General features: G+C 65.1%; 59 protein-coding genes (2 of these 59 running past the window's edge). 17 read left to right on the top strand and 42 right to left on the bottom strand.

Translation table 11 applies throughout. The annotated features are described in order from the left end of the window. The 7 genes from AC066Y_RS11410 to AC066Y_RS11380 all read right to left on the bottom strand — a co-directional run. Positions 1-223 carry the start of a dihydrodipicolinate synthase family protein gene (locus tag AC066Y_RS11410; RefSeq protein WP_478273940.1) on the bottom strand. Its footprint begins 734 nt before the window's first position, so the window shows 223 of its 957 coding nt (coding positions 1-223); it begins with the start codon at positions 221-223; its stop codon lies off the left edge, out of view. 110 nt (positions 224-333) lie between these two features. Continuing rightward, positions 334-1,212: an SDR family oxidoreductase gene (locus tag AC066Y_RS11405; RefSeq protein ID WP_176530689.1), complete on the bottom strand. Its 879-nt coding sequence runs from the start codon at positions 1,210-1,212 to the stop codon at positions 334-336. A 189-nt stretch (positions 1,213-1,401) separates the two neighbouring features. Further along, the gene (locus AC066Y_RS11400; RefSeq protein WP_478273939.1) at positions 1,402-2,262 is read right to left on the bottom strand and encodes a MaoC family dehydratase; all 861 of its coding nucleotides are present in this window, start codon (positions 2,260-2,262) and stop codon (positions 1,402-1,404) included. 210 nt (positions 2,263-2,472) lie between these two features. Beyond that, positions 2,473-2,862 carry a Zn-ribbon domain-containing OB-fold protein gene (locus AC066Y_RS11395; RefSeq protein WP_092114941.1) on the bottom strand — a complete coding sequence of 130 codons (390 nt, stop codon included), beginning with the start codon at positions 2,860-2,862 and terminating at the stop codon, positions 2,473-2,475. Further along, positions 2,862-4,019: a thiolase domain-containing protein gene (locus AC066Y_RS11390; RefSeq protein ID WP_092114942.1), complete on the bottom strand. Its 1,158-nt coding sequence runs from the start codon at positions 4,017-4,019 to the stop codon at positions 2,862-2,864. The genes AC066Y_RS11395 and AC066Y_RS11390 overlap by 1 nt, the downstream gene beginning before the upstream one ends. A gap of 290 nt (positions 4,020-4,309) precedes the next feature. Then, positions 4,310-4,672: a hypothetical protein gene (locus AC066Y_RS11385; protein WP_478273938.1), complete on the bottom strand. Its 363-nt coding sequence runs from the start codon at positions 4,670-4,672 to the stop codon at positions 4,310-4,312. 72 nt (positions 4,673-4,744) lie between these two features. Then, the gene (locus tag AC066Y_RS11380) at positions 4,745-8,239 is read right to left on the bottom strand and encodes an indolepyruvate ferredoxin oxidoreductase family protein (RefSeq protein WP_478273937.1); all 3,495 of its coding nucleotides are present in this window, start codon (positions 8,237-8,239) and stop codon (positions 4,745-4,747) included. A 252-nt stretch (positions 8,240-8,491) separates the two neighbouring features. Here AC066Y_RS11380 and AC066Y_RS11375 point away from each other — a divergent pair, with 252 nt between their 5' ends. Continuing rightward, complete coding sequence (locus AC066Y_RS11375; RefSeq protein ID WP_478273936.1) at positions 8,492-9,724, top strand: c-type cytochrome; 1,233 nt, start codon at positions 8,492-8,494, stop codon at positions 9,722-9,724. Here the strand turns inward: AC066Y_RS11375 and AC066Y_RS11370 are convergent. Then, a complete protein-coding gene (locus AC066Y_RS11370) occupies positions 9,705-10,346 on the bottom strand; it encodes a trimeric intracellular cation channel family protein (RefSeq protein WP_478273935.1) in 642 nt (213 codons plus the stop codon). The two genes, AC066Y_RS11375 and AC066Y_RS11370, sit on opposite strands and share 20 nt — an antisense overlap. A 156-nt stretch (positions 10,347-10,502) precedes the next feature. On the opposite strand from AC066Y_RS11370, the gene AC066Y_RS11365 reads away from it, so the two are divergent. After that, positions 10,503-10,931, top strand: a complete 429-nt coding sequence (locus AC066Y_RS11365) for a hypothetical protein (RefSeq protein ID WP_478273934.1) — start codon at positions 10,503-10,505, stop codon at positions 10,929-10,931. 68 nt (positions 10,932-10,999) lie between these two features. On the opposite strand, the gene AC066Y_RS11360 is transcribed toward AC066Y_RS11365, so the two are convergent. From AC066Y_RS11360 to AC066Y_RS11350, 3 genes are read right to left on the bottom strand one after another with little or no spacing between them, the layout of a single operon-like run. Next, a complete protein-coding gene (locus tag AC066Y_RS11360) occupies positions 11,000-11,818 on the bottom strand; it encodes an isocitrate lyase/PEP mutase family protein (RefSeq protein WP_478273933.1) in 819 nt (272 codons plus the stop codon). A gap of 57 nt (positions 11,819-11,875) precedes the next feature. Beyond that, complete coding sequence (locus AC066Y_RS11355; RefSeq protein WP_478273932.1) at positions 11,876-12,229, bottom strand: antibiotic biosynthesis monooxygenase family protein; 354 nt, start codon at positions 12,227-12,229, stop codon at positions 11,876-11,878. Between the two features lie 32 nt (positions 12,230-12,261). Beyond that, positions 12,262-12,570, bottom strand: a complete 309-nt coding sequence (locus AC066Y_RS11350) for an NIPSNAP family protein (RefSeq protein WP_478273931.1) — start codon at positions 12,568-12,570, stop codon at positions 12,262-12,264. 93 nt (positions 12,571-12,663) lie between these two features. Here AC066Y_RS11350 and AC066Y_RS11345 point away from each other — a divergent pair, with 93 nt between their 5' ends. Both AC066Y_RS11345 and AC066Y_RS11340 read left to right on the top strand, forming a co-directional pair. After that, a complete protein-coding gene (locus tag AC066Y_RS11345) occupies positions 12,664-13,359 on the top strand; it encodes an ArsR/SmtB family transcription factor (protein WP_478273930.1) in 696 nt (231 codons plus the stop codon). A gap of 311 nt (positions 13,360-13,670) precedes the next feature. Further along, positions 13,671-13,940, top strand: coding sequence for a GCG_CRPN prefix-to-repeats domain-containing protein (locus AC066Y_RS11340; RefSeq protein WP_478273929.1), 270 nt, complete (start codon positions 13,671-13,673; stop codon positions 13,938-13,940). Positions 13,941-14,010: 70 nt separating this feature from the next. On the opposite strand, the gene AC066Y_RS11335 is transcribed toward AC066Y_RS11340, so the two are convergent. After that, positions 14,011-14,310: a twin-arginine translocation signal domain-containing protein gene (locus AC066Y_RS11335; protein WP_478273928.1), complete on the bottom strand. Its 300-nt coding sequence runs from the start codon at positions 14,308-14,310 to the stop codon at positions 14,011-14,013. Between the two features lie 257 nt (positions 14,311-14,567). On the opposite strand from AC066Y_RS11335, the gene AC066Y_RS11330 reads away from it, so the two are divergent. Continuing rightward, the gene (locus tag AC066Y_RS11330; protein WP_478273927.1) at positions 14,568-14,921 is read left to right on the top strand and encodes a cupin domain-containing protein; all 354 of its coding nucleotides are present in this window, start codon (positions 14,568-14,570) and stop codon (positions 14,919-14,921) included. A gap of 146 nt (positions 14,922-15,067) precedes the next feature. Here AC066Y_RS11330 and AC066Y_RS11325 read toward each other — a convergent pair whose 3' ends face one another. After that, complete coding sequence (locus AC066Y_RS11325) at positions 15,068-15,415, bottom strand: hypothetical protein (protein ID WP_478273926.1); 348 nt, start codon at positions 15,413-15,415, stop codon at positions 15,068-15,070. 137 nt (positions 15,416-15,552) lie between these two features. Further along, positions 15,553-17,085, bottom strand: a complete 1,533-nt coding sequence (locus tag AC066Y_RS11320; RefSeq protein WP_478273925.1) for an acyl-CoA carboxylase subunit beta — start codon at positions 17,083-17,085, stop codon at positions 15,553-15,555. Positions 17,086-17,339: 254 nt separating this feature from the next. Between AC066Y_RS11320 and AC066Y_RS11315 the strand changes: the two genes are divergently transcribed. Beyond that, positions 17,340-17,741: a DUF4260 domain-containing protein gene (locus AC066Y_RS11315; protein ID WP_478273924.1), complete on the top strand. Its 402-nt coding sequence runs from the start codon at positions 17,340-17,342 to the stop codon at positions 17,739-17,741. Here the strand turns inward: AC066Y_RS11315 and AC066Y_RS11310 are convergent. After that, positions 17,734-18,261, bottom strand: coding sequence for a PilZ domain-containing protein (locus tag AC066Y_RS11310; RefSeq protein WP_478273923.1), 528 nt, complete (start codon positions 18,259-18,261; stop codon positions 17,734-17,736). The two genes, AC066Y_RS11315 and AC066Y_RS11310, sit on opposite strands and share 8 nt — an antisense overlap. Before the next feature lie 536 nt (positions 18,262-18,797). Continuing rightward, positions 18,798-19,724 (bottom strand): DMT family transporter, encoded by a 927-nt coding sequence (locus tag AC066Y_RS11305; RefSeq protein WP_478273922.1) that lies wholly within the window; start codon positions 19,722-19,724, stop codon positions 18,798-18,800. A 154-nt stretch (positions 19,725-19,878) separates the two neighbouring features. Between AC066Y_RS11305 and AC066Y_RS11300 the strand changes: the two genes are divergently transcribed. Continuing rightward, on the top strand, positions 19,879-21,234 hold the full coding sequence (locus AC066Y_RS11300; RefSeq protein WP_478273994.1) for an aminotransferase-like domain-containing protein: 1,356 nt from the start codon (positions 19,879-19,881) through the stop codon (positions 21,232-21,234). Positions 21,235-21,296: 62 nt separating this feature from the next. On the opposite strand, the gene blaOXA is transcribed toward AC066Y_RS11300, so the two are convergent. From blaOXA to AC066Y_RS11280, 4 genes are all read right to left on the bottom strand, one after another. Beyond that, the gene (gene blaOXA, locus AC066Y_RS11295; RefSeq protein WP_478273921.1) at positions 21,297-22,109 is read right to left on the bottom strand and encodes a class D beta-lactamase; all 813 of its coding nucleotides are present in this window, start codon (positions 22,107-22,109) and stop codon (positions 21,297-21,299) included. Between the two features lie 131 nt (positions 22,110-22,240). Beyond that, a complete protein-coding gene (locus AC066Y_RS11290; protein WP_478273920.1) occupies positions 22,241-22,504 on the bottom strand; it encodes an EscU/YscU/HrcU family type III secretion system export apparatus switch protein in 264 nt (87 codons plus the stop codon). Continuing rightward, positions 22,501-24,081, bottom strand: a complete 1,581-nt coding sequence (gene fliK / locus AC066Y_RS11285; protein WP_478273919.1) for a flagellar hook-length control protein FliK — start codon at positions 24,079-24,081, stop codon at positions 22,501-22,503. Before fliK ends, AC066Y_RS11290 begins: the two co-directional genes overlap by 4 nt. 64 nt (positions 24,082-24,145) lie before the next feature. After that, complete coding sequence (locus tag AC066Y_RS11280) at positions 24,146-24,931, bottom strand: ATP12 family chaperone protein (protein WP_478273918.1); 786 nt, start codon at positions 24,929-24,931, stop codon at positions 24,146-24,148. A 70-nt stretch (positions 24,932-25,001) separates the two neighbouring features. Between AC066Y_RS11280 and AC066Y_RS11275 the strand changes: the two genes are divergently transcribed. The 5 genes from AC066Y_RS11275 to AC066Y_RS11255 all read left to right on the top strand — a co-directional run bounded on the left by AC066Y_RS11275 (position 25,002) and on the right by AC066Y_RS11255 (position 31,574). After that, entirely contained in the window at positions 25,002-25,457 is a 456-nt protein-coding gene (locus AC066Y_RS11275; RefSeq protein ID WP_478273917.1) for a hypothetical protein, read from the top strand. 413 nt (positions 25,458-25,870) lie between these two features. After that, on the top strand, positions 25,871-27,610 hold the full coding sequence (locus AC066Y_RS11270) for a multicopper oxidase family protein (protein WP_478273993.1): 1,740 nt from the start codon (positions 25,871-25,873) through the stop codon (positions 27,608-27,610). Then, entirely contained in the window at positions 27,610-29,784 is a 2,175-nt protein-coding gene (locus AC066Y_RS11265) for an alkaline phosphatase family protein (protein WP_478273916.1), read from the top strand. Before AC066Y_RS11270 ends, AC066Y_RS11265 begins: the two co-directional genes overlap by 1 nt. Before the next feature lie 139 nt (positions 29,785-29,923). Further along, the gene (locus AC066Y_RS11260) at positions 29,924-30,382 is read left to right on the top strand and encodes an N-acetyltransferase family protein (RefSeq protein ID WP_478273992.1); all 459 of its coding nucleotides are present in this window, start codon (positions 29,924-29,926) and stop codon (positions 30,380-30,382) included. Positions 30,383-30,542: 160 nt separating this feature from the next. Continuing rightward, the gene (locus tag AC066Y_RS11255) at positions 30,543-31,574 is read left to right on the top strand and encodes an MBL fold metallo-hydrolase (RefSeq protein WP_478273915.1); all 1,032 of its coding nucleotides are present in this window, start codon (positions 30,543-30,545) and stop codon (positions 31,572-31,574) included. A gap of 14 nt (positions 31,575-31,588) precedes the next feature. Here the strand turns inward: AC066Y_RS11255 and AC066Y_RS11250 are convergent, their stop codons facing one another. Further along, on the bottom strand, positions 31,589-32,803 hold the full coding sequence (locus tag AC066Y_RS11250; protein WP_478273914.1) for an amidohydrolase family protein: 1,215 nt from the start codon (positions 32,801-32,803) through the stop codon (positions 31,589-31,591). Between the two features lie 122 nt (positions 32,804-32,925). Continuing rightward, positions 32,926-34,122 (bottom strand): RluA family pseudouridine synthase, encoded by a 1,197-nt coding sequence (locus AC066Y_RS11245; RefSeq protein ID WP_478273913.1) that lies wholly within the window; start codon positions 34,120-34,122, stop codon positions 32,926-32,928. Between the two features lie 141 nt (positions 34,123-34,263). Between AC066Y_RS11245 and AC066Y_RS11240 the strand changes: the two genes are divergently transcribed. Then, positions 34,264-35,202, top strand: coding sequence for an alpha/beta hydrolase (locus AC066Y_RS11240; RefSeq protein WP_478273912.1), 939 nt, complete (start codon positions 34,264-34,266; stop codon positions 35,200-35,202). A gap of 264 nt (positions 35,203-35,466) precedes the next feature. On the opposite strand, the gene AC066Y_RS11235 is transcribed toward AC066Y_RS11240, so the two are convergent. Both AC066Y_RS11235 and AC066Y_RS11230 read right to left on the bottom strand, forming a co-directional pair. Then, positions 35,467-36,801: a replication-associated recombination protein A gene (locus AC066Y_RS11235; RefSeq protein WP_478273911.1), complete on the bottom strand. Its 1,335-nt coding sequence runs from the start codon at positions 36,799-36,801 to the stop codon at positions 35,467-35,469. Between the two features lie 8 nt (positions 36,802-36,809). Continuing rightward, positions 36,810-38,168, bottom strand: a complete 1,359-nt coding sequence (locus tag AC066Y_RS11230; RefSeq protein ID WP_478273910.1) for a DegQ family serine endoprotease — start codon at positions 38,166-38,168, stop codon at positions 36,810-36,812. 344 nt (positions 38,169-38,512) lie between these two features. Between AC066Y_RS11230 and AC066Y_RS11225 the strand changes: the two genes are divergently transcribed. Beyond that, positions 38,513-40,111 carry an OprO/OprP family phosphate-selective porin gene (locus tag AC066Y_RS11225; protein ID WP_478273909.1) on the top strand — a complete coding sequence of 533 codons (1,599 nt, stop codon included), beginning with the start codon at positions 38,513-38,515 and terminating at the stop codon, positions 40,109-40,111. 73 nt (positions 40,112-40,184) lie between these two features. Here AC066Y_RS11225 and AC066Y_RS11220 read toward each other — a convergent pair whose 3' ends face one another. Continuing rightward, entirely contained in the window at positions 40,185-40,565 is a 381-nt protein-coding gene (locus AC066Y_RS11220; protein WP_478273908.1) for a winged helix-turn-helix transcriptional regulator, read from the bottom strand. 118 nt (positions 40,566-40,683) lie between these two features. Between AC066Y_RS11220 and AC066Y_RS11215 the strand changes: the two genes are divergently transcribed. The 3 genes from AC066Y_RS11215 to AC066Y_RS11205 all read left to right on the top strand — a co-directional run bounded on the left by AC066Y_RS11215 (position 40,684) and on the right by AC066Y_RS11205 (position 44,264). After that, positions 40,684-41,697, top strand: coding sequence for a zinc-binding alcohol dehydrogenase family protein (locus tag AC066Y_RS11215; protein WP_478273907.1), 1,014 nt, complete (start codon positions 40,684-40,686; stop codon positions 41,695-41,697). Positions 41,698-41,994: 297 nt separating this feature from the next. Then, positions 41,995-43,074, top strand: coding sequence for a phosphotransferase (locus tag AC066Y_RS11210; RefSeq protein WP_478273906.1), 1,080 nt, complete (start codon positions 41,995-41,997; stop codon positions 43,072-43,074). A gap of 62 nt (positions 43,075-43,136) precedes the next feature. After that, a complete protein-coding gene (locus AC066Y_RS11205) occupies positions 43,137-44,264 on the top strand; it encodes an Rv3169 family protein (protein WP_478273905.1) in 1,128 nt (375 codons plus the stop codon). A gap of 17 nt (positions 44,265-44,281) precedes the next feature. On the opposite strand, the gene AC066Y_RS11200 is transcribed toward AC066Y_RS11205, so the two are convergent. From AC066Y_RS11200 to rplX, 17 genes are all read right to left on the bottom strand, one after another. Continuing rightward, entirely contained in the window at positions 44,282-44,578 is a 297-nt protein-coding gene (locus tag AC066Y_RS11200) for a DUF1330 domain-containing protein (RefSeq protein WP_478273904.1), read from the bottom strand. A 9-nt stretch (positions 44,579-44,587) separates the two neighbouring features. Then, the gene (locus tag AC066Y_RS11195; protein ID WP_478273903.1) at positions 44,588-45,382 is read right to left on the bottom strand and encodes an SDR family NAD(P)-dependent oxidoreductase; all 795 of its coding nucleotides are present in this window, start codon (positions 45,380-45,382) and stop codon (positions 44,588-44,590) included. Between the two features lie 220 nt (positions 45,383-45,602). After that, on the bottom strand, positions 45,603-46,019 hold the full coding sequence (gene rplQ, locus AC066Y_RS11190; protein ID WP_456655277.1) for a 50S ribosomal protein L17: 417 nt from the start codon (positions 46,017-46,019) through the stop codon (positions 45,603-45,605). A gap of 209 nt (positions 46,020-46,228) precedes the next feature. Continuing rightward, positions 46,229-47,260, bottom strand: a complete 1,032-nt coding sequence (locus AC066Y_RS11185) for a DNA-directed RNA polymerase subunit alpha (protein WP_092114981.1) — start codon at positions 47,258-47,260, stop codon at positions 46,229-46,231. Between the two features lie 118 nt (positions 47,261-47,378). Beyond that, positions 47,379-47,768 (bottom strand): 30S ribosomal protein S11, encoded by a 390-nt coding sequence (gene rpsK, locus AC066Y_RS11180; RefSeq protein WP_006021048.1) that lies wholly within the window; start codon positions 47,766-47,768, stop codon positions 47,379-47,381. A gap of 115 nt (positions 47,769-47,883) precedes the next feature. Continuing rightward, positions 47,884-48,252, bottom strand: a complete 369-nt coding sequence (gene rpsM / locus AC066Y_RS11175; protein ID WP_173637151.1) for a 30S ribosomal protein S13 — start codon at positions 48,250-48,252, stop codon at positions 47,884-47,886. Positions 48,253-48,450: 198 nt separating this feature from the next. Then, a complete protein-coding gene (locus AC066Y_RS11170; protein WP_478273902.1) occupies positions 48,451-49,359 on the bottom strand; it encodes an adenylate kinase in 909 nt (302 codons plus the stop codon). Between the two features lie 71 nt (positions 49,360-49,430). Further along, entirely contained in the window at positions 49,431-50,765 is a 1,335-nt protein-coding gene (gene secY, locus AC066Y_RS11165) for a preprotein translocase subunit SecY (protein WP_021081647.1), read from the bottom strand. A 158-nt stretch (positions 50,766-50,923) separates the two neighbouring features. After that, the gene (gene rplO / locus AC066Y_RS11160) at positions 50,924-51,409 is read right to left on the bottom strand and encodes a 50S ribosomal protein L15 (RefSeq protein ID WP_176530648.1); all 486 of its coding nucleotides are present in this window, start codon (positions 51,407-51,409) and stop codon (positions 50,924-50,926) included. A 21-nt stretch (positions 51,410-51,430) separates the two neighbouring features. Beyond that, positions 51,431-51,634, bottom strand: coding sequence for a 50S ribosomal protein L30 (gene rpmD, locus AC066Y_RS11155; RefSeq protein WP_173637154.1), 204 nt, complete (start codon positions 51,632-51,634; stop codon positions 51,431-51,433). A 39-nt stretch (positions 51,635-51,673) separates the two neighbouring features. Continuing rightward, entirely contained in the window at positions 51,674-52,249 is a 576-nt protein-coding gene (gene rpsE, locus AC066Y_RS11150; protein WP_028349043.1) for a 30S ribosomal protein S5, read from the bottom strand. 58 nt (positions 52,250-52,307) lie between these two features. Further along, positions 52,308-52,667 carry a 50S ribosomal protein L18 gene (gene rplR, locus AC066Y_RS11145; RefSeq protein ID WP_029081760.1) on the bottom strand — a complete coding sequence of 120 codons (360 nt, stop codon included), beginning with the start codon at positions 52,665-52,667 and terminating at the stop codon, positions 52,308-52,310. Positions 52,668-52,678: 11 nt separating this feature from the next. Then, entirely contained in the window at positions 52,679-53,212 is a 534-nt protein-coding gene (rplF, locus tag AC066Y_RS11140; RefSeq protein WP_092114986.1) for a 50S ribosomal protein L6, read from the bottom strand. 14 nt (positions 53,213-53,226) lie between these two features. Further along, the gene (rpsH, locus tag AC066Y_RS11135; RefSeq protein WP_021081651.1) at positions 53,227-53,625 is read right to left on the bottom strand and encodes a 30S ribosomal protein S8; all 399 of its coding nucleotides are present in this window, start codon (positions 53,623-53,625) and stop codon (positions 53,227-53,229) included. Positions 53,626-53,641: 16 nt separating this feature from the next. After that, positions 53,642-53,947: a 30S ribosomal protein S14 gene (gene rpsN, locus AC066Y_RS11130; RefSeq protein ID WP_092114988.1), complete on the bottom strand. Its 306-nt coding sequence runs from the start codon at positions 53,945-53,947 to the stop codon at positions 53,642-53,644. A gap of 46 nt (positions 53,948-53,993) precedes the next feature. Then, on the bottom strand, positions 53,994-54,551 hold the full coding sequence (gene rplE / locus AC066Y_RS11125; RefSeq protein WP_478273901.1) for a 50S ribosomal protein L5: 558 nt from the start codon (positions 54,549-54,551) through the stop codon (positions 53,994-53,996). After that, on the bottom strand, positions 54,544-54,827 hold the 3' portion of the coding sequence (rplX, locus tag AC066Y_RS11120) for a 50S ribosomal protein L24 (RefSeq protein WP_173637157.1). 31 nt of this gene lie beyond the right edge of the window; only the last 284 of its 315 coding nucleotides appear in the window; the start codon falls outside the window, past its right edge — the gene reads right to left on this strand; the stop codon is at positions 54,544-54,546. The genes rplE and rplX overlap by 8 nt, the downstream gene beginning before the upstream one ends.

The following is a 54,827-nucleotide window of genomic DNA, read 5'->3' as shown; positions in this document are numbered from 1 at the left end:
TCTTGGCGCGCTTGACGAAGTGTAGCGCGACCTGCTCCGCCTCCACGGCATCGAGCTTCGGCGCCTCGCCCAAAATGCCCAGCACCGTGACGCCGTCGCAACCGACCTCGGTGTAGAAATCGGTCAACCGGTCGATCGATGCCTCGTCGATGCGGCCGTCGTCATGGAACGGGGTCGGCGCGATCGCAAAGGTTCCTGCGGCCTGGGCGGTGAGTTTGGTCATTTGGGCATCTGTCCTTTAGGTCCGTCGTTCCGGGATGGTGCGGCAGCACCAGACCCGGAACCTCGAGATTCCGGGTTCACGCTTCGCGTGCCCCGGAATGACGGTATACATCAGAACCGCCGCGCGCCCATCTTGATCTGCTCCTCGGAGAAGAATATCTCCTTGGCGTGGGTGGCGATGTCCTCGGCCTTCCAGCCGGTAAACGGCGGCTTCCAGCCCTCCATTTCCATCATCCGCATTTCGCGGACGCCGCGCGGGCCCGAGACTCCGAGAACCTTGCCGGTCTGGTCGCCCGACAAATCGCTGACCATGTAGAGCACGGCCGGCGCGATGCCGTCCGGGCCGAGCGCTGCACCCGGGTTCTCCTTGTAGCGCGGCAGGTCCGCCGTCATGCGGGTCAGCGCGCCCGGCGCCAGAGTCCAGATCCGGATGTTGTACTTGCGGCCCTCGATCGCCAGCACGTTGGAAAGGCCCCAGATGCCGCCCTTGGCGGCGCCGTAATTGGTCTGGCCGAAATTGCCGATCAGGCCCGAGGTCGAGGACGTGTTGACGATGACGCCGCCGCCATTGTCGCGCATCCATTTGAAGACCGGCTGGGTGCAGCAGAAGGTGCCCTTCAGATGCACCTTCATCACCCTGTCCCAGTTGGCTTCCTTGGCCTTGTGGAAGGTCTCGTCGAGCAGGATGCCGGCATTGTTGACCAGGATGTCAGCGCGGCCGAAATGCTTGATGGCGTCGTCGAACACCGACTGGCCGCCGGCCATGGTCGAGATGTCGGCGCCGTTGGCGACTGCGCGGCCGCCCTCGGCCTTGATCGCATCGACCACTCTGTCGGCCATCGACTTGTCGGAGCCCGAGCCGTCGCGCGGGCCGCCGAGGTCGTTGACCACCACCGCCGCGCCCTCGCGCGCAAACAGCTTCGCGTAGGCTTCACCAAGTCCGCCGCCGGCGCCCGTGATCAGCGCCACCTTGCCGTCGAGTAATCCCATGATCGTTTCTCCCTTTCTTGTTGCTCTTCCTTACCTCGCCCCGCTTGCGGGGAGAGGTCGGATCGCATCGCGAGATGCGATCCGGGTGAGGGGGTAGAGGTCTGCCCGCAGACCACCGTTGCGGAGAAGCCCCTCACCCACATCTCCCCGCAAGAGCGGGGCGAGGGAGCCGACGGCCCCGCCGTGTTGCTACGCCAGCACCGTCTTGCCGCTCTTGATCACGGTGACGCCGCGCGACTTCACTTTGGCTTCGAACGACACCACGTTGCCGTCCTTCCACAGCTCCATCGTCACGGTCTCGCCGGGAAACACCGGCGAGGAGAACCGCGCCGCGTGCTGCTTGAAGGCTGTGGGATCGTAATCGGCGTAGGTCTGCAGCACGCCGCGGCAGGTGATGCCGTAGGTGCACATGCCGTGCAGGATCGGCCGCGGGAAGCCAGCCTTCCTGGCAAACGCCGGATCGGAGTGCAGCGGGTTGCGGTCGCCGCACAAGCGGTAGATCAGCGCCTGGTCGGGCCGCGTCGTGATGTCGACCACCTTGTCGGGCGCTCGCTCCGGCACCTTGTGCGGCTCGGGCTGGCCGTCCGACGGGCCGCCGAAGCCGCCATCGCCGCGGGCGAAGCGCGAGGCGACCAGCGTGGCAAGCTTGTCGCCCTTCTCGTCCTTCAGCACGGTCTGGTGGCGGATCACCGCGCCCTTGTCCCTGCCCTTGTCGAACACGTCGAGCACGGTCGAGTCGGCCGTGATGTGGGCCGCGGTCGCGAACGGCTTGTGGAAGGTGATGTCGCGCTCGCCGTCGACCACCATCACGCGGTTGAGGTTCATCTCGCCGGGACCGGCACCCCAGGCCGCGACCGACGCGAAGGTCGGCACCACCTTGAGCGGACGCGGCGTCAGCACGCCCTCATTGACGAAGGCGAGCTCGTTCTCGTCCATCGGATCGGCGCCGAGACCAATGCCATAGGCATAGAGCATCACGTCGCGATCGCTGTAGCTGTATTTCTGGCCGAGGTTCTTCAGGGCCATCAGCTGTTCGTACACGATTGGCATTGTTGTTTTCTCCCCGAACTCTTTTGTCGCCTTGCGCTGCCAATTGATGTGCCCTCTCCCCTTGTGGGAGAGGGCTGGACCGGCAGTCGTCACAAACTCGCTTCGGTGAGGGGTTCGCGCCGCAGAGAGACTCTTTGCGCAGAGAGAGACCCCTCACCCGCCTTCGCTTTCAGCGAAGGTACCCTCTCCCACAACGGGAGAGGGTAAAAATCAGGCCGGCGTGAAGAACGGCAGCGGCGCGCCGTCGGTCGGCTTCCACACCACCTTGACCTTCTGGCCGATCTTCACCTTCTCCAGATCGCAATCGACGATGTTGGTCTGCAGCGACGGGCCTTCCTTCAGCGTCACATACGCGATCGCATACGGACCGGTCGGCGACTTCCGCATCAGGCTGTAGGTGTAGACCGTGGCCTCGCCGCTCGACTCTTCCCACACCGTCTTGTCGGAGAAGCAGAACGGGCAGATCGCGCGCGGGAAGTAGTGCGCTTCGCCGCAGGTGGTGCAGCGCTTGATCATGAACTTGCCTGCCTTCGCCGCTTCCCAGAACGGCGCGGTCTCCGGATTGGTCACCGGGGCGTTGTACTTCTTGGCTTCAGACATCACGCACGCTCCAGAATGCAGGTTGAGGCGGCGTGGCGAACGCCGAGCAGACCGCCGGTGCCGTGGGCGATCGCGAGGTCGCAGTTCTGCACCTGCACCTTCGGATGCGCCTCGCCGCGCAACTGGCGCACCGCCTCGAGGATCTTCGTCATGCCGCCGCGATTGACGGGATGGTTGCTGCACAGGCCGCCGCCATCGGTGTTGAACGGCAGCTTGCCGACGCCCGAGATCAGATTGCCGTCGGCGACGAACTTGCCGCCCTCGCCCTTCTTGCAGAAGCCGAGGTCTTCGAGCTGCATCAGCACCGTGATGGTGAAGCTGTCATAGATCGAGGCGTATTTGATGTCCTTCGGCGTCACGCCCGCTTCCTCGAAAGCACGCGGGCCGGACCACACGCCGGCGGAGTACGTCAGGTCGAGATCCTTGCCGCCGCGCGGGCCCTTCATCGCCTCGCCATGGCCGATCAGGCGCACCAGCGGCTTCTTCAGGCTCCTGGCGATCTCCGGCGTGGTGACGATCATCGCGCCGCCGCCGTCGGTGACGACGCAGCAGTCCATCCGGTGCAGCGGGTCGGAGATCATCGGCGAGTTCAAGACGTCCTCGACGGTGACGACCTCCTTCAGCATCGCGTGCGGATTGTATTGCGCGTGATGCGAGGCCGCGACCTTGATCCAGGCGAGCTGCTCGGAGGTGGTGCCGTAGTCGTGCATATGGCGCATGGCACACATGCCATAGGCATTGTGCGTGGTAGCCCCGTAGGCCAATTCGAAATCGGCCTCGGCGCCGGAGGCGCGCGGCGGCATCGGGCCGGTGCGCGGCTTGCCTGCGAGCGTGACCAGCGCCACCGAGCACTTGCCCGCGGCGATCGCCTCGGCGGCGTGACCGAGATGGATCAGATAGGAACAGCCACCGGTCTCGGTGGAATCCACGTGACGCAGCTTCTTGGTGTTGAGACCGAGATAATCGACCATCGGCCACAGTCCCCCCGGCGCATCGCCGGCGCAGAAATAGCCGTCGATGTCGTCCTTGGTGAGCCCGGCATCCTCGATCGCACCCTTGGCGACCTCGGCGTGCAGCTGTGCTGTTGATTTATCGGGTGCATGCCGGGTGGGATGCTCGTAGATCCCGGCAATGTAGGCCTTGCCCTTGATGGTCAAATCGCTCTCCGCTGGCGTTTCTCGCTCCAGCGTTTTTCTGAACCGACGGCGCGACCTTGGCAAGCGCGGAAATATTCCGTCAGGCGAGACTGCGACGAGCGTACACTATGCGCGCCCCAACACGGATGTCGTCCCGGCGTAGGCCGGGACCTACCCATAACCACAAGGCTGCGCTGCGAGATAAGGCAGTGGCCCCAGCATCGCGCTACAATGAAAAGCGGTGGTTATGGGTCCCGGGTCGCGCTTCGCTTGCCCGGGACGACACTGAATATGTAGCGTTTGCCGGCAGGCTAGTGATGCTTTTCCAGAACGATCACCGCCCCAAGCGACGCGCATGACCACATCGATGCGGCATAGCAGTAGTTGGCCGGATAATCGCTGAGATCTAGGCGATCCACATTTGGATCCGCCAGACGACACTTCACTTCATCCTTCCAGAACGCAAAGCAATCGTCTGCCGCTATCCACCGCAGCGGAAGACCTACGTCGGCGACCACAAAGGCCGAACCATCGCGCAGAATCCGAACAATTTCTGCCTCGCCTATCGGCTCAATCCGACGCGCGTTCACCACTCCGTTGTTGTCCCAAAGTTCCGTGAGCGGAGTCTGCGTGACGATTCTCTGACTCGCATCCATTTCCAAGTCGTTACCCATCGAAGCATCAGCGCGTGGACGCGATGGTGGGTTACGCTTCGCTAACCGCCATCGCAGCTGAATACGTGGCATCTACTCCGCCGCCATCTGCCGCGGCGCGGGCGGCGGGTTGGCGAGGTCGGCGGCGAGTTGCGCGTAGCGAACCTTGGCCTCCTTGATCGCCTTGTCCTTCACCGGGCCGTAGCCGCGAATGCGGTCGGGCAGCGACAGCAATTCGACCGCGATGTCGTGATTGAGCGGCGACAGCAGGGTCAGCACCGTCGCGACATCCTTCTCGTAGCCCGCGATCAGATCGCGCTCAAGCTTGCGGTCGGCGTTGTAGCCGAAGATGTCGAGCGGCGTGCCGCGCAGGAAGCGGAATCGCGCCATCACCTTGAACACCGACATCATCCACGGCCCGAAGGCGCGCTTCTTCGGACGGCCCTGCGCATCGAGCCCGCCGCCGAGGATCGGCGGTGCCAGATTGAAGTTGAACTTGAAGTCGCCCTCGAACTGGTCGCGCAGCTGCTTCTCGAAGCGGCCGTCGGTGAACAGCCGCGCCACCTCATACTCGTCCTTGTAGGCGAGCAGCTTGGCGTAGTTGATCGCGACCGCGCGCTGCAGCGCCTCGCCATAGCCGCCCTTGGTGGCGGTGTCGCGGACCTGATCGACCAGCTTGCGGTAGCGTTTTGCCAAACGCGCGTTCTGGTAGCCGGTCAGAAGCGCCATGCGGTGGGTGATGATCTCGTCGACCGACATCGCATCCAGCGACTTGATCGGCGCCACATCGTCATCCTGCCCCTTCATCATCGCGGCGAGGCGCGCTGGATCGGCCGCGGCCAGACGTCCGAGCTGGAACGCTTGCGTATTCATCTTGATCGAGACCCCGTTGACCTCGATCGCCTGCAGGATCGATTCCGCCGACAGCGGCAGCAATCCGCGCTGATAGGCATAGCCCATCATCATGATGTTGGTGGCGATGGAGTCGCCGAGCAGCGTCTCGGCCGGCTTGGTGAAGTCGAAGAATGCGGAGTCCTTGCGCAGTTCGGTCTCCAGCACGCTGTTGACCTTGCGGCTCTGAAAATTGAAGTCGCGGTTGAGGATGAAATCCGCGGTCGGGATGATGTGGCTGTTGATGATGCCGACGGTGCGGCTCGCATCGCACAGGGTGATGGTCTCCTTCGACACCGCGACGACCTCGTCCGCCGCGAGCACGAGATCGGCCGTGCCGGTCACGATGCGCGAGCAGGTCACGTCGGCGGTGTGCTCGGACAGCCGGACATGGCTCAGCACCGCGCCGCCCTTCTGCGCGAGGCCGGACATATCGAGGATCATCGAGGCCTTGCCCTCGATATGCGCGGCCATGCCGAGCAGTGCACCGATCGTCAGCACGCCGGTGCCGCCGACGCCGCCGACCGCGATGTTGTAGGGCCGGTCGAGCGCGGGCTTCGAGGCCGGCTCCGGCAAGACGCCGATATCGCCAAGCTCGGTTGGGGCGCGCCGCTTGAGGGTGCCGCCATCGACCGTGACGAAGGACGGGCAAAAGCCCTTCACACAGGAATAATCCTTGTTGCAGGTCGACTGGTTGATGGTGCGCTTGCGCCCGAGCTCCGTCTCGAGCGGCTCGACCGAGATGCAGTTCGACTGCACCGAGCAGTCGCCGCAGCCTTCGCAGACGGCAGGATTAATCAGCACGCGGCGCGCCGGATCCTCCATCAGGCCGCGCTTGCGGCGACGGCGCTTTTCCGCGGCGCAGGTCTGCACGAACACGATCGCCGAGGTGCCTTTGGTGTCGCGGCACATCTTCTGGACGTTCTCGAGCTCGTCGCGATGGAACAGCTTGACGCCGGGCGCGATCGTGTCGGCCGGATAAGAACCCGGGTTTTCCGAGACCAGGTAGATCTCGCGAATGCCTTCGGCGTGGAGCTGGAAGGTGATCTGCTGCGGCGACAGGTCGCCGTCGTGGCGCTGGCCGCCGGTCATGGCGACGGCGTCGTTGTAGAGGATCTTGTAGGTGATGTTGGCCTTGGAGGCGATCGACTGGCGGATCGCGAGAATGCCGGAGTGGAAATAAGTCCCGTCGCCGAGATTGGCGAAGATGTGGTTCTCGTTGGTGAACGGCGCGATGCCGACCCACGGTACGCCCTCGCCGCCCATATGGGTGAAGGTCTCGGTCGAGCGGTTCATCCACAGCGCCATGAAGTGGCAGCCGATGCCGCCGAGCGCGCGGCTGCCTTCCGGCACCTTGGTCGAGGTGTTGTGCGGGCAGCCCGAGCAGAAATACGGCGTGCGGCTGACGGGCGCGGCTGCCTGCATCTGCGACGACTGGCGGCCGTTGAACCAATCGGCCTTGGCGCGCAGCATCTCGGCGATTTCAGGATTGAGATTAAGTCGAAGCAGCCGCTCGGTGAGCGAGCTTGCAAGCGAAGCCACGCTGAGCTCGGCGGCGAAGGTCAGGAAGCGCTTGTCGTGATCGTCCATCTTGCCGACGATGCGCGGGCGCACGTCGTCGCGCCAGTTGAACAGCTCCTGCTTGACCTGGTTCTCGACGATCTCGCGGCGCTCCTCGACGATGAAGATCTCTTCGAGGCCGACGGCGAAGTTGCGCACGCCTTCCGGCTCCAGCGGCCAGGGCATGCCGATCTTGTAGAGGCGGATGCCGATCTTGGCGGCGATCTCGGGCGTGATGCCGAGTTCGCGCAGCGCCTGTCGGATGTCCTCGTAGCTCTTGCCCGAGGCCATGATGCCGTAGCGCGCGTTCGGCGAATCCATCGTGACGCGGTTGACCTTGTTGGCGCGGGCAAAGGCGATCGCGGCAAAGCCCTTGTAGTCCTGCAGCCGGCGATCCTGCTCGAACCGGTCGTCGGGCCAGCGGATGTTGAGGCCGCCCGGCGGCAGCTCGAAATCGGCCGGAATGATGAACGGCGTCATCTCGTCGGTGAGGTCGATCTCGGCCGTGGTCTCGACCGTCTCGGTGATCACCTTCATGCCGACCCAGCAGCCCGAGTAGCGCGACATCGCGATACCCAGGAGGCCCATCTCGATCATTTCGTGGATGCTGGAGGGGTAGAGGTAGGGCATCAGCGCGGAGATGAAAGCGTGGTCGGACTGATGCGGGACGGTGGAGGACTTTGCGCCATGGTCGTCGCCGGCCAGGCAAAGCACGCCGCCGTGCTTGGCGGAGCCCGCCGCATTGCCGTGGCGGAAAACGTCGCCGCAGCGGTCGACGCCGGGGCCCTTGCCGTACCAGATGCCGACCGCGCCATCATATTTGGCGCCGGGCGACAAAGCGAGCTGCTGCGAGCCCCAGATCGCGGTGGCCGCAAGGTCCTCGTTCACGCCGGGCTGGAATTTGATGTTGTACTGCTCGAGATGCTTGCGGGCGGCGAACAACTGCTGGTCGTACCCGCCGAGGGGGGAACCGCGATAGCCGGAGATGAAGCCTGCCGTGTTGAGGCCTGCGGCGCGGTCGCGTCTGATCTGCGCCATGGGCAGGCGGACCAGCGCCTGGATGCCGGTCATGAAGACGTGACCGGTGCCTTGGGTGTATTTCTGGTCGAGGCTGATAGGCCCTTGGTTGATTCCCATTTAGCCCTCTTTGCGCTGGTCGCGACGCCTGCTTTTTAGCTAGTCATCCGAACTTGTTAGAACCAGTCTATGTCGGATTTTCCGGCCGGCGCAGCACAATTCTGGGCGACGACGCCGGTCGCCCAAAAATCGCAACTTAGTGCCGGGAATATCGGAGCGCCGTTTCGGTTTCTGTCGCAGGACGGGCCCGCGGCGAAATGGCGTAACGCGTCTTGTGGACCGGAAGGTGAATGGATGCGGCGACGACATCGAATGACCGGTGCGATTCTGGTCCCCCTGCTGTTGTGCGGTGCATTCGCGGCCCGCGAATGCACCGCCGCACCAACCGACGACGTCGTCGCCCGCGGTCAGGCGCTCACGATCGCCGGCGACTGCGCGAGCTGCCACACAGCCGACCCGGCAAAGCCGTTCGCCGGCGGCAAGCGGATCGACACGCCATTCGGCGCGGTGTTCTCGCCGAACCTGACGCCCGACCGCGATACCGGCATCGGCGGCTGGAGCGACGACGATTTCCTCCGCGCGCTGCGGATGGGCGTCTCGCCAAGCGGGGCGCACTATTATCCCGCCTTCCCCTACCCTTATTTCACCAAGCTGATCCGCGACGACATCCTGGCGATCCGCGCCTATCTCGCGACGCTGGCGCCGGTCAGCAACAAGGCGCCGCCGCCGGAGCTGCGCTGGCCGTTGAACTATCGCGGGCTGATGCGGGCGTGGAACGCTTTGTTCTTCACGCCGGGCATCATCCAGCCGGACCAGGGCAAGGGTGCGGAATGGAATCGCGGCCGCTACCTCGTCGAGGCCCTCGCCCATTGCGGTGTCTGCCATACGCCGAAGAACGCGTTCGGCGCCGACAAGCGCGACCAGGCGTTCGGCGGCAGCATGGTGCAGGGCATGTTCGCGCCGAGGCTCGATGGCGCCGAGCGCAGCGGGCTGAAATCATGGAGCACCGCTGACATTGCCGAGTATCTGCAGAGCGGCCGCAACAGGCACAGCCATGCCGGCCCGTTGATGTCCGAGGTGGTGGTCAATTCAACCTCGAAGATGAGCGACGCCGATGTGCGCGCGATCGCGGTCTGTCTGAAGAGCCTGCCGCCCGGCGCGCCGGAGCCTGCGGTCACCCCGCCCTCGCCCACGCAGATGAGCAACGGCGAGCGGATCTATCGCGGCGCCTGCATCGCCTGCCATGAGCTCGATGGCTCCGGCGCACCGCGGATCTATCCACCGCTGCCCGGCAACGCCAATCTGCAATCGGCCAATCCCGCAAGCACGCTGCGTATCATCCTCGACGGTGCGCAGACCCTGACCACGCCGCGCGCGCCGAACGCAGGCTCAATGCCGGCCTATCCAAAACTCACCGACCAGGAGGTCGCCGATGTCGCGACCTATATCCGCAATGCCTGGGGCAATGCGGCGCCGGCCGTGAGCGCGGACGAGGTCGCGAAGGCGCGGACGGCGAAATGGCCGATCAGCGCTCCTCGTCGCTGAACACGAATTTCGGCATCTCCCATTTGTAGCGGATCGCCAGCATACGGAACGTCAGTCCGAGGGCGAAGGTCAGCAGGGTCCAGAGCCAGTCGTTGAGCTGCAGCCCGAACGCGGTCGCATAGAACAGCCCGGTCACCACCGAGACGCTGGCGTAGAGCTCGCTGCGAAACAGCAGCGGCACCTCGTTGCAGAGGATGTCGCGAAGCACGCCGCCGGCGCAGCCGGCGATCATGCCGGAGACGATCACGATCGGCAGCGAGGCGTCGACCTGCCAGGCCACGTCGCAGCCGGCCATGGTGAACACCACGAGCCCGATGGCATCGAGCACGAGGAAGGCAAGATTGAGCCTGACCACCAGCCGCGCCAGCAGGATGGTGGCGAAGGCGCCGGCCGCCGCGATCGCAAGGTAGATCGGCTGCGCGACCCAGAGCAGCGGATAATGCCCGAGCAGCACGTCGCGGATGGTGCCGCCGCCGAGCGCGGTGATCGCCCCTAACATGCAGACGCCGGCCCAATCCATACTGCGTCGGCCCGCCGCCAGCGCCGCCGTCATCGATTGCGCCGCAACGGCAATGAACGAGAGCACGTGCAGCACCGAATCGGTGGGCGGCATGGTCCACATGAAAAAGCCTCATGGAACAGGTCGGAACCCTGGGAATCGACGGTTCCAGCATGAACAGGTTGCAACATTGGCGCGGAACATCCTCACGCGCCAGCCATTGTCTCCAGCGTTTAGCCTACGCGCTTAGCCTTGGGGGGCTAACGGAGGAACTTTGAAATGGCTTACAACCCTGACGATCCGTATCGCGCCAACCTGACCGAAGACGAAATCCGCCGTCAGGCGCGCTTCAACAGCCTGGACAACGAGCTGCAGCCGGATCCGGAACTCCAGGAGGGACCGGCCAGCAGCACCAAGATCGCGATGTTTGCAGTTGCGGTGGCCGTGGTGCTCGGCGCGCTGTTCTACGGGTTGAACAACACGTCGGTGCACGAGGCCGGCACGACGCCGTCGACGCAGACCGCGCAAACGCAACCGGTTAACCCAGCGGCGCCGCCTCCCGGCATGCGCGACGTGACGCCGAAGCCGAACAGCCAACCCGGCGTGACCACGGGCGCGGCGCCGGCCAGCCCGGCGAACCCGCCGTCTGACATGAACAAGTCGGACATGAACAAGCCGGCCGCCCCGCCGGCCGAGAATGCGAAGTAACGCGTAACGACACTGACCAGGCGCGAGCGGCGAGCCCAGGCGGCCCGCCGCTTTCTTGCGCGCGAGGTCTACTTGAACATCTTGTTGAGCTCGCCGCCGGGATAGCCGTTGGCGAATTCGGTGAAGGTGCCCTTCTCGGCCATCTCCTTGGCCGCCTTCATGACGCCGGCCCAGGCCATCCGCGCCAGTGCGCCGCCGACGCTGATCCGGCGCACGCCGAGGTCGGCGACCGCTTGCAGTGTCAGGTCGGACGCGCCGCCGATCAAAAGATTGACCGGCTTCGGCGCCACCGCCTTCACGACCGCGGAGATTTCCTCTTTGGTCGAGATACCCGGCGAATACAACACATCCGCCCCGGCTTCCGAATAGGCCTGCAGCCGCTCGATCACCAGATTAAGGTCCTTCTTGCCCCACAGGAACGCCTCGCAGCGGCCGGTGAGCAGCACGCCGCTGTTGTCGGCGTCGATGGCCTTGCGCGCCGCCCTGATGCGCTCGACCGCGAGCTTGTGCTCGAACAGCGGGTTGGCGGCATCACCGGTGGAGTCCTCGATCGAGAGCCCGGCGACACCGGTCTTGACGCCGCGCGCGACGTTGACCGCAACCTTGTCCGGCTCAACCGCGAATCCGCCCTCGAAATCCGCGTTGACGGGAATATCGACCGCCGCGCAGACCGCGGTCAGATGATCGCAGACGTCGTCGACGGTGACGCGGTTGTCGGCCTTTGCGATGGTCCAGGCAAAGCCCGCGCTGGTCGAGGCCAGCGCCTTGAAGCCGAGATGTTGCAAGGCACGGGCGCTGCCGACGTCGAACGGGTTCGGAATGATGAAGCACCCGCTCTCGTGCAGCTTCTTGAAGGCGGCTCGTTTGTCAGCAGTTGGCAGTGGCATTGGTCGCTCCCTAGAGTCAATTGGCCGCGCACAGATAGGCACGCATATATGCGAGCGCTAGAGTTTCGCTTCATGCACCGCGCGGCTGTCCTTCGGCGCCTGATCGCGTTCGTTCAGGCCGTAGTCACGCATCACGCTCGCGACCCGCAGCCGGTAATTCTCGAATATCCGCGCGCGGCCCTTGGCCTGGGTGCGGCGGTGCTCGATCGTGTTGCGCCAGGCTTCTACCGCGGCCTCGTCGCGGAAGAATGACAGCGACACGAACTTGCCCTTCTCGGTGAGGCTCTCGTACCGCTCGACCGAGATGAAGCCGTCGATCTCCTGCAGGATCGGCTTCAGCTCGGCGGCAAGGTCAAAATAGAGCTCTCGGTGCTCAGCCTTCGGCCAGACTTCGAAGATCACGGCAATCATGGGCGCCTCCGCGCATCGTTGTTGTGGAGTGACTATAGCTCGACCTTGCGCAGAAATGTCCGTTCCTCGGCGAGGATGAAGCGGTTTTGTTCCGCAAAGTTGAAGTTCGCCACGCCCTCACCGTCCTGGCGCAGCCGCGCGCGATAGGCCTCGTAGGCGGCGAGGCTTTCGAACGAGATCAGCGCGAAGGCGATGTTGTTGGTACCCTCGTGCGGCATCCAGTAGCCGAGCAGATCGCCGCCGCAGCGCGGAATGATTGAGAGCCAGTTCCGCGAATACTCCTCGAACATCGTGCGCTTGAACGGATCGAGCTGGTAGCGGATGAAGACGGTGACGGTCATTGATGGCCTCCTGGTGTTTTCGTCTTTTCGGGCGACGGGCACGATGGACACTACCGCCTTGCCCGACCTCGATGCTTCGGCTATCATCGAACTATGAAAGCAGGACCCGACATTTCCCGGATCGCCGCTCTGGTCGGCGATCCCGCACGCTGCAACATGCTGACCGCGCTGATGACCGGCCGCGCGCTGACCGCGAGCGAGCTGGCGCAGGAGGCCGGCATCACGCCGCAGACGGCGAGCTCGCATCTCGCCAAGCTCGAGGCCGGCGGCCTGATCGAGCCCGAGAAGCAGGGCCGCCACCGCTACTACCGGCTCTCTGACCCCGACGTCGCCGACGTGCTCGAAGGGCTGCAGGGCATCGCCGCCCGCGCCGGCCATATGCGCGTGCGCACCGGGCCGAAGGATCCGGCCTTGCGCCGCGCCCGCATCTGCTACGACCATCTCGCCGGCGATCTCGGCGTGCAGATGCTCGACAGCATGAGGCGGCAGAAGCTGGTGCGCCAGAGCAAGCAGGCGATCGAGCTCACCGGCGAAGGCAAGCGCTTCATGGCCGAAGAGCTGCAGATCGACGCCGATGCGCTGACGCATCCGCGTCGTCCGGTGTGCAAGGCTTGCCTCGACTGGAGCGAGCGGCGCCACCACCTCGCCGGTACGCTGGGCGCTGCGATGATGGACCGCTTCACCGAATTGAAATGGGCCGCGCGCGATGCTGCAACGGGCAGCCGCGTGGTCAATTTCTCGCGCAACGGCGAGAAGCGGTTCGCGGCGCTGTTCGGCGCGGGCGAGTAATATCGCGCGTTGAATTCGGCATCGGCGCGGCCATTCGCGAACTCCTTGTTTCGCTTGTCTCGCTCTCCGATACATTTCGCGCCTCGCCCCTGTGCTTCGTCGTGGTCGCGCTTGCGAAATGTTTCAAATTGATGCTGGGCGTGCTTGCGGCGCACTGACGCAGGCCTGGCCTATAACATTCATGTCGCATTCAGCCCGCAACACTATCGTCGACGACATCGGGCACGGCTTCTGCAATGATCCCGCCGGGCGAATCGGTAATCTAAAGTTTGTTGCGATGCCGCAGCGCGGCCGAATTAAAAGGAGAAGACATGAAGTATCTTTTTGCAGCAGCAGTTTTGGTGTCGACCGCATTCGCCGGCATCAGCGCGGCTGACGCGGCCGGCGGTTGCGGCCCCGGCTGGCACCGTGGTCCCTATGGCGGCTGCGTCAGGAACCGCGGCCCCGTCGTCGTCGCTCCCGGTGCGGTCGTGGTTGGGCGTCCCGTTGTCGTCGCGCCCGGCCCCGTCGTGGTTGCACCGCGTGTCCGCGCCTGCCCCTATGGCTTCGCCTGGCGCTACGGCCGTTGCCGCCCGATCTGATCGCGGCACAACTGCGCAAACAAAAACCCCGCTTCGCGCGGGGTTTTTCATTTCTATCGTAGCGTCGATGTCACCAGCGGCGCCAGTGATGATGCCTGCGCCAGTGGCGGTGGCGCCAGCCCCAATGCCTATGGTGCCAGTGCCGATGATGCCAGCGTCCGTGACCGTGATGCCAGCGCACCTCCTCAGGCTTCAGGCGATCGACCTCATCGCCGGTGGTGACGGCCGGATGCGCATCGTTGCCGGCCGGCGCGCGGGCATCCTGGTTGAGCGGAAGCGGCGCGAGCGGCGCCGCCTGAGCTGTCGCTGCAAAAGTCGCCACACCGGCGGCGACACTGAAGGCCATCTTCAGAAAATCCCGGCGTTCCATCAGAGTTTCCCTTTGTTGCTGAGTTGGACCAACTGCGTCAGCGAGTTTTTTCGCCGCGACCTGAACGCTCGCTGAACCGCGCATTCACGTTTCGGGGAATTCGACGCCGCGCGGCCGCGTTTGCAACGGCGTGACGTCACACCACCTGCACGACAATGCCTCCTCGCGTTCTACCCGTCATGCCGATTTCGGCCGTTTCACGCACGGCCGAACCGAACTAGCATCACGCATCACAAGAACATCTCCGGGAGGCCGCCATGAAGTCAGGACAACCGATCAAGGATGCCAGCCACCTCTACGAAGTCGAGCGCCGCGCCCAGCACGCCGCCCGCCCTGGCTTCCGCATCATGGAGTTGCAGCTTTCGCCGACCCAGAAGGTGCCGTGGCATACTCACAGCAACATCTCGGACACATTCTATGTGCTGGAAGGCCAGATGCGGCTGTTCCTGCAGGAGCCGAAGGAGGAAGTGAACCTGAAGGTAGGCGAGGTCTATGCCGTGAGGCCCACCCGCCCTCATTTCGTCACCAACGCCGGCACGACGTCGCTGACCTTCCTGGTTTTGCAAGGCGTCGGCGAATACGACTACGTGCCGCTGGCGGCGTCGCGATAAGGCTGCGCGTACAGCTCTCGATCCGTCATCCTGAGGAGCCGCGAAGCGGCGTCTCGAAGGATCGACGGCCCGGCTGGTGGCCGTGCATCCTTCGAGGCTCGCTTCGCTCCAGCCATCCTACAATTGTTGCGCGCCTCGCCGTACCGTCACATCAGCTTCAACGGCGCGTCGTGAACCAGCCGCAGATCGATGTTGCCGATCAACCGCGCACGGCGCGCCTCGGCGGTGCTGATCGCGGCCTCGGTCTGCCGCAGCGTGCTGACATTCGATCCGAGCGACACGATGCCGCCAAGCACCAGCGCGATCGATCCGAGTGCTGCGGTCTCACCAGAACTGAACAGGCCGAGCAGCGCAGCGAACAACAAGACGAACCCGCCGGCGATTGCCACTTTCGAACCGAGAATAATCCTGCGAGATCGCTCGGCGCTTTCGGCAAGCTCCTCGATCTGCGCCTCGATCTCGGAGATGTCGTCGGTCGGCTCGTTTTCAGTCATCAGGTTCGAACCTGTAGGGCGGGTCAGGCGGAGCCGCAACCCGCGACGGATCGCGCGGAACCAAGATGGCGGCTTACGCTTCCACCTTCGCTCTTCGAGCTACGGCGGACAAGTCGCTAATCCGCCCGACGCATTCCTCACAACGGCAGATTGTCGTGCTTCTTCGCCGGGATCTCGACCTTCTTATCCCTGAGCATCGCCAGCGCCCGCGCGATCCGGCGCCGCGTCGAATGCGGCATGATGACGTCGTCGATGTAGCCGCGTTCGGCGGCGATGAAGGGCGACAGGAAGCGGTCTTCGTATTCCTTGGTGCGCGCGGCGATCTTGTCGGCGTCGCCGATGTCGGAGCGGAAGATGATCTCCACCGCGCCCTTGGCGCCCATCACGGCGATCTGCGCGGTCGGCCAGGCGTAGTTCATGTCGGCGCCAATCTCCTTCGAGGCCATCACGTCGAAGGCGCCGCCATAGGCCTTGCGGGTGATGATGGTGACGAGCGGCACCGTGCACTGCGAATAGGCGAACAGGAGCTTGGCGCCGTGCTTGATCAGCCCGCCATATTCCTGCGCGGTGCCCGGCAGGAAGCCCGGCACGTCGACGAAGGTGACGATCGGGATGTTGAAGGCATCGCAAAAGCGAACGAAGCGCGCGGCCTTGCGTGACGCGTCGCTGTCGAGCACGCCCGCCAGCACCATCGGCTGGTTGGCGACGAAGCCGACGGTGCGGCCGGCGATGCGGCCGAATCCGGTGACGATGTTCTTGGCAAAGGTCTCCGAGATCTCGAAGAAGTCGCCCTCGTCGACGACCTTGAGGATCAGCTCTTTCATGTCGTAGGGCTTGTTCGGATTGTCGGGGATCAGCGTATCCAACGACATGTCGACCCGGCCGATATCGTCGAAGCTCGGCCATTCCGGCACGCCGTCGGTGTTGTTCGACGGCAGGAAATCGATCAGCCGGCGCATCTGCAACAGTGCATCGACATCGTTCTCGAACGCACCGTCGGCGATCGAGGAGCGCGTCGCGTGCACCGAGGCGCCGCCGAGTTCCTCCGCGGTCACCACCTCGTTGGTGACGGTCTTCACGACGTCAGGGCCGGTCACGAACATGTAGCTGGTGTTCTTCACCATGAAGATGAAGTCGGTCATCGCGGGCGAATAGACGTCGCCGCCGGCGCAGGGGCCCATGATGACGGAGATCTGCGGGATCACGCCCGAGGCCTGCACGTTGCGGCGGAACACATAGGAATAGCCCGCCAAGGCAGCGACGCCCTCCTGGATGCGCGCGCCGCCGGCGTCATAGAGACCGATGATCGGCGCCCTCGCCTTCATCGCCATGTCCTGAAGTTTTGTAATCTTCAGTGCGTGCGTTTCGGAAAGCGAGCCGCCGAACACCGTAAAGTCCTTGGCGAAGACAAAAGTCTTGCGGCCGTTGACCGTGCCCCAGCCGGTGACGACGCCGTCGCCGGGGATCTTGGTCTTCTCCATGCCGAACTCGATCGAGCGGTGCTCGACGAACATGTCGAATTCCTCGAACGAGCCCTTGTCCAGCAGGAGCTCGATCCGCTCGCGGGCGGTCAGCTTGCCGCGGGCGTGCTGCGCCTCGATGCGCTTTTCGCCGCCGCCCAGCTTGGCGCCGGCGCGCCGCTCTTCGAGGGTGTCGAGGATGTCTTTCATTTGTTTCCGCCCGTGTTAGCTACAGTCCGCGTCCCGGCGCGGACCGAGGTCCGCTTCGTTCGGAATGGCTTTAGCACGGCCATTTCGGAACCTGAAAGGCGCTTGTGAACCGCTAAAGCGCGATAGAATCGGGTTGAATCACGCTCTAGCTTCTTGTTTGGGCATGATCTGATCGGAAAACCGCTTCGCACTTTTCCGGATCATGCCGTCGGGCGCAAAAACGGTAGGATTTTCCGACATCTGGGGAGACAGCGATGACTGATACGACCACGGCCGAGACCGGCGCCGCGACCGGCGGGGTGCGCACCCTGCTCCGGCTGGAGGGGCTGGTGCTGTTCCTCGGGATGACCGTGCTCTACTATAAGTGGGAGGGCTCCTGGCTGGTCTATGTCCTGCTGTTCCTGGTGCCGGACATCAGCTTTGCGGCTTACCTGATCAGCCCGCGGGCCGGCGCCATCGCCTACAACGCCGCCCACACCTATCTGGCGCCGGTGGCGCTGATGACGCTGGGTTTTGCCGGCGAAGGACCGCTGGTGCTCTCGGTTGCGATGATCTGGCTCGCCCATATCGGGATCGACCGCGCGCTCGGCTACGGGCTGAAATATTCCTCTGGCTTTGGCTTCACCCATCTCGGGCGGATCGGCAAGCTCAGCTGAACTGGACGCCGATCCGGCCTTTCCTGCGCCAGACCACGCGGCAATGCCGCTCCGTCGTTTCCATCTCCAGCACGAGGCGAAAGCTCTCGGGAACGGCGGAGGGGTCGGTCGTCTCGACCGCAGCGCCGGTCGCGGAGAGGTTGCGGACGATGCAGGTCATGCTGCGTCGTGCGAAGCTGATCCGCGCCGCCCGCGCGACGCTGCGCCGCGATGCCCTGCGCTGGTCGCCAGCTGCAACGCTCGTCACGCCGGTGGAGAAGCCGGAGCGGATCCTGCCTTGCAGCCGCACGTCCGCCTGCATGTCGAAATGCTTGAGAATGCGTGGCCGGCTTCCGACCACGGTCAATTGCAGGGACGCGAGCAGATGCTCGACCTCCACGCCGCGACCGAACGGCAGCAGCAGCCGCTCGCAGTCGACCTGCTGGTCGTTCGCATCGATGGTGGAGAACACCATGTAGACCGCGCAACCGCTCTCGGCGCATTCCTTCGCCGGCGCCAGCGTGATGCGCCGGAGCGACATCGAGACCACCATGCTCCATGGTCTTGCCTGCCCAGGCGGAATTGAACGCCTCGGCGACATGCTCGCCCTGATACATCGCGCGGAATTTGCGCAGCCGCCCCTCGCCCTCGACCGCCCATGCGACGAGCTGCCGGGGATCATGCAGCGCAGGATCCGGCTTCAATTCGGCGAATGCGGGAAATGGCCGGCCGGCGGCCAGTTGATCCCACTGCTCCAACAGTGCGCGCTGGCTTGGCGACCTGATCGCGTCAGGCGCAATGAACCTGAAGGTCATCTGCCCCTCTGATGTCGCGTCAGCGCGCAAGGTGGGCAGCTCCGCTTAAGGATCACTGAAACCTGATCCGTAACAGTGCGGGGCCGTGCCGCCGACGGGGTGAATTAGCGCTTGGCATGGTTAGCGCGCGCTTTACAATTCGGCCGAGCCAGAGGGGGAAATCATGCTCAGCTACGGCGGCAATCCGACCACCGCGCTCGAGGCCCGCAAGGCGGTCAGCGATTTCCTGCAAACGCTGTTCAAGCTGGGCTAGCCGCGCTCGTCACGCGAAGCGGCGCGCGAACACGACGCAGGCGACGACCAGCAAGGTCGCTGCGATCATCGACCAGCGTACCTGCTCATGCAACAGCAGCCCGGCCAGCGCGAGGCCGAAGAACGGCTGCAACAGCTGCAACTGGCCGACGCTCGCGATGCCGCCGAGCGCAAGGCCGCGATACCAGAACACGAAGCCGACCAGCATGCTGAAAACAGAGACATAAGCGAGCCCGAGCCAGGCCGCCGCGCCGATGCCCTGCCAGCTCGGCGGCAGCGTCATGATGGTCATCACGAGCACCACCGGCACTGAGAGCACCAGCGCCCAGGAGATCACCTGCCAGCCGCCGAGCCGACGCGACAGCGCAGCACCCTCGGCATAGCCGAGGCCGCAGACGATGATGGCAGCAACCATCAGCAGGTCGCCGGTCAGCGACGCCGGTCCGTCGCCCGACAATGCGAAGGCGCCGACCGTCGCGCTGCCGATGCAGGAGAACAGCCAGAACAGCGGCTTCGGCCGCTCGCCGCCGCGCAGCACGCCGAACACGGCGGTCGACAGCGGCAATAGCCCGATGAACACGATCGAATGCGCCGAGGTGATGTGCTGCAGCGCCAGCGCGGTCAGCAGCGGAAAGCCGATCACGACGCCGAGGGCTACGATGGTCAGCGACACCAGGTCCTTGCGCTGCGGCCAGGGCTGCCGCAGCACCGCAAGCAATGCCGCGCCGAGCAGCGCCGCAATCACAGCGCGCGCCGAGGTCAGGAACAACGGCGAGAACCCGGCGACCGCGACGCGGGTGGCCGGCAGCGAGCCGCTGAAGATGATCACGCCGAGCAGGCCGCTGCCCCAACCCTCCAGCGAAGCGCTGCTGCGCCCCTCGCCGGCCCAAGACTTCCCCGACCAAGACTTCCCCGACAACGTCTTCGAATCGCTCATCGCACACCTCAATGTTCGCGGGCGAGGATAGCGGCGACGGGCTGGCCAAGGCAGCTACGGATCAGTACAATATCGCCAAACTGTATGGGTAAAGGTAGGCACACACTTGCGGCAACCACCCAATGCGCCAAAGGCGACCCGGACCACCGGCGTGATGAACGCGATCCGCGCCAGGATCGCGAGCCGCGCGCTCGCCGCCGACGACCGCCTGCCCTCGATCCGCAGCTTTGCCGCGACCATGGGCGTCTCGCCCTCGACCGTGGTCGAGGCCTATGACCGGCTCGCCGCCGAGGGCCTGATCCGGGCGCGGCCGGGCTCGGGCTTCTATGTCTCCTCCGCGGCGCTGCCGCCGCTGGCGCTGGCCAACGACCAGCCGCAGCACGACCGCGCCGTCGATCCGTTCTGGGTGTCGCGGCAATCGCTCGACGCGGCGAGTGGCGCGCTGAAGCCGGGCTGCGGCTGGCTGCCCGCCGACTGGATGCCGACCGAGGCGCTGCGGCGCGCGTTCCGCGGCCTGGCGCGGGCCGAGGACGCCGTGCTCGCCGATTACGGTGCGACGCGCGGCTCGCTGGCGCTGCGCCGCATGCTGATGGCGCGGTTCGCTGACGAGGGCCTCGAAGTGTCGCCCGAGCAGGTGCTGCTCACGATGTCCGGCACCCAGGCGATCGACCTGATCTGCCGCTTCCTGCTGCGGCCCGGCGACACGGTGCTGGTCGACGATCCCTGCTATTTCAATTTCCGGGCGCTGCTGCGCGCCCATCAGGTCAAGCTCGTCAGCGTGCCCTACACCCCATCGGGACCCGATGTCGCAAGCTTCGAGGCGGTGCTCGACGCCGAGCGGCCGCGGCTCTACATCACCGTGTCCGGGCTGCACAATCCGACCGGGGCGACGATGTCGCCGCAGACCGCGCACCGCGTGCTGAATGCCGCGGCGGCATATGACTTGACGATCGTCGAGGACGACATCTTCGCCGATTTCGAGCCGGAGCCGTCGGCGCGGCTCGCGGCCCTTGATGGGCTGAACCGCGTGATCCGGATCGGCAGCTTCTCCAAGACGCTGTCGGCGTCGTTGCGCTGCGGCTTCATCGCAGCGCGCGCCGACTGGATCGAGCAGCTGGTCGATCTGCAGGTCGCGACCGGGTTCGGCGGCCCCTGCGCGGTCGCGACCGAAATCATCGCCAGCGTTTTGGCGACCGGCTTCTACCGCAAGCATGTCGAGGAGCTGCGCCGGCGGCTGGCGCGCGCCCGCCGCGACGTCGGCGAGAAGTTGCAGCGCATCGGCATCGAGCCGTGGCTGATGCCGCGCGGCGGCTTCCAGCTCTGGTGCCGCCTGCCCGACGGCTGCGACTCCGCCGACGTGGCGCGCGCGGCGCTTGCCGACAACATCGTGCTGGCGCCGGGCAATGTGTTCAGCACCACGCAATCGGCCACCGGCTTCATGCGTTTCAACGTCGCGCAGTGCCGCGACCCGAAGCTGATGCCGGCCTTGCTGCGGGCGATCGGGCGTTGAAGCGCGCTGCAAGGCGTTTGCGCGGAGACAAACGCAAAGGCGTTTGCGTAGCGATCAGCCCGTCACAGCGCGACGATATCGGTGAGGCATTGCTGCGTGACGCTCATTCGCGCATCGATCTGCGCCTGGGTCTTGCAGTCCATGTTCATCGCGAACACGGTGACCTCGCTGCCCTTCTCGGCCCAGCCGACCAGCCAGCCGAGCGCGCCGTGCTCCTTGTCGGTCAGACCGGTCTTGGCGCGAATGACGGCGTCGCCGACCTTCGTGACCGGGAGAATGTCGCACACCAGCTCTTGGCTGCGCTTGCCGACCGGCAGCACGCCGCGGCGCAACCGGTCGAGGAAATCGATCTGCTGCACCGGATCGATCCGCAGATTGCCCTTCACCCAGAACTGGTCGATGCCGCCGCCGATGTCGCGGTTGCCGTAGTCGATAACGTCGAGATACTTCTGCATCCGCTCCGCGCCGATCCGGCGGGCGATCTCCTGGAACACCGGGAAGGCCGACACCGCGATCGCCGAGCGCAGCGTGTGATCCCTGTTCCAGGCCTCGACGCTGCGCGTCGTACCGTCCCACTTGAAGACGTCCTTGTCGGGATCCTGCACCACGCCGGTCTCGAGCGCGATCAGCGCGTTCGGGATCTTGAAGGTCGAGGCCGGCAATTTGCCCTCGCCCGAGCGAACCTTGTCGCTCGCGATGATCAGATAGTCGTCGACCTTGTAGCCGACGAAGGTGCCCTCGGTGCCGAGATCGAAGAAGCGCTTTTGCAGGTCCTCGCGAAACTCGCTGCGCTGGTAGGAGACATTGGCGAAGCTGCGCGACGGCAAAATGCCCGCGGCAGCAAGCAGACCGAGCGCATGGCGGCGATGGATCACGATGGGACCTGATCTGGTTCGGGTTGACGACGATGCTGATGCCATCGTGGTGAAAGGATGGCAACGAGACTCACTTGTTTGACGCGTTTTCTTCACGCGAACCGATGCCCACTTCGCCTGAAACGCTATCGCTACCGCGCCCGGCCCGACAGCCGCAGCACGAATACCAGCACCTCGGCGACGGCCTTATAGAGCTCGGCCGGGATCTCGTCGCCGAGCTCGACATTGGAGAGCGCGCCGGCCAGCACCTCGTTCTCTTCGATCGGAATGTCGTTGGCCTTGGCGACCTCGATGATCTTGGCGCCGATCGCGCCCTTGCCTTTCGCGACCACGCGCGGCGCGCCGGCGTGGTCGTAATGCAGCGCGACCGCGAGCTGGTTCGGCACCTCGCTCATGATGCGCGGTCCAGGAAATGGCCGGCGCGCGCGGGCACCGGTTGCGGCGGACTGCCGTCGCGGATCTCGATATCGCCGCGCGTAAGCTCAGCCCTGGTCAGCGCCAGGCTCAGCTCGGAAGCGCCGGCGCGCAGCTGCGCGGCGGTCGAGGGACGCTCGGCCCACATCCGCACCGAGGTGCGCTCGCCGTTCAGCGAGACCAGCGCGTGCACGGGCCCTGCCGGCTCGACGTCGAGCGTGAAACGCGCCCGCCACACCCGCTTGGCGGCTTCAACCTCATTGCCGCCGCCGTCGCGGGAAATCTCGAACTGCGCCATCGCCGTGCCCTGCTGGGTCAGGAACGGGATCTCGAAATTCCAGCGCGGCACCACGGCGTCGAGCTGCGGGCGCGACCCGTCGCCACGATCCGGCAGCGACGCGATTTGCAGCAGCGTCTGCCGCGCCAGTGCCGCGTCGGTGTTTTCCAGCAGGCGGTGCGCAGCGGTCGCAAGCGGCGTGCCGGGCGCAATCGACGGCTCCGCAACGGCCTGCGCCGACGGCAGCGCGCCGTGAAACGGCGGTGGCGGCATGCTGCCGCGCCCGGGCAAATCGCCGGGCAGCATCTCCCTCGGCGCGGCGCCCTGCCGTGCCGGGTTGCCGAGCTCATGCAGCGCTTCCTGAATGAGATTGAGCGCGCCGCCGGATGACGGGCCGGCATCGAGCGCATCCGCGAGCGCCCCGGCAAGGTGGGTGACGCCGCGGGTGAGATCCTCGGCAACCGGCACGCGCGCCTGCGGCAGCAATATCTCCTGAACCTCGAGCTCGGGCAAAGCCGGCGGCACAATGCTCGGCGCCGTGCCGGCACCGGCAAGCGCCGGCTGCTGGAGCGGCGTGGGCGCGGGCCTGGTGGCATCGCCGGCGCCGAGCGAGGTCAGCGCCTGGCGCAGCACGATCAGCGCGGCCTTCAGATCGGGCACGCTGCCGCTCGCCGGCACAACGCCCGAGGCGAGTGTCGCCTCCAGCAGCAGGCCGGATTTCTGCAAGCCGCCCTTGACGGCATCGCCGCTCAAATTCTCGTCGAGGCCGGTCTGCTGCGCCAGCACCTGCGCGATCGCAGCCTGCAGCTTCGGCGGCAGATTGGCCGCGGCGACCGCCGTGAGGTTGGCAAACAGCGGCGCCTGGCTGCCCTGCACCGCCGCCGCATGCTGCGCCGTCGCAGTGATCGTGACGCGCTCGAGCGGCGACAGCACAGCCCTAGACGCCGTGGCGACGGGTTGCAGAGCGCCGCTGGCGTTGGTCGCCCCCGGCGACAATTGCACGGCATCGCCGGCGTCAGCCCCCGGCCCGACCAGTTGCAGGCGGATGCCGTCATTGGTCTGCGAGACCGCAAGCTGCAGGTTCTGGCCCTGCTGCAGCGGCACCTCGGTCTGGACGTCGATCGACAGGCTCGCGATCGCAATCCGCACCAGATCGGCCGAAAGCACCTTCAGCACCTGGGCATTGACGACGCTGCCGGCCTCCAGCGTGAGGTCCGGCGCAACGCTGCCCGCCTCGTTCGAGGCAAGCACCGGCAGCACGGGATTGACGGCGATAGCCATGTCGGAGGTCTCGGCCAGGCGGCAGGATCAAGTCGCAGGCTAGCCCGGCGCCGTAAAGGTCTCGTTAACCGGCAGCCGACCTGAACTCCCTCAGGACGCCGGCGGCGGCCTTGAAATCGACCTGCCGGGCGGCGCGGCGCGCGGCGACCTCCTCGTCGATGCCCCATTTCTCGATGTTCCAGTCCTCGTCGACATGGGCGGCCGCCCAGACCTGGTCCTCGTCGCGGACGCCATGGGCGAGCGCCAGCGCCAGCAGCGCCGAGCCGGTCAGCGTCGTCACCACATGGAGCGCTGCGACCGACCAGGGATCGGTCGGGAACGCCGCCCGCGCCGCCTTGATCGCGGGCTCGGGCTGGCCGACATGCATGACCCCCTCGGCCATCACGAAATGGGCGCCGAGCACATCGGCGGCCCAGAACAGGACCGGGTCCCAATGCCGGGCCTCGCGTGCCACCAGCGTGTCGGGATGGCCGGCGCGATAGAACAGCAGATCGCTGCCGAGGAATTTTGCCGCATCGTCGGCGACCTCGTCGACGCGATCGATCACCCCCTCGATCACGCTGTTGGCAAGGCGCGTCATCGGCATGGTCATGGGATCGATGGTCTCGCCCTGCGCATTCCATTCGGCTGCGATCGCATCCGCAATGGCACGGCTCGGCACCACGATCGGCTTGCCGGACGGCGAGCGGATCTGCTTGCCGTCGAGCGTGATCGCAAATCCGCCATCAGCCTCAGCCACGCCGGCGCTGGCGTAGAACCGCTTGCGCTGCGGCCTGCGGATGTGGCGGCGCACCGCCTCCTGTGGGTCGAGCGGGGATTGGTCTGGGACGTCGTCGAAGAGTTCGCGCATTGCGCCGGCCGGCTTTCGTTTGGGAGGATTTCCCTGCAAGATATGCCAGCGGCAACGGCAAATAAAGCTGATGGGACGCGGCAAATTCCTCGCGGGTTTTTCGCTGGTGGCGACGATTTTCGGAGCCGGTGCCACCGACGCCGGGTTCCGCACACCGGAATCGCTCATCCGCAACGTCTACGCCCATTATGGCAAAGGCAGCGCCGCGTTTTCGAATGGCCTGCCGCGCGATGAGGAAACGGCCCGGCAATTCTTCGATTCCGGCCTGCGCGGCGCCTGGACCGCCCTGCACGACGCACCGTACGATTTCCTGGTGCAGAGCCCGACCTGGCGGCTCGGCCCGATCTCGATCGCAATTCCGCGCCGGCAGTTCGACAGGACCGATGTCACGGTCACGTTCGACAATGAGGGCCGCGCGGTCACGCTCAACTTCATCGTCGTCAACGGTCCCGACGGCTGGGTGATTGCGGACGTCGAGAGCCCGCACGATTCCCTGCGGCTGTTTCTGACGCAGTTCAGACGCTAATCTCGATCGTCAACGCGACGGCGCGCGATGCGATCGGCGACACCGGAAAAATATCTGACGACTGCCTGCGCGTCCTGCTTTCTCCGCAATTCAGTCGGGGAATGGTCCATCCGATTGATTGGGCAGCAAGTTTGAACATCTCTCCCGCACGCCGCGTCGAAGTGCCGCAAGACGCTGTCATCTGCGTGTTAAATACCTGCCAGATTTCGGCAACAACGCGCGGCTAGCGTTCCGACACCAAACAGAAGCATTGGTCGACCATTGCGGTCGCAAGACGTGGACTGACGTCACGCGTGGCGTCCGTACGCGTTTGCGCGCGCTTGGCGGCGTATTGGCAGGGCGGCGTGGCGCGACGACTTTCGACCGTTTGTTGTGTCATCGTCGCGGCTTGCCTCGGGCTTGCCGTGAGCGGCATGACGGCCTGGCTCGGCGCAACCGGCTTGCAGGACGCGCCGCGCGCGCAACAGGGTGTTTGCGCGCGGCCCGAGCCCGGAAGCGCGATCGAGGAACCCGCCGAATTGCGCAGCCGCGACGGCGTGCTCGAAACCGACCTCAGTATCCACGATCAGAAGCTGCCGGATGGAACGAGCCGCTATTGCTATCTGACACCGGACGGCAAGCCGTCGCCGATCTTGCGGCTGAAGCCGGGCGATCAGCTGGTCATCCATTTCAAGAACGACCTCGTCGACCTCGATACGGCAACACCTGCGATCGACCGCCCGCTCGCCGGCGCGCCGATCTGCACGACGCGAAAGCAGGCCGATGTTTGCGAGAGCGGCGCGATGACGCCGATCTCGACCAATCTGCACTTCCACGGGCTGACGGTGCCGCCGGTCTGCCATCTGGATGACGTGCTGAAAACCTCGATCCAGCCCGACGACGCGCCGTTCGAGTACCGCCTGCGCATTCCGGATGACGCGCCACCCGGCCTGTATTGGTATCACCCGCATCTGCACGGCTTCAGCAAGACGCAGGTGCTCGGCGGCGCCTCAGGCGCCATCATCATCGAAGGCATCGAGCGCGCCGACCCACAGCTCGCTGGCCTGCCCGAGCGCGTGCTCGTGATCCGCGACCAGGATCTCGTCAATCCCGACGCGCTGCCGTCGAAATCCGAGCCGGTCATGACCAAAAGCCAACTCGACAATGACGGCGACGTCGCCAACTCCGGCACCGGCTTCGGCAAGCCGTCGAAGGATCTCTCCGTCAATTTCGTGCCGGTACCCTATCCGAACTATCCGCCGGCCCGGCTCACGATGAAGCCGGGCGAGCGGCAGCTCTGGCGGGTGCTGAACGCGTCCGCGATCACCTATCTCAATCTCGCGCTGCTGGTCGGCCGCACGCCGCAACAGATCGGCATCGTCGGTCTCGATGGGGTGCCGTTGCAGTTCCAGGGCAGCCCCTCGCCATCAGTGCAATGGGTCAACCATATCGGCCTGCCGCCGGGCGCGCGTGCCGAATTCCTCGTCGAGGGACCGCCGGCCGGCAGCTCGGCCCTGCTGGTGACGCGCGCGGTCGACACCGGGCTCGCCGGCGAGAACGACCCCAACCGCGCGCTGGTGGCCATCACGGCTTCAGTCGATGCCGACGAGCCGCAAGCCGCGCTGCCCGCTCACGCCGAGCCGCTGCCGCGACCGGAGCGGCCGTGGGTCGGGACCGTCGCGCCGGTGCGCGTCAGGAAGCTGTTCTTCTCCGAGCAGCCGGAGAACCCGAACGACCCGAACAGCCCGACCAAATTCTTCATGACGCTCGATGGAGAGACGCCGAAACCGTTCGATCCGCAATCTGATATTCCTGACATCACCGCGAGGCAGGGCGACGTCGAGGACTGGATCATCGAGAACCGCTCGATGGAGCTGCATGACTTCCACATCCATCAGCTGCACTTCCAACTGCTCGACTGGTCCGGCGTCGCCGTCAACGAGCCGTTCCTGCGCGATACCGTCAACGTCCCCTACTACAACACCCGGATGCTGAAATATCCGAGCGTGCGCCTGCGCATGGATTTTCGCGATCCCAACATCGTCGGCACCTTCGTCTACCACTGCCACGTCCTCGAGCACGAGGACGGCGGCATGATGGGACGGATCAAGGTCGTGCCGCGAGACACCGCAAGTTCCACCAAGCCGCTCAACCAGCAAAAAGGAGAGCTTTAATGCGCGACAAGCACAGGTCACGTTGGCTGCAAGGTTGCCGCCTCACCCTCAGCGCGCTTGCGCTAGGTCAGTTCACCGCCGGCCCGGTGCTAGCGGAGGACTGGAATCACCACGGTGGACACGAGACGCGGTCGCCGATCAAGCACGTGATCGTCATCATCGGCGAGAACCGCAGCTTCGACCATGTGTTCGCGACCTACGTGCCCGAACGGCGCGACCAGAGCGTGTTCAATCTGCTCTCGCAGGGCATCGTCAAGCTCGACGGCAACAAGAACGCGATCCCCGGGCCGAACTTCGAGAAGGCGCATCAGCAGGCGGCGACCGATACCGGCCTAAACGATGCGTTCCTGCTGAGCCCGCCGAAGCAGAACTTCCCCAGGGATCAATTGCCTGCTCCGCTGGTCGGCGGCCCGAAGGTCTCCTACATCCCGAACAAATGCGGCAGCTCGCCGATCACGACCTGCGAGGCGTCGCTCGCGCTGGCGCAGCAGTCGGAATCCGGCCTGCCGTCCGAGTACTACCAGTTCCTCCTGAGCGGCGGCACCGGTCAGACCTCGCAGACCCCCGACCAGCGCATCACCAATGTCAGCGCGCTGCCGGCCGGTCCGTTCCAGCTCACCAACACCGATGCGATGCCCTACGATTCCTATTCGGCAAGCCCGGTGCATCGCTTCTACCAGATGTGGCAGCAGCTGAACTGCAACCACTCGGCGGCCAGCCGCGACAATCCGTCGGGCTGCGGCGGCAATCTGTTCGCGTGGGTCGAAGTGACCGTCGGCGCCGGTGCCAACGGCGCGGCGCAGCCCTCCAACTTCTCGACCGAATATTCGCCGACGGCGACGACCACGGGCGAAGGTTCGACGGCGCTCGGCTTCTACAATGTGCAGAAGGGCGACGTGCCCTACTTCACCTCGCTCGCGCAGAAATACGCGATGAGCGACAACTTCCACCAGTCCGTCAATGGCGGCACCGGTGCCAACCACATCATGTTTGGTCATGCCGACATGCTCTACTTCAGCGACACCTACGGCAACGCCGCGGTGCCGCCGAACGGCACCCAGGTGTTCGGCGGCACGCCCGACGCCGGCATCGTGCATGAAATCGAGAATCCGAATCCGGCTGCCGGCACCAACAACTGGTACACCGAGGACGGCTACGGCGCCGGCGGCAATGGCGGCTTCCCGCCGCCCTTCCAGACCAGCCCGGTGTCCGGCGGCGGCTCCTACAGCGACTGCTCGGATCCGACCCAGCCCGGCGTCAAGCCGATCCTGGACTATCTGAAGGGGATCCACATCAACGCGAACTGCGAACCGGGCCACTATTATCTCTTGAACAACTACAATCCGGGTTACTTCGGCAACGGCAAGAACGCCTACACCGACACCAATCCATCCAACACGCCGTTCACGATCCCGCCGTCGACCCGCAAGAGCATCGGCGACAGCCTGAACGAGCGGAACATCTCCTGGAAGTACTACGGCGACCAGTGGAACAACTACGTCAACGATCCCTACCAGCTCAACTGGGGCGTGGCGGGTCCGAACGCCGACGAGTACTGCAACATCTGCAACCCGTTCCAGTACGACACCTCGATCATGTCGCACCCGGACCAGGTCGCAGCCCATATCAAGGACTCGTCTGATCTCTACTCCGACATCTCCAAGCACGCGCTGCCGGCGGTCTCCATCGTCAAGCCGAGCGGTTTCACCGACGGTCACCCGTCGTCCTCCAAGCTCAACCTGTTCGAAGGCTTCACCAAGAAGATCGTCGACCAGGTCCAGGCCTCGGACTATGCGAAGGACACCGCGATCTTCATCACCTTCGACGAGGGTGGCGGTTACTTCGACTCAGGGTATGTGCAGCCGCTCGACTACTTCGGCGACGGCACGCGTATTCCGCTGATCGTGGTGTCGCCGTTCGCGCGGCACGGCCACATCTCGCATGAATATGCCGATCACGTCTCGATTATCAAATTCATCGAGCGGAATTGGCGCTTGGAGCCGATCACGAACCGCAGCCGCGACAACTTCCCGAACCCGGTTGCGGCGCCCGGCAATCCCTATGTTCCGGTCAACAGCCCGGCGCTCAGCGATCTGTTCGACTTCTTCGACTTCGACGACGGCGGCCATCACCATGGCGGCGGCTGGGATCATGACCGCGGCTGGGACCACTGACGACCACGCCTCGCGACACACCGATCCGCCGGCCCGAAAGGCCGGCGGATTTCGTTTGCGTCCAGCGGATGTCCATAGCCTGCGCGAGCCTGTAACGTGTCTGGCGACACCGTTCTCCTCTCCATGGAAATTCAGTTCAATGACATCAGTCGCTTTCCGCCAGGCACAACCCGCCGACCTTCCGGCGATCATCGCTCTCCTCGCCAATGACGTCCTGGGGCAGCAGCGCGAGGACCCAAGCTCGCCGCCGAACCCACGATACGTCGACGCTTTCAAAGCTATCCTCGCCGATGCCAATCAATTGCTGGTCGTAGCGACCCTGAACGACGAGGTGATCGGGACCCTTCAACTCAGCTTCATTCCCGGAATGGCACGCCTGGGCGCGCGGCGCGGGCAGATCGAGGCGGTCCGAATTGCCGAGGCCCACCGCGGCTCGGGCGTCGGGCAACAGATGTTCGAATGGGCGATTGCGCAATGCAGGGCGAGAGGCTGCGATCTCGTGCAGCTCACCACCGACAAGGCGCGCCCCGACGCGCACCGCTTCTATGAGCGATTGGGATTCGTCGGCAGCCATATCGGCTACAAGTTGATGCTCTGAGCTTGCCGCACCGTGCGGCGAGACCGACCAGCTGCGTGATCACAACACCTCGATGCGGCGCGGCCGAGCGTTGTGATATCGCGCCGGCTTTGGCAGTCTCGCTGATCACCGGAACGACGCGGGAGCCGACAGCATGCGGCAGTTCATTCTTGCGACACCCTTGCTGGCCGTCATCTGGCTGCTGCTGCCGCTTCCCGCCCAGTCGGCGCCCTGCCTGCTCGTCACCCTGACCGGCACCATGAGCGGTCCCGCCTTGCGCAATGGCGTCGCGGGCGCCGGCACACTCGTGCGCTACGGAGACGACAGTGCCGATTGCGGGACGCTGAAGCTGCAGTTCGACGCAGGCCGCGGCACCGAACTGCGGTTGTCACAACTGGACGTCGAACCTGGCCAGATCGACGCCGTCTTCCTCACACATATGCACTCGGATCACACCGAGGGCCTCGTCGACCTCCTGCTCGCGCGCTGGAACTGGAATTCCGGCGGGCCGAAGCTCGATGTCGTCTGCAGCAGCGATGCGCCCTCGCCGCTCGGCTTCACGTTGAGCTGCGGCAAGTTTGTCGCGCATATCGGCGACGCCTTTATTCAGTCCGGCGAAATCGCGCAGCGGGTTTCAGAGGACAGCAAACGATTGACGGGCGGACCTGCCGAACTTGTGCATCTCATCACATTCGAGCCGACGGGCGAGCCACAGGTGATCTGGTCGAAGGGCGAGGTCCGGGTGAGCGCGATCCGCTCGGCCCACATCGCGGGCCATGCCTCCTATCGCGTCGACACGCCGGCCGGCAGCGTCGTGATCGGCGGCGATGCCAGCAATGACAGTGCCGCTCCGCCGCGGGCGACGTCGACGTCGGCGCAAGTCGAGAAGCTGGCACAAGGCGCCGACGTGATCGTGCACTCGACCATGCATCCCATCATGGGTCCGGAGCGCGACAGCGGCATGCCGCCTCCCGTGTTCTACCGCCAGAGCCTCGCGCCCGACCTCGGCGCCATGGCAAAGCGCGTGGGCGCCAAATATTTGATGCTGACCCACCTCGCGCCACAGGTCGGGGCGACGCACCACGGCCCCTACAAGGTCCCCGGGGGCGCGCTCACTGAAGGTGACTACCGCGCCGCCGCCGAGGCCGGCGGGTTTGCCGGCACGACGATCGTCGGTTCGGATCTCGCCACCTTGCGCCTTCCCGCCAGATAGGCCGACGCAGCCGTTCACGGCTTCTGATAGATCACGTGACCTGCACGGATGGTGGTGCTCACTTTCGCAAGATTGGCAACGTCGCTGAGCGGATCGCCGTCGAGCACCACGAGATCGGCGTCAAAGCCCTGCTCCACCTTGCCCTTCTTCTCGGCCTTGAAGAACCGCGCCGGATTTGTCGTCAGCGAGGCCAGCACCTGGCGTTCCGACAGCGCTCGGTGCATCAGCTGGAATTCCTGCGTGGTGTCGTACAGCGTGGTGAAGCCGACGTCGGTGCCGAACAGCACGGTGCCGCCGTTCTCCGAGAACTGCTTGAGCTGGTTGACGGTCGCGGCCACCAGACGGTTGGTGACGTTGGGGTCGAGAACCACCGTCGTGAACAGCGACAGCGTCGGGATCAGCGCAGTCCCCTGCGCCTTGAACCGCGCCAGTTCATCCGCTGTGTAGCCGGGCTCGCTCGGCGTGGTGTGCGCGAGCACGTCGACGTCTGCTACGATCACCGTCTCGACGCCGATCTTGTTCTGCGGATGCGCGAACACCGGCCTGCCCTGCGCATGCGCAACGTCCACGGCCGCTTTGGCGATCGCCGGGTCCATGTTGATGACGGGCTTATCACCCATGAACGCGCCGGTGAACAGCTTGATGCCGTCCTCGCCCATCGCAAGCCAGTCGCGCGCCCACTTCGCCGCCTCCTCCGGCGTCGCGGCTTCGGGAAGCTGAATTTCGGGCGGCAGGTAGACGGGATGCCCGCCCTTGGGAAACACGTTGCCGGCGAGCAGGATGGTGGGACCGGCGACTTCACCTGCTGCGATGCGCTTGCGCAGCGGCAGCGTGTTCCGTGGATCGGAGCCGAGATCCCAGACCGTGGTAAAACCCCATCGCGTCAGCATCTCCTGCATGTGCTGCGTCAGCGGCGCGGCCGGCGCCTCGCCGGCGTTGTGCCAGACATGTTCCGTGAAATGCACGTGGCTGTTCCAGAACCCGGCAACAACAGTCTTGCCGCTGCAATCGATCAGGCGCGCATCCGATGGCAACTTGACGTCGCCGGACTTGCCGACCGCACTGATGACGCCGTGCGTGATCACGATCGCCGCATCCGGCAGCGCAGCCGCATCCGCCGATGCGTAAAGCGTGCCGCCGCGGAGCACCACGGTCTCGGCATGTGCCGCCGCAGAGGCGACGGCCGAGCCAATGAGGAAAAGCACGACGCGTAACCAGGTCCGGGTCATGGACAGCCTCTTTGATGGGTGCATGCCGGCAACGACCGGCGCGCGGCAACATAGCCGCGGCGCGATGAGCCGCTTTGATCGTTCTTGCTGTCGCGACGGATATCGGGAGGCCGCGTCCGCCGTCACTCCTCGGGTGCGTTCTCGATCGGGTCGAAGCGATCGGCCTCGAGTCCGAGCAGATTCCAGGATTGCAGCATGTGCGGCGGCAGCGGCGCCGTCGCATCGATCACGCCGCCGCGCGGGTGCGGAATCACGATGCGGCGGGCGAGCAGATGCAGCCGGTTCTGCAGGCCGCCCGGCAGCTGCCAGTTTTCCTTGTTGAAGTATTTGGGATCGCCGACGATCGCGTGATCGATATGCGCCATGTGGGCGCGCAATTGATGGGTGCGGCCGGTCACCGGCTTGAGCGACACCCAGGCGAGCTTCGTCGCCGAGGTCTCGACCACGGCGTAATAGGTCACGGCGTGGCTGGCGCCCTCGTCGCCATGCGCCGCGATCCGCATGATGCTGTCCTCCTCGCTCTCCTCCTTGGCGAGATAGGTCGAGATGCGGCCCTGCTTCGGCTTCGGCACGCCGGCGACCAGCGCCCAGTAGATCTTGCGCGCGGAGCGATGACGGAACGAGCCGGTCAGAGCGGTCGCGGCGAAACGCGTCTTGGCGATCAGCAGGCAGCCCGAGGTCTCGCGGTCGAGCCGATGGACCAGCCGCGGCTTCTGCCCCTTGGCATCGCGCATCACCTCCAGCATGTCGTCGACATTGCGCGTGATGCCGGAGCCGCCCTGAACCGCCAGACCTGCGGGCTTGTTCAGCACCATCACGTCGGCGTCCTCGAACAGGATCATGTCCTTGAGATCCTGGAGGGTCTTCTTCGCCGCTTCAGACAGGCTGGTGGCCGCCTTCGGCGTATCGAGCCGCAGCGGCGGAATGCGGACGCTCTGCCCTTCTTCCAGCCGGTCCTTGCTGTCCGCACGCTTGCCGTTGACGCGCAACTCGCCCTTCCGAACGATACGCTGGATGTGGGAAAACGACAGGCCGGGGAAACGCGCCTCGAGAAAGCGGTCGACGCGCATGTTGTCCTCGTCCGCCGTCACCACCACGGTCTGCACCTTGGTCGGCAGCGGCGGCGGCTCGGCGACGCTCTTCTCCGGCTCGGGCACGAATGGCTTGGGCGCCTGCTGCTTGTCGCCAAGGCGCACCGCTGTTGACTTGCCGCCCGCACGATGCGCCGGCCCCCGCTCGGCGGCCGGGCCGCGATGGGGACGCGCGCCTTTGGCGCGGTCGGCGGCTGGGCGGAGAGGTCTCTTGACGCGGCGGCTCATGGGGTTGCAACTCCGAAGTTAAGCCCGTGGGTAGCGCAAATGCCGCGAATCGTCACGGCGAAATCGGTACGAATCCGGCACAACATCGGCCATGTTCGGCCGCATCAGGCAATCGACGGGAGCCGTGGAAGGAGCTTTGGAATGAGACTGGCGGTATCGGCTTTGGCGGCGGCCCTGATGCTCTCCGGCCCGGCGCTGGCCCAGCAAGGCCCGATGCCGGAAGAGCTGGCCTGGAAGCTCCTGGAACTCGGCCGCGTCGTCGACCCACCCAAGACGGCGGCCCTTTACGCACCGATGCAACAGAAGGAGCCCTATCAGGGCGTCAAGGTCGAGCGCGACGTCAAGTATGGCCCTGCCGACCGCCATCTGCTCGACGTCTTCACGCCGGACCCGGCGGCGGCGCCCCGGCCAGTGCTGATCTACATCCATGGCGGCGGCTTCATTGCCGGCAGCAAGCGCAACCCCGGCAGCCCGTTCTACGACAACGTCATGCTGTGGGCCACCAAGAGCGGCTTTGTCGGCGTCAATGCCACCTACCGCCTGGCGCCGGCCTTTCCATGGCCGGCAGGCGCCGAAGACATGGGGGCGATCGCGCAGTGGGTTGCGGAGAACATCGCCAGCCGCGGCGGCGACCCCGGGCGCATCTTCCTGATGGGCCAGTCGGCCGGCGCGATCCATGTCGCAAGCTATGTTTCCCACGGCGAATTCCACAAGGTGAAGGGCGGCGGTCTTGCCGGCGCGATCATGGTGTCGGGCATCTACGATCTGACGGCTTCGCCCGCCGGCGATGCCGAGCTCGCCTATTACGGCTCCGATCCGTCGCGCTACGCCGAACGCTCCTCGTTGCAAGGCCTGCTCGCCAGCCCGATCCCGTTCCTGATCACCGCGGCCGAGCTCGATCCGCCGCGCTTCGTCGAGCAGTTCGAGCTGTTGAAGCAGGCGAGCTGCAAGCGGCCGAGCGGCTGCGCCCGCAGCTTCATGCTGCCGCAGCACAGCCACATGTCGGAGGTCTATGCGATCAACACGCCGGACACGCGGCTGACGGACGAGATTCTGGACTTCGTGAAAAGCGTCAAGTGACGCACGAGAGCAATATGAAGTTATGGGCCGTCGCAGCGGGCGCTGCCAAAAAGATCGAGAACAACCCCATGCAAAGTAGCCGGCGGCGGCCAGCGTTCGACCAAGCAACTTGACACGTCGGGCAACTCAGAGATATATTTCTAATATCCCGAAGTTGTGCAAGTTGCATATGGCATTTGCGGGCTTCTGCAACTGACGCTCCCGCGCTGCGGGCCGGAACGGGAACACGCGTTGTTCGCGGCCGCAGCCTAAACTCGTCCTGCTCTAGTTCCCGCCGCGCTCCTTGCGCAGCCGCTGCCAGTAATCCAGCCGCTTGCGGATCTCGCGCTCGAAGCCGCGGTCGGGTGGATCGTAGAAGGTCTGGCGTCCGAGCGCTTCCGGGAAATAGTCCTGGCCGGAGAACGCGTCGGGCGCGTCGTGATCATACTGATAGCCGGAGCCATAGCCCTCCGACTTCATCAGCCTGGTCGGCGAATTCAGGATGTGCTTCGGCGGCAGCAGCGAGCCGCCCTGCTTCGCAGTCTGCATCGCAGCGCCAAACGCAGTGTAGACTGCATTCGATTTCGGCGCGGTGGCGAGATAGACCACCGCCTGCGCGATCGCGAGCTCGCCCTCGGGCGAGCCGAGGAAATCATAGGCATCCTTGGCCGCGTTGCAGACCGCCAGCGCCTGCGGGTCGGCGAGACCAATGTCCTCGACGGCCATCCGCACTACGCGTCGCGCCAGGAACAGCGGGTCCTCGCCGGCATCGAGCATGCGCGCGAGATAGTACAATGCAGCATCCGGATCGGAGCCGCGTACCGACTTGTGCAGCGCCGAGATCAGATTGTAGTGGCCGTCGGCCGACTTGTCGTAGATCGGCGCGCGACGTTGCAGGATGGCCTGCAACTGCTCGGCGTTGAACACTTCGCCCTTGCGCGCGGCGCGCCAGACCTCCTCGGCTAATGTCAGCGAGGCGCGGCCGTCACCGTCGGCCATCCGCACCAGCACGGCGCGCGCTTCCGCATCGAGCGGCAGCGCCTTTCCCTCGATCTTCTCGGCATTGGCAAACAGCCGTTCGATCGCAGCCGTATCGAGCGAGTGAAACACCAGCACGCGAGCACGCGACAGCAGCGCCGCGTTGAGCTCGAACGACGGGTTCTCGGTGGTGGCGCCGACCAGCACCACGGTGCCGTCCTCCATCACCGGCAGGAAGGAATCCTGCTGCGCGCGGTTGAACCTGTGCACCTCGTCGACGAACAGCAGCGTGCCCTTGCCGGTCTCGCGCCGGGCCCGCGCGGCATCGAACGCCTTCTTCAGGTCGGCGACGCCGGAGAACACCGCCGAGATCTGCTCGAAATGCAGCTCGGTGGCGTCGGCCAGAAGCCGCGCCACCGTGGTCTTGCCGGTGCCGGGCGGTCCCCAGAACACCAACGAGCCCAGCGTCCGCGTTTCCAGCATGCGGGTCAGCGCGCCGTCGGGACCGAGGATGTGATCCTGGCCGACGACGTCGGCCAGCGTGCGCGGGCGCAACCGGTCCGGCAGCGGGTGTGGCGCGTCCTGCTCCATCCCCGCCGCGGCGAACAGGTTGCTGGCCTCGCGCGGTTGCTTCGGGCTCACTTGGGGCCTCATCCGCCGAGCGTCACGTTGATCTGCTGGCCGCCGCGCACCAGCGTGATGCGCCAGATCCGCGACCCCGCCTTCGACACCTTGTCGAGGTCGCTGGTCCGCACGATCTTCTCATTGTTGACCGCGAGAATGATGTCGCCCTTCTGGAAGCCGACATTGGCGGCCGTGCCGTCATCGGCGAGCTCGGTGACGACGACGCCCTCCGCGCCGGCGTCGAGATGCAGCTCATCGGCCAGCGCCGGCGAGATGTTGGCAACCCTGGCGCCCTGGAACGGAGAACGCGCGGTCAGCACGATCTCGTCGCGGTTGGTGTCGGGCGCGGTCTCCAGCGGCACGGTGAGCTTCACCGGCTTGCCGGCGCGCTGCACCTCGATCTCCGCGTTGCCGCCGAGCGGACGGGTGGCGAAGCGGTAGTCGAATGCGTTGGGATCGTCGATCGGCGTCCCGTCGATCCCGACGATCAGATCGGACAGTTTGAGTCCGGCCTTCGCCGCCGGGCTGTTCGGCGCGACATTGGCGACCAGCGCGCCGGTCGGCAGCTTCAGCCCGAGTGTCTCCGCGATCTCCGGCGTGACGGCCTGCAGCCGCGCGCCAAGCCACGGCCGCTTCACCGCCTTGCCGCCGCTCTTGGCGGAGGCCACCACCACGCGCACCATGTTGGCTGGGATCGCAAAGCCGATGCCCTGCGAACCGCCGGAGCGCGAGAAGATCGCGGTGTTGATACCGGCGAGCCGGCCGGTCATGTCGACCAGCGCGCCGCCCGAATTGCCGGGATTGATCGCCGCGTCGGTCTGAATGAAGAATTGATAATCCGTGATCCCGACTTGCGTGCGCGCCAGCGCCGAGATGATGCCGTGCGTCACGGTCTGGCCGACGCCGAACGGATTGCCGATCGCCAGCACGACGTCGCCGACCTGCAGCTGGTCCGAATTGGCGAAGTCGAGCGTCGCGAACTTCTCCCTGTTGGTCTCCTTCAGCCGCAGCACGGCGAGGTCGGTGCGGCTGTCCTTCAGCACGATCTCGGCCTCGTATTCGCGCTTGTCGGCGAGCGAGACCTTCACCTGGTCGGCGCCCTCGATCACGTGATTGTTTGTGACCACGAGGCCGGAGCCGTCGACCATCACGCCGGAGCCGAGCGAGCGCTGCATCTGCTCGGGCTGTTGCCCCGGGACGCCGAAGAAGCGGCGGAAGATCGGGTCGTCCAGAAACGGATTGCGGTTCTGCACCGTCTTGGCGGCGTAGACGTTGACCACGGCCGGCTGCACCCGCTGCACGATCGGCGCATAGGACAATTGGAGCTCGGCCTGCGAGGACGGCACGCGGCGGTCCTGGGCCGCGGACGGGGACAGATTCCCCATGAAAGCCAATGTGCACAGAGCGGATATGGCAGCGAAGCGGACGGGTCGGAGCATTCTCACCTCTCGTGGAAACGCCGGAATATAGGCGTGTTCGCCGGGCAATTGAAGGGCGCCCGGCCGGATAACTGGCCCCCGCCGGACCGGTGCAAAACCGGCGGCAGCCGCGTTGAAGCGCGCCGCCAAACTCCTATGATGATTGTCATCTCACTGCGCCGCTCCGCTTGTTGCCTGCGGACAACAAGAGGAACTGCGATGCCAGGCGGCGCTGTCGTGCGTCAGTCACGATCAACTCCTAGGACGTTTCAGTGAGTGAGTGGGGAATTCAAACACAACAGGGGTGCACAATGGGTGCGACAAAAGTTGGTGCAATCGCCATAGGGCTGGCAGGGGCGCTCGCCGCCTCGCCGGCCTATTCGCAATCGGCCGGAGGCGGCAGTGACGCGGAGATCGCGCTGCTGAAGCAGCAGCTGAAGATGCTCGAGCAGAAGCTCGACAGACTGCAGAAGCAGACCAATGCCAATACCGCGACCGCAGCCAGCGCGAACGCCAACGCGAAGGCGGCGGATGCCAAGGCCGCGCGGGTCGCGAGCGCCAACGCCGCGATCCCGGTCAAGGGCCCGGTCGCGCCGTCGGGCGTCGTGGTGACGCTGCCGAACAACCGGCCGACGATCTGCACTGCGGATGAACAGAACTGCGTTGCGATCACGAGCCGCGTGCACTGGGATGTCGGCGGCTACGACTATCGGCCGAACACCGCAAGTACCTCGCCGCAGAAGCTCGACAGCGGCGAGAACCTCCGCCGTGCCCGCATCGGCATCGTCGGCAAATTCTTCGGCGACTGGAATTACGCGCTGATCTACGACTTCGGCGGCTCGTCCGACGGCTTCGGCGGCGCGGCACCGGGATCGCTGCCGGGCGGCGGCACCTCCGGCGTCGAGAATGCCTATCTGAGCTACACCGGCTTCAAGCCGTTCGGCGGCAAGATGGCGATCGAAGGCGGCATCATGGACATCCCGTGGACGCTGGACGAATCGACGAGCTCCAACGACATCCTGTTCATGGAGCGCGCCTCGGTCGGCATCATCGCACAGAACATCGCGGCCGGTGACTTCCGTTCGGGCGCCGGCACCCGCTGGTGGAACGACCAGCTCTGGATCGGCGGCTATGTCACGGGACCGACGACGGGCGCGATTCACTCCGCGTCGTCAGCCGCGCCGGCCGGCACGTCCGAGCAGTATGGCGGTGTCATCCGCGTCGCCGGCAATCCGATCAGCGGCAAGAACTACTCGGTGCATATCGGCGCCGATGCGGAATGGCTGGTCCAGCCGCCGCGCAACCAGCTCACCCAGGCGCAGACGCTCACGCTGAACGACCGGCCCGAGCTGCGCATCGACCCGACGACGCTGATCTCGACCGGTGCGATCGCCAACGTCTCCGGCGCGCAGGTCTACGGCGTTGAGGCGGCCGCGACCTACGGCCCGTTCATCGCACAGGGCGAGTACTATTGGTTCAATGTCGACCGCTCTGCGAATACCGGGCTGCCGCCGTTCGGCGCGCCGAGCCTGAAATTCGACGGCGGTTACGCGCAGGTCGGCTACGTGCTGACCGGCGAGAACCACGCCTACAATCCGGCAACGGCCTCCTATGGCGGTATCAAGCCGCATGATCCGTTCTCGCTTGCCGGCGGCGGCCTGGGCGCGTGGGAAATCGCCGGCCGCGTCAGCACGATGAACCTCAACGACCAGGTCGGCCAGGCCGTCGGCATCGCGGGCGGACGGCAGACCGTCTACACCGCCGCGCTGAACTGGTACGTCAACAACAACGTCCGCTTCATGCTGAACTACCTGCACGGCGACATCGCCAAGCAGGCCTCGGCGACCTCGCCTGTGGATGCCGGCTCGAAGTTCGACGCGGTCGCGCTGCGCACGCAGGTTGCGTTCTGACGCGATCTGATCAGCGCCGATAAACAATGGCCGGGAGCGACACGCCGCTCCCGGCCTTCTTCATTCCAAATTGTCAGGCCGCACGCTTCGACTTCTTCACGACGACCTCCGGCACCGGCGCGCAGGACAGCCGTTCCTGATGGCCCTCGCCCCAGGCTTTCAAAATATCGATCACCGGACGCAGGCTCTCGCCGAGTTCGGAGAGCGTGTATTCGACCCGCGGCGGCACCTCGGCGTAGACCTTGCGGGTCACGAGGCCGTCGTCCTCCAGCGCCCGCAGCTGCTTGGTCAGCATGCGCTGGGTGATGCCGGGCATTCGCCGCCGCAACTCGCCGAAGCGCTGGGTGCCGGCCTGCAGGTGATACAGGATCACGCCCTTCCACTTGCCGTCGATCAGGTCGAGCGCCGCCTCGACCGCGCAGCCCGGCCGGCGCGCAAAATTCTGCCGTTTCATCGGTAATTTCCCAATAGTATACAAACAGGGACTAGTTCCCTGAATTTACAGTACTTGCCAAAAGGACGCCAGCACGACAGGTAAGGCGGCAGGCAATCGCCCACCACGGAGACCAGGCATGAAGGCCGTCGGATATCAAAAATCGCTGCCGATCGAGGCGGCGGATTCGCTCGTCGATTTCGAGATCGCCAAGCCCGAACCGAAGGGACGCGACGTCAGGGTCGCGGTGAAGGCCATCTCGGCCAACCCGGTCGACTACAAGGTGCGCAAGCGCGCGGCGCCGACCGACGGCAGCTACAAGATCCTCGGCTTCGACGCGGCCGGCGTGGTCGACGCCGTCGGGCCCGACGTCTCGCTCTTCAAGCCCGGCGATGAAGTGTTCTACGCGGGCTCGATCCTGCGCCAGGGCACCAACTCGGAATTTCATCTGGTGGACGAGCGCATCGTCGGCAACAAGCCGGCATCGCTCTCGTTCGCGCAGGCCGCCGCCCTGCCCCTGACCTCGATCACCGCGTGGGAGCTGCTGTTCGATCGGCTCGGCGCCGTGCCGGGCAAGAGCCTCGATCCACGCACGCTGCTGATCACCGGCGGCGCCGGCGGCGTCGGCTCGATCCTGATCCAGCTTGCGCGCCGCCTCACCGGGCTCACCGTGGTTGCGACCGCGACGCGGCCGGAGTCTCAGAAGTGGTGCCGCGATCTCGGCGCGCACGCGGTGATCGACCACTCGCAGCCGATGAAGGAGCAGATCGAGAGCTTGAGGCTGCCGCCGGTCGGCCTCGTCGCCAGCCTCACCTTCACCGACCAGCACTACAAGTCGATAGCCGATTTCATCGCGCCGCAGGGCAAGTTCGGCCTGATCGACGATCCCGCCGAATTCAACGTTGCCGCGTTCAAGGGCAAAGCGGTGTCGGTGCACTGGGAATCGATGTTCACGCGCTCCTCGTTCCAGACACCTGACATGATCGCGCAGCATCATCTGCTGAACGACGTTGCCGACCTGATCGACAAGGGCGTGCTGCGCACCACGCTCGACCAGACTTTTGGCACCATCAACGCCGCCAACCTCAAGCGCGCCCACGCGCTGCTGGAAAGCGGCAAGTCGCGCGGCAAGATCGTGCTGGAGGGCTGGTAGGAATCGCTGCATAGGGTGGATTAGCCGATTACGTCCGCCGTAGCCCAACGAGCGACGGCGGAAGGCGTAATCCACCGCGCCATGCGCCAGAAGCGGCGGGTTACGCTGACGCTAACCCGCCCTACGCCCTACGCGGCGTGCGAGATATCCCCACAGGCCGGCGCGTGGCTTTGCCAAAGCCATGACATCGCCTGTATGATTTGCGCAACGATCACCCCGTGCTCAATCCGGCCGCGCGAGACGCGGCCGGAACGGTGGTGACGCCCCAAGGGGATACACGGGGATGGGAGGAAATCGATGAGTTTGCTCACGGCCGATCCGTCGCGGATCGATCCGGAGTGGATGACGCGGGCGCTGCGCGAAGCCGGTGTGATCGACCAGGTGAAGGTCGTCGAGCTCGTCTGCAAGCCGGTCGGCAATGGCCTCGTCGGCGACAGCTATCGATTTCATCTGACCTATGACGGCGATGAGCCGAACGCGCCCTCAAGCGTCGTCGGCAAATTCCCGGCCGCGGATCTCGACAGCCGCCGCTCCGGTTCCGCGCACACGCTCTATGTCCGCGAGGTCGCGTTCTATCGCGAGCTGGCGGCCACCGTCGACATTCACACCCCGCGGCCGATCCTCGCCGAAATCGATCCTGCGACCGACGACTTCACACTGATCCTGGAAGATTTGGCGCCCGCACGCCCGGGCGACCAGCTCGCCGGATGCGCGATCGCGGACTGCCTGACGGCGATGCGTGAGGCCGCCGCGCTGCATGCGCCGCGATGGAACGACCCGACGCTCGACGCGGTGCAATGCTTCGTGGTCGCCGCAAGCCGGCGCAGGGATCTTCGCGCGGTGCTGCCCGCCATCATCGGTCACTACAAGGAGCGATATCACGGCGTGATCGAGCCGGAATTCCTTGATCTGATCGACCGGCTTCCGGACGCGATACTGCGCTACCAGTCCGATCGATCGGTGCCGCGAACCCTGCAGCACGCGGACTTCCGGCTCGACAACATGCTGTTCGAGGTGCGCGGCAACACCCGTCCGATGGCCACGCTGGATTGGCAGACGCTGACGGTGGGGCCAGGCATCGTCGATGTCGCCTATTTCCTGTCAGCCGGTGTCGATCCGTCCGAGCGGCGGCTTCATGAAGCCGATCTCGTGCGGTTCTATCATTCCGAGCTGATCCGGCGCGGCGTGCGGGACTATGGCTGGGATGATTGCTGGCGGGATTACCGGCGCTACACGCTGCATGGCATCATGATGGGCGTCGTCTCGGCGCTCAGCGTCCAGCGCTCCGAGCGGGGCGACGCACTATTCCTGAAAATGACCCGTGGCGCCTGCGCGCAAGCGCTGGACCACGACAGTTTTTCATACTGGCAGGACTGAAGCGCGATCGGGCGAAATGGCTCCCGTGAAGACAACGCGTCAAGACAGCGAAAGGGATCGGCGTGCTCAACAAACTGGACGACTTCCCCATCCACCAGACGCCGGAGCCGATCGCGGTTCCCTCGACCAGCGACCGCAATGTCTATGACCGAACCTGGTTCAACGGCTACACCGCCGACGGCGCGTATTATTTCGGCATCGGCATCGCGATCTACCCGCACCGCAAGATCCTCGATTGCGCCTTCAGCGTCGTGGAGCGTGGTGGACGGCAGCATTGCTTCTACGGTTCGCGGCGGGCGCCGCTCGAGCGCACCGAGATGCAGGTCGGCCCGTTCAGGCTGGAGGTCATCGAACCGATGCGGCGGACGCGGGTCGTGCTCGACGACAATGCGACGGGTCTCGCCTGCGATTTGACCTTCTCCGCACGCACGGCCGCGATCCAGGAAGCACGGCAGACGCTTTGGTCCGGCGACCGCCGCGCGATGGACTCGACCCGGTTCGACCAGTTCGGCCGCTGGAGCGGCGTCGTGCGCCACCCCGATGGCGAGATCAAGGTCGACGATCACACGTGCTACGGCACCAAGGATCGCTCCTGGGGCGTGCGCAATGTCGGCGAACGCGATGTCGGCGGCGCGCCGATGCCGCCGCCGAGCGTGTTCTTCCTTTGGGCCCCGCTGGTCTGGGACGACCACATCTCGCACGCCATCTTCTTCGACGGGACGCATGGCGAGGCGCTGGTCCGCGAGGGCATCACCGCGCCGCTCTACCGAAGCGAGGCAGAAATCCCCGGGGTCGTCGATGGGCTCGACCGCCGCATGGCGACCGCGCGGCACCGCGTCAAATACGTCCCGAACACGCGCCTTGCCCAGTCCGCTGAAATCGACCTGGTCGATATCGACGGCCACACCTCGACCATCGCGCTCGATCCGATCCTGAAATTCCAGATGAAGGGCCTCGGCTACGGTCATCCGCAATGGGGCCAGGGCATGTGGAAGGGCGAGCTCGAGATCGGCGGCGAGTCGTTCAACCCCGTCACGCTGGATCCGCTGGCCCGCGAGAACGTGCACGTGCAACAGGTGGTGCGCGCCCGCCAGGGCGACCGGACGGGTATTGGCGTCCTAGAGCAGATATGCTTCGGCCCCTACCGTCCGGCCGGCTTCAGCGAGTTTCTCGACGGCGCCAAGGGTTAGCAAGGGTTTAGCAGGGGTTAGCTCGGCGGCACGCCTTCGACGAAGATCAGCCGGCGGTCCAGCGCGGTTCGCCGATGCTTGAGCGCTTCGCCGTATTCCGGCGACGCGTACCACTCGCGCAGCCGCGTCATCGACGGGAATTCGACGACGATGATGTTCTTCGGCGGCGGCCCGCCTTCGACCGCCTCCGCGGCACCGCCGCGCACCAGATAGCGCCCGCCATATTGCGCGATCGCCTTGGCGGCGATCGTGCGATAGGCCTCGAAGCCCGCGGCATCCTTCACGTCGACCTCGGAGATCACATACGCTGACATGGTCGCACCTCAGGCAATGGTGTTGACGATGCCGCCCTCGGCGCGCAGCGCCGCGCCATTGGTCGCGGACGCCTGCTTGGAGCAGACGTAGACGACAAGGTTGGCGATCTCCTCGGTGCTGGCAAAGCGTTGCAACAGCGAGGTCGGCCGGTGCTGCTTGACGAAGTTGGAGGCCGCCTCCTCGACCGACTGGCCGTTCTGCTTGGCGAGATCCTTGACGAAGGTCTCGACGCCCTCGGACATCGTCGGTCCGGGCAGCACGGAGTTGACGGTGACCGCGGTGCCGCGGGTCAGCTGCGCGAGCCCGCGAGCGATCGCCAGCTGCGCGGTCTTGGTCGTGCCGTAGTGGATCATCTCGGTCGGGATGTTGAGGCCGGATTCCGAGGAGATGAAGACGATGCGGCCCCAGTTGCGCTTCAGCATGCCCTGCATGTAGCCGCGCGACAGCCGCACGCCCGACATCACGTTGACCTCGAAGAAGCGGCTCCAGTCCTCGTCGGGAATCTCGAAGAACACCTTCGGCTCGAAGATGCCGGCATTGTTGACGAGGATGTCGACGTCGGGCAGCGCCGCCAGCAGCGCCTTGCAACCGGCCGATGTCGAGACGTCGGCGGCGATGCCGCGGACCTTGCCGCCCGGCACCGCCTTGGTGATCGCGGCAACCGCTGCATCGACCTTGGCCTGGCTGCGGCCGTTGATGACGACCTCGGCGCCGGTCTCGGCCAGCCCCCTGGCGATGGCGTTGCCGATGCCCGCGGTCGAGCCGGTCACCAGCGCGGTCTTTCCGGAAAGGTCGATTTTCATTTGTCATCTCCATTGATGTGAATGGAGATATCGGGCGTGGGATCACGCATAGCAATTGCACCTCACCGACGCGTGAGGAACTTGAAGACATCTCGTCGTCCCGGCGAAAGCCAGGACGACCACTGGGATGGAGCGCCGCGCAAAATAAAAACGGCGCCCGAAGGCGCCGTCTTCAAAACCTGGCTCGATAGCGGCGGTAGCCGCCTCGGCGAGAGCGGCGTTACGCCGCCTCGGCTTCCTTGCCCTGGGCCGGACCGGAGTCCTGGCCCTTGGCGTCGACGTCGCGGTCGACGAACTCGATCACGGCCATCGCCGCGTTGTCGCCGTAGCGGAAGCCGGCCTTGATGATCCGGGTGTAGCCGCCCTGGCGGTCCTTGTAACGGGTCGCCAGCGTGTCGAACAGCTTCCTGACCTGGTCGAGGTCGCGCAGCTCGGAGATCGCCTGGCGGCGCAGGGCCAGCCCGCCCTTCTTGCCGAGGGTCACGAGCTTCTCGACGATCGGCCGCAGCTCCTTGGCCTTCGGCAGCGTGGTGACGATCTGCTCGTGCTTGATCAGCGCGGCCGCCATGTTGGCGAACATCGCACGCCGGTGCTCGGCGGTGCGGTTGAGCTTCCGATGAACCTTGCCGTGACGCATTGACTTCTTCCTTCTTCAATTCTGCCGCGGTGGTTCAGCGACAAGTTTTGCAGGTGGGCATCCTGCGTTCGCCCGCAAAAGCGCTTTGGCGCGCCTTTGCTATCTCGTTTGAGCATGATCCTTCCGGAAAACCGCTCCGCACTTTTCCGGGATCATGCTGCGTAAAAAATCGTGGCCGGAGATGCTCCGGCCACGACGATGAAAACGGATCAGTAGTGATCCTCGAAGCGCTTGGCGAGCTCGTCGATGTTCTCCGGCGGCCAGCCCGGCACTTCCATGCCGAGATGCAGACCCATCTGGGCCAGCACTTCCTTGATCTCGTTCAGCGACTTGCGGCCGAAGTTCGGGGTGCGGAGCATTTCCGCTTCCGACTTCTGCACGAGGTCGCCGATGTAGACGATGTTGTCGTTCTTCAGGCAGTTTGCCGAACGCACCGACAGCTCGAGCTCGTCGACCTTCTTGAGGAACGCCGGGTTGAACGCGAGATCGGGGATGATCTCCTGCGTGACTTCCTTGCGCGGCTCTTCGAAGTTGACGAACACGTTGAGCTGATCCTGCAGGATGCGCGCGGCATAGGCCACCGCGTCCTCCGGCGTGATCGCGCCGTTGGTCTCGATCGTCATGGTCAGCTTGTCGTAGTCGAGGATCTGGCCCTCACGGGTGTTCTCGACCTTGTAGGAGACCTTGCGGACCGGCGAGAACAGGCTGTCGACCGGGATCAGGCCGATCGGCGCATCCTCGGGACGGTTGCGCTCGGCGGCGACATAGCCCTTGCCGGTCGCGACCGTGAACTCCATGCGGATCTCGGCGCCATCGTCCAGCGTGCAGAGCTGCAGGTCGGGATTGAGCACGGTGACGTCGCCGACGGTCTGGATGTCGCCGGCGGTGACGGCGCCCGGGCCCTGCTTCTTCACGACCATGCGCTTCGGGCCTTCGCCCTGCATCTTGATCGAGATGTCCTTGATGTTGAGGACGATGTCGGTGACGTCTTCACGGACACCGGCGATCGAGGAGAACTCGTGCAGCACGCCGTCGATATGCACCGACTGCACCGCGGCGCCCTGCAGCGAGGACAGCAGGATGCGGCGCAGCGCGTTGCCGAGCGTCTGGCCGAAGCCGCGCTCGAGCGGCTCGGCGACCACGGTGGCGAACCGGCTCGCGTCCGAGCCCGGCGTCACCTGAAGCTTGTTCGGTCGAATAAGTTCTTGCCAATTTTTCTGGATCGTCACTTGTTCACCCATGGGCCAGTCGTCGGGCCCGTCGAATGGCCGAACCTGGCGTTGGAGATCGCGGAACAGTCCGCGCGGTCAATTCCAAAAACGATCGCAGGGCGGCTAGAAGCCGCCCGCGATTTACAGATCAAACGCGCCGACGCTTGCGCGGACGGCAGCCATTGTGCGGGATCGTGGTCACGTCGCGGATCGAGGTGACGGTGAAGCCCGCAGCCTGCAGCGCACGGAGCGCCGACTCACGGCCCGAACCCGGGCCGGCCACTTCAACCTCCAGCGTGCGCATGCCGTGTTCCTGCGCCTTCTTGGAGACGTCTTCGGCCGCGACCTGCGCGGCATAGGGGGTCGACTTGCGCGAGCCCTTGAAGCCCATCGTGCCGGCCGACGACCAGGCGATGGTGTTGCCCTGCGCGTCGGTGATGGTGATGGTCGTGTTGTTGAACGACGAATTCACGTGCGCGATGCCGGAGGCGATGTTCTTGCGTTCGCGGCGGCGTACGCGGGTGGCTTCCTTGCCCATTTCAAACCTTTCCTGTGATCTCAACGCCGCCGTAGTGCCAGCGGCTACACCTCAAAACGCAAATGGCGAGTAGCGAATTTTCGATTCGCTACCCCCCACCTGCAATTCGTAAAACTTACTTCTTCTTGCCGGCGATCGCCTTGGCCGGCCCCTTGCGCGTGCGCGCATTGGTGTGGGTGCGCTGGCCGCGCACCGGCAGACCACGGCGATGACGCAGGCCGCGATAGCAGCCAAGGTCCATCAGCCGCTTGATGTTGATGCCGACCTCACGACGGAGGTCGCCCTCGACCAGATAGTCGCGGTCGATGACTTCGCGGATCTGCAGGACCTCCTGGTCGGTCAACTGGCTGACACGACGGTCTGCCGGGATCTTGACCTTCTCGATGATGTCGGCCGCGTTCTTCTGGCCGATACCATGGATGTACTGAAGCGCGATCAGCACGCGCTTGTTGGTAGGAATGTTGACGCCGGCAATACGGGCCACGGACTTCTCTCCTGTCGCCGATCCATCACGGATACGGGCTTCTCAAGTTCTTGCTCTCTGCGGGCTTGTGTCCACAAACGCGAACACGACGCCCTTCCCCTCATGTCCTTCGGGGCCCGGCATCGTCATAAAACTATCCAACTTGGATGCGGGGCATATTAAAGGATTCATGTCGGTTTCGTCAACCGCTCCTAGCGTTTAGCTCGCTTTTTCGTGAGCTTTTTTTGCTGCCTTTTTGGCGGCTTTTGCCCCCTTCCGGGCATTCGCGGCACGGGCGGCCTGCTTTGCGGTCTTCTTCACAGTCTTCTTGGCCGGCTGCTTCGCAGTTTTCTTGGCAGCCTTCTTGGCAGCTTTGCCCTTGGAGGCCGGCTTTGAGGCCCCCTTGGCGGCCTTCCGGACCGGTTTGGCGGCCGTTTTGGCCGACTTAGCTGCCTTCTTGGTCGCCTGCTTCGCGGTCTTCTTGGCCGTCTTGGACGCCTTCGAGGCGCTCTTGGCCTCTTCGTGCTCCTTCGGTTCCAGCGCGCCGAGCGCGGTCAGGATCCGGTTGATCTCGCGGGTGACGTGCTCGATGGTCATCATGCCGTCGACCGTCAGAAGCTTCCGCCGCTCCGAATAATAGTGAATCAGCGGTTCCGTCAGCGAGCGGTACTGTGCCAGGCGCCTGGTCAGCACTTCCGGCGTGTCGTCGAGGCGCACTTCTTCGCCGCGCGCCCGGGTTTCCTCGGCGCGCTTCTCGACGCGGGCGAGCAGCGCACTCTCGTTGACGCGCAGCTCGACGACGGCGTCGAGCTTGAGATGCTTTTTCCGGAGCAGCTCGTCGAGCGCCTCCGCCTGCGGCACGGTGCGCGGGAAGCCGTCGAGAATGAAGCCCTTCTTCGCGTCGGGCTCCTCGATCCGGTCGGCGATGATTCCCACCACGACCTCGTCGGGAACCAGGCCGCCATTGGCCATGATCTCCTTGGCCTGCAAGCCGACCGGGGTGCCTGCGGCAGCGGCCGCGCGCAGCATCTCGCCGGTCGAGAGCTGAACGATGCCATGCCGGTGCACCAGCCGCTGCGCCTGGGTTCCCTTGCCCGAGCCCGGCGGCCCCAAAAGGATCAATCTCATATCTGTTTCGCCCCCCGGCTAGGTGGGCGACGTCCGCACACCTGTGTTTTGAGTTTGGAGCCGCGCCGCGATCAGCGGCGGCGGCCTCCCCTGAGCTTCGACTTCCTGATCAACCCTTCATACTGATGAGCGAGCAGATAGCCCTGCACCTGCGACACCGTATCCATCGTCACGCTGACGACGATCAGGAGCGAAGTGCCGCCAAAGTAGAACGGGACCGAGGCGTAGGAAATCAGAATTTCAGGAATCAGGCAGACGATCGCGAGATAGATCGCACCGAGCACCGTGATGCGCGACAGCACGTAGTCGATGTATTCGGCGGTGCGCTCACCGGGCCGGATGCCCGGAATGAAGCCGCCATGCTTCTTCAGATTGTCCGCGGTCTCGGTCGGGTTGAACACGATCGCGGTGTAGAAGAAGGCGAAGAACACGATCAGCGCGAGATACATCAGCAGGAACAGCGGCCGGCCGTGGCTGAGCTGGGTGGTGAGCCACTGGAACCACTCCGGCCCCTTGCCGGCGTTGAAGTTCGCAACTGTGGTCGGCAGCAGCAGCAGCGACGAGGCGAAGATCGGCGGAATTACGCCCGAGGTGTTGAGCTTGAGCGGCAGATGCGAGGACTGACCCTCGAACATCTTGTTGCCGACCTGGCGCTTCGGATACTGGATCAGCAGCCGGCGCTGCGCCCGCTCCATGAACACGATGAAGGCGATCACGGCGACCGCCATCACGATGACGATCAGGATCAGGCCGGTCGACATCGCGCCCTGGCGGCCGAGTTCCAGCATGTTGGCGAGCGCCGACGGCAGCTCGGCGACGATGCCGGACAGGATGATCAGCGAGATACCGTTGCCGATGCCGCGCGAGGTGATCTGCTCGCCGAGCCACATCAGGAACATGGTGCCGCCGGTCAGCGTGATCGCGGTCGAGATCCGGAAGAACATGCCGGGGTCGCTGACGACGTTGCCGGCGCCTTCGAGGCCGATCGCTATGCCGTAGGACTGGAACAGCGCCAGGATCACCGTCAGATAGCGGGTGTACTGGTTCAGCGTCTTGCGGCCCGCCTCGCCTTCCTTCTTGAGCGCCTCGAGCTGCGGCGACACGGTGGTCAGCAGCTGCACGATGATCGATGCCGAGATGTACGGCATGATGTTCAGCGCGAAGATCGCCATGCGGTGGATGCCGCCGCCGGCGAACATGTTGAACATACCGAGGATGCCGCCGGACTGGCTGCGGAAGACCTGCTCCCAAATGTTGGGATCGATGCCCGGCAGCGGAATGTAGGTGCCCAGCCGATAAACAAGCAGCGCACCCAGGGTGAACCAGATGCGCTTCTTCAGCTCGTCGGCTTTCGCCAGCTGTCCGAAATTGAGGTTTGCGGCAAGTTGTTCGGCTGCTGAGACCATGTTCGGCTTTCTCCCGGAGCCCGCTTCGCCGACGTCCCCAAGAAACTCGTTCTCTCGGGCCGTCGGCAGACACCGGACATTATCTGGTGCGCGGCCTCGATAAGTCCATCATTCGATCTGCGGATTGCCCGCGCAGGCCGCGGGCAATGACGCAGATGTTACGCCGCCTCGCCTTCGTCCTTGGCGGGGGCCAGGATCTTGACCGAGCCGCCGGCCTTCTCGACCGCAGCAATGGCCGACTTGGAGGCGCCGTGCGCTTCGATGGTCAGCTTGGTCTTGATCTCGCCGCGGCCGAGCAGCCGCAACCCGTCCTTGGCGCGGCGCAGCACGCCGGCCTTCACCAGCGACTCGACGTTGACCGTCGCGCTCGCATCGACCAGCTTGTTGTCGATCGCTTCCTGCAGACGGTCGAGATTGATCTCGGCGAAGTCGAGCCGGAAGATGTTGTTGAAGCCGCGCTTCGGCAGACGGCGATGCATCGGCATCTGGCCGCCTTCGAAACCCTTGATGCGGACGCCCGAACGCGCGGTCTGGCCCTTGCCGCCGCGGCCCGAGGTCTTGCCCTTGCCGGAACCGATGCCACGGCCGACACGCATGCGCTTCTTGCGCGAGCCGGCGTTGTCGGCGATATCGCTGAGCTTCATCGCCCTTCTCCTTATCTCTGCTTACTCGCCGACGACGCGGACGAGATGCTGGACTTTGCTGATCATGCCGCGAACTTCAGGGGTGTCCTGCAGCTCGGCAACCCGGCCGATCTTGTTGAGCTTGAGGCCGATCAGCGTCGAACGCTGCGAGTGATGGCGGCGGATTGCGCTGCCGATCTGCTCGACCTTGATGGTCTTGCTGGCCTGATTGTTGGCCTTGGCCATGACAGTAACTCCGAATAGCGCTTCGAGAAGCGCGCGTTGTTATTCCGCCACCACTTCGGCGTCACCGCCGACGCGGCGCGACTGCAGGGTGGAGACCTTGATGTTGCGGCGCGCAGCCACCGAGCGCGGCGAATCCTGATGCTTCAGCGCGTCGAAGGTTGCGCGAACCATGTTGTAGGGATTCGACGAGCCGATCGACTTCGCCACCACGTCCTGGATGCCGAGCGTCTCGAACACCGCGCGCATCGGGCCGCCGGCGATGATGCCGGTACCAGCCGGAGCGGCACGCAGATAAACGCGGCCGGCGCCGTGACGGCCGGCGATGTCGTGATGCAGCGTGCGGCCTTCGCGCAGCGCGACCCGCGTCAGGTTGCGCTTCGCCGATTCGGTCGCCTTGCGGATCGCTTCCGGAACTTCGCGCGCCTTGCCGTGGCCGAAACCGACCCGGCCCTTCTGATCGCCGATCACGACCAGCGCCGCAAAGCCGAAGCGCTTGCCGCCCTTGACGACCTTCGCCACGCGATTGATGTGGACGAGCTTGTCGACGAACTCGCTGTCGCGCTCCTCGCGATCCCTGCTCCGTTCGCGTCCGCCGCGTTCGCGTTCACCTGCCATGGTGTTTTCCAATCTCTAGGAGGCCTGACGCCTCTATCCTGGTAATCGTTCGTAAAGTTTAGAAGCTCAATCCGCCTTCGCGCGCCGCATCCGCGAGCGCCTTGACGCGCCCGTGATAGATGTAAGCGCCGCGATCGAACACGACTTCCTTGACACCCTTCTGCGCCGCGCGTTCCGCCAGCAGCTTGCCGACGGCCTTCGCCGCATCGATGTCGGCGCCGGTCTTGCCGGCGTCGCGCAGGTTCTTCTCCAGCGACGAGGCGGACGCGAGCGTCTCGCCCTTCTGGTCGTCGATGACCTGGGCGTAGATGTGCTTGGACGAGCGGAACACCGACAGCCGCGGACGGCCGCCTGCCGAGCGGCGAAGCGCAAGGCGGACGCGCTGCTTGCGCCGGGCATTCGTAACCTTGAGTGACATGACCGGCTCCGTTACTTCTTCTTGCCTTCCTTGCGGAAGATGAATTCGTTGGCGTACTTCACGCCCTTGCCCTTGTAGGGCTCCGGCGGACGGTAGGCGCGGATCTCGGCGGCGACCTGGCCGACGCGCTGCGGATCGTTGCCGGTGATCGTGATCTCGGTCGGCTTCGGCACCGCGATGGTGATGCCTTCCGGGATCGCGTAGACCACGTCGTGGCTGTAGCCGAGCGCGAGCTGCAGGTTCTTGCCCTGCATCGCGGCGCGGTAGCCGACGCCGGTGATCTCGAGCTTCTTCTCGAAGCCCTTGGTGACGCCCTCGACGAGGTTGGCGACCTGCGCGCGCGCGGTGCCGTACATCGCCTGCGCGCGGTTGGTCTTGACGCGCGGAGCGACCTTGACCTGGCCGTTCTCGAACTTCACCTCGACGTCGTCATGCACGACGAACTGAAGCTGGCCCTTCGGCCCCTTCACCTTCACCGTCTGGCCCTCGACGCTTGCCGTCACACCCGACGGGATCGCCACCGGCCTTTTGCCGATACGTGACATCGTAAAATCCTTCCTCAGAACACCGTGAAGAGAACTTCGCCGCCCACGTTGGCGTCGCGCGCCTCGTGGTCAGCCATGATTCCCTTCGGCGTCGACAACACCGAAATGCCGAGACCGTTGTTCACGCGCGGCAGGTTCTTCACCGAGGCGTAAACGCGGCGGCCCGGCTTCGACACCCGCTCGATCTCGCGGATGACGGGCTCGCCGTCGAAATACTTCAGCTCGATCTCGAGCTCGCTGCGGCCCGAGGCATGCTCGACGCTGGCGTAGCCGCGGATGTAGCCCTCGGACTTCAGCACTTCGAGCACGTTGGCGCGCATCTTCGAGCCGGGGCTCGAGACCTTGGACTTCGAACGCATCTGCGCGTTGCGGATGCGGGTGATGAGATCGCTGATCGGATCGTGCGTAGACATTGTTCCGACCCTCCCCTTACCAGCTCGACTTCACGAGGCCGGGAACCAGGCCCTTGGAGCCGAGTTCACGCAGCGCGATGCGCGAGAGCTTGTTCTTGCGATAGATCGAGCGCGGACGCCCGGTCAGCTCGCAACGGTTGCGGATGCGCGTCGGCGACGAGTTGCGCGGCATCTCGGCGAGCTTCAGCGTCGCCGCGAAGCGCTCTTCCATCGGCTTGGTCTTGTCGGCGATGATCGCCTTCAGCTTTTCGCGCTGCGGGGCAGCGTTCTTCGCCATCCGCTTGCGTCGGTTATTCTTCTCGATCGAACTCTTCTTTGCCATGCTTGGCTCCTGGGTATCCGCGTTTGAGTGGCTTTGGCTCAGCTACTCACTGCCGGAACGGGAAATTGAACGCGGCCAACAAGGCACGCGCCTCGTCGTCGGTCTTGGCGGTGGTGCACACCGTGATGTCCATGCCACGCGCTTCCGAGACCTTGTCGAAGTCGATCTCGGGGAAAATGATGTGCTCCTTGATACCGAGCGAATAGTTGCCACGGCCGTCGAAGCTCTTCGGGTTCAGGCCGCGGAAGTCGCGGACGCGGGGCAGCGCCACGTTCACCAGGCGGTCGATGAACTCGTACATATGGGCCTTGCGCAGCGTGACCTTGCAGCCGATCGGCTGATTCTCGCGCAGCTTGAAGGTCGCGATCGCGATCCGCGAATAGGTCACGATCGCCTTCTGGCCGGCGATCAGGCTCAGCTCGGCAGCGGCGGTCTCGGCCTTCTTGCGGTCGTTGACGGAATCGCCGACGCCCATGTTGAGCACGACCTTGTCGAGGCGCGGCACCTGCATCACGTTGGCATAACCGAACTTCTCGGTCATCATGCCGCGGATCTTCTTGTCATACTCCGCGCGCAGGCGCGGCGTGTAAGCTGTCTCAGCCATCGATCTCTGCTCCCGAGCTCTTGGCAACACGAACCTTCTTGCCATCGGCATGAATCTTGAACCCAATGCGGGTCGGCTTTCCGTCCTTGCCGACATACGCAATGTTGGACAGGTCGATCGGCATCTCCTTGGAGATGATGCCGCCTTCCTGGGTCTGGCTCTGCTTCTGGTGACGCTTCACCATGTTGATGCCGCGAACGAGAGCCTTGTTCTCGTCCGGACGCACCTCGAACACCTCGCCGGTGCGACCCTTGTCGCGGCCGGTGAGCACCATCA

The organism is Bradyrhizobium sp. USDA3010 (assembly GCF_056429065.1).
The sequence above is the reverse complement of the archived record's forward strand: the minus strand, read 5'-3'. Positions and strand labels throughout refer to the sequence as shown.

Excerpts from the sequence above, each read along its gene's own strand:
- AC066Y_RS11340 (WP_478273929.1), top strand. The coding sequence starts at position 13,671 with ATGAAGTATCTTTTTGCAGCAGCAGTTTTGGTGTCGACCGCATTCGCC.
- AC066Y_RS11260 (WP_478273992.1), top strand. The coding sequence starts at position 29,924 with ATGACATCAGTCGCTTTCCGCCAGGCACAACCCGCCGACCTTCCGGCG.
- AC066Y_RS11245 (WP_478273913.1), bottom strand. The coding sequence starts at position 34,122 with ATGAGCCGCCGCGTCAAGAGACCTCTCCGCCCAGCCGCCGACCGCGCC.
- secY (WP_021081647.1), bottom strand. The coding sequence starts at position 50,765 with ATGGTCTCAGCAGCCGAACAACTTGCCGCAAACCTCAATTTCGGACAG.
- rplO (WP_176530648.1), bottom strand. The coding sequence starts at position 51,409 with ATGAAGCTCAGCGATATCGCCGACAACGCCGGCTCGCGCAAGAAGCGC.
- AC066Y_RS11350 (WP_478273931.1), bottom strand. The coding sequence starts at position 12,570 with ATGACCGTCACCGTCTTCATCCGCTACCAGCTCGATCCGTTCAAGCGC.
- rpsK (WP_006021048.1), bottom strand. The coding sequence starts at position 47,768 with ATGGGCAAGGAAGCCACCCGCGTACGCCGCCGCGAACGCAAGAACATC.
- AC066Y_RS11330 (WP_478273927.1), top strand. The coding sequence starts at position 14,568 with ATGAAGTCAGGACAACCGATCAAGGATGCCAGCCACCTCTACGAAGTC.
- AC066Y_RS11300 (WP_478273994.1), top strand. The coding sequence starts at position 19,879 with ATGAACGCGATCCGCGCCAGGATCGCGAGCCGCGCGCTCGCCGCCGAC.
- AC066Y_RS11400 (WP_478273939.1), bottom strand. The coding sequence starts at position 2,262 with ATGCCAATCGTGTACGAACAGCTGATGGCCCTGAAGAACCTCGGCCAG.
- rpsE (WP_028349043.1), bottom strand. The coding sequence starts at position 52,249 with ATGGCAGGTGAACGCGAACGCGGCGGACGCGAACGGAGCAGGGATCGC.
- AC066Y_RS11250 (WP_478273914.1), bottom strand. The coding sequence starts at position 32,803 with ATGACCCGGACCTGGTTACGCGTCGTGCTTTTCCTCATTGGCTCGGCC.
- AC066Y_RS11305 (WP_478273922.1), bottom strand. The coding sequence starts at position 19,724 with ATGAGCGATTCGAAGACGTTGTCGGGGAAGTCTTGGTCGGGGAAGTCT.
- AC066Y_RS11275 (WP_478273917.1), top strand. The coding sequence starts at position 25,002 with ATGGGACGCGGCAAATTCCTCGCGGGTTTTTCGCTGGTGGCGACGATT.
- AC066Y_RS11170 (WP_478273902.1), bottom strand. The coding sequence starts at position 49,359 with ATGAGATTGATCCTTTTGGGGCCGCCGGGCTCGGGCAAGGGAACCCAG.
- rpsN (WP_092114988.1), bottom strand. The coding sequence starts at position 53,947 with ATGGCAAAGAAGAGTTCGATCGAGAAGAATAACCGACGCAAGCGGATG.
- AC066Y_RS11320 (WP_478273925.1), bottom strand. The coding sequence starts at position 17,085 with ATGAAAGACATCCTCGACACCCTCGAAGAGCGGCGCGCCGGCGCCAAG.
- AC066Y_RS11200 (WP_478273904.1), bottom strand. The coding sequence starts at position 44,578 with ATGTCAGCGTATGTGATCTCCGAGGTCGACGTGAAGGATGCCGCGGGC.
- AC066Y_RS11290 (WP_478273920.1), bottom strand. The coding sequence starts at position 22,504 with ATGAGCGAGGTGCCGAACCAGCTCGCGGTCGCGCTGCATTACGACCAC.
- AC066Y_RS11225 (WP_478273909.1), top strand. The coding sequence starts at position 38,513 with ATGGGTGCGACAAAAGTTGGTGCAATCGCCATAGGGCTGGCAGGGGCG.
- rpsH (WP_021081651.1), bottom strand. The coding sequence starts at position 53,625 with ATGTCTACGCACGATCCGATCAGCGATCTCATCACCCGCATCCGCAAC.
- fliK (WP_478273919.1), bottom strand. The coding sequence starts at position 24,081 with ATGGCTATCGCCGTCAATCCCGTGCTGCCGGTGCTTGCCTCGAACGAG.
- AC066Y_RS11310 (WP_478273923.1), bottom strand. The coding sequence starts at position 18,261 with ATGTCGCTCCGGCGCATCACGCTGGCGCCGGCGAAGGAATGCGCCGAG.
- AC066Y_RS11315 (WP_478273924.1), top strand. The coding sequence starts at position 17,340 with ATGACTGATACGACCACGGCCGAGACCGGCGCCGCGACCGGCGGGGTG.
- AC066Y_RS11210 (WP_478273906.1), top strand. The coding sequence starts at position 41,995 with ATGAGTTTGCTCACGGCCGATCCGTCGCGGATCGATCCGGAGTGGATG.
- AC066Y_RS11215 (WP_478273907.1), top strand. The coding sequence starts at position 40,684 with ATGAAGGCCGTCGGATATCAAAAATCGCTGCCGATCGAGGCGGCGGAT.
- rpmD (WP_173637154.1), bottom strand. The coding sequence starts at position 51,634 with ATGGCCAAGGCCAACAATCAGGCCAGCAAGACCATCAAGGTCGAGCAG.
- AC066Y_RS11325 (WP_478273926.1), bottom strand. The coding sequence starts at position 15,415 with ATGACTGAAAACGAGCCGACCGACGACATCTCCGAGATCGAGGCGCAG.
- AC066Y_RS11365 (WP_478273934.1), top strand. The coding sequence starts at position 10,503 with ATGGCTTACAACCCTGACGATCCGTATCGCGCCAACCTGACCGAAGAC.
- AC066Y_RS11360 (WP_478273933.1), bottom strand. The coding sequence starts at position 11,818 with ATGCCACTGCCAACTGCTGACAAACGAGCCGCCTTCAAGAAGCTGCAC.
- AC066Y_RS11355 (WP_478273932.1), bottom strand. The coding sequence starts at position 12,229 with ATGATTGCCGTGATCTTCGAAGTCTGGCCGAAGGCTGAGCACCGAGAG.
- AC066Y_RS11280 (WP_478273918.1), bottom strand. The coding sequence starts at position 24,931 with ATGCGCGAACTCTTCGACGACGTCCCAGACCAATCCCCGCTCGACCCA.
- AC066Y_RS11395 (WP_092114941.1), bottom strand. The coding sequence starts at position 2,862 with ATGTCTGAAGCCAAGAAGTACAACGCCCCGGTGACCAATCCGGAGACC.
- rplE (WP_478273901.1), bottom strand. The coding sequence starts at position 54,551 with ATGGCTGAGACAGCTTACACGCCGCGCCTGCGCGCGGAGTATGACAAG.
- AC066Y_RS11345 (WP_478273930.1), top strand. The coding sequence starts at position 12,664 with ATGAAAGCAGGACCCGACATTTCCCGGATCGCCGCTCTGGTCGGCGAT.
- AC066Y_RS11370 (WP_478273935.1), bottom strand. The coding sequence starts at position 10,346 with ATGTGGACCATGCCGCCCACCGATTCGGTGCTGCACGTGCTCTCGTTC.
- AC066Y_RS11380 (WP_478273937.1), bottom strand. The coding sequence starts at position 8,239 with ATGGGAATCAACCAAGGGCCTATCAGCCTCGACCAGAAATACACCCAA.
- rplR (WP_029081760.1), bottom strand. The coding sequence starts at position 52,667 with ATGTCACTCAAGGTTACGAATGCCCGGCGCAAGCAGCGCGTCCGCCTT.
- AC066Y_RS11195 (WP_478273903.1), bottom strand. The coding sequence starts at position 45,382 with ATGAAAATCGACCTTTCCGGAAAGACCGCGCTGGTGACCGGCTCGACC.
- AC066Y_RS11335 (WP_478273928.1), bottom strand. The coding sequence starts at position 14,310 with ATGGAACGCCGGGATTTTCTGAAGATGGCCTTCAGTGTCGCCGCCGGT.
- AC066Y_RS11385 (WP_478273938.1), bottom strand. The coding sequence starts at position 4,672 with ATGGGTAACGACTTGGAAATGGATGCGAGTCAGAGAATCGTCACGCAG.
- AC066Y_RS11405 (WP_176530689.1), bottom strand. The coding sequence starts at position 1,212 with ATGGGATTACTCGACGGCAAGGTGGCGCTGATCACGGGCGCCGGCGGC.
- rplF (WP_092114986.1), bottom strand. The coding sequence starts at position 53,212 with ATGTCACGTATCGGCAAAAGGCCGGTGGCGATCCCGTCGGGTGTGACG.
- AC066Y_RS11270 (WP_478273993.1), top strand. The coding sequence starts at position 25,871 with ATGACGGCCTGGCTCGGCGCAACCGGCTTGCAGGACGCGCCGCGCGCG.
- rplQ (WP_456655277.1), bottom strand. The coding sequence starts at position 46,019 with ATGCGTCACGGCAAGGTTCATCGGAAGCTCAACCGCACCGCCGAGCAC.
- AC066Y_RS11375 (WP_478273936.1), top strand. The coding sequence starts at position 8,492 with ATGACCGGTGCGATTCTGGTCCCCCTGCTGTTGTGCGGTGCATTCGCG.
- AC066Y_RS11265 (WP_478273916.1), top strand. The coding sequence starts at position 27,610 with ATGCGCGACAAGCACAGGTCACGTTGGCTGCAAGGTTGCCGCCTCACC.
- AC066Y_RS11240 (WP_478273912.1), top strand. The coding sequence starts at position 34,264 with ATGAGACTGGCGGTATCGGCTTTGGCGGCGGCCCTGATGCTCTCCGGC.
- AC066Y_RS11185 (WP_092114981.1), bottom strand. The coding sequence starts at position 47,260 with ATGGGTGAACAAGTGACGATCCAGAAAAATTGGCAAGAACTTATTCGA.
- AC066Y_RS11220 (WP_478273908.1), bottom strand. The coding sequence starts at position 40,565 with ATGAAACGGCAGAATTTTGCGCGCCGGCCGGGCTGCGCGGTCGAGGCG.
- AC066Y_RS11230 (WP_478273910.1), bottom strand. The coding sequence starts at position 38,168 with ATGGGGAATCTGTCCCCGTCCGCGGCCCAGGACCGCCGCGTGCCGTCC.